Source organism: Maribacter sp. Asnod1-A12 (assembly GCF_045063735.1).
Taxonomy (GTDB): domain Bacteria; phylum Bacteroidota; class Bacteroidia; order Flavobacteriales; family Flavobacteriaceae; genus Maribacter.
The window spans coordinates 461,372-516,644 of record NZ_JBEFNZ010000006.1 but is presented as its reverse complement, the minus strand read 5'-3'; the positions used below and the strand labels follow the sequence as shown (position 1 = coordinate 516,644).

The 55,273-nt window shown below is 35.4% G+C and carries 69 protein-coding genes and 1 pseudogene (2 of these 70 cut by a window edge); 55 read left to right on the top strand and 15 right to left on the bottom strand.

The annotated features are described in order from the left end of the window. From fusA to ACJJVP_RS02110, 39 genes are all read left to right on the top strand, one after another. Positions 1-1,573: the 3' portion of an elongation factor G gene (fusA, locus tag ACJJVP_RS02300; RefSeq protein ID WP_036152129.1), read on the top strand. 560 nt of this gene lie to the left of the window's left edge; only the last 1,573 of its 2,133 coding nucleotides appear in the window; its start codon lies beyond the left edge, outside the window; it ends in the stop codon at positions 1,571-1,573. Positions 1,574-1,582: 9 nt separating this feature from the next. Beyond that, a complete protein-coding gene (gene rpsJ, locus ACJJVP_RS02295; protein ID WP_007094989.1) occupies positions 1,583-1,888 on the top strand; it encodes a 30S ribosomal protein S10 in 306 nt (101 codons plus the stop codon). Positions 1,889-2,031: 143 nt separating this feature from the next. After that, a complete protein-coding gene (rplC, locus tag ACJJVP_RS02290; protein ID WP_036152131.1) occupies positions 2,032-2,649 on the top strand; it encodes a 50S ribosomal protein L3 in 618 nt (205 codons plus the stop codon). Positions 2,650-2,653: 4 nt separating this feature from the next. After that, positions 2,654-3,286: a 50S ribosomal protein L4 gene (gene rplD / locus ACJJVP_RS02285; protein WP_036152134.1), complete on the top strand. Its 633-nt coding sequence runs from the start codon at positions 2,654-2,656 to the stop codon at positions 3,284-3,286. Between the two features lie 4 nt (positions 3,287-3,290). After that, positions 3,291-3,581, top strand: coding sequence for a 50S ribosomal protein L23 (gene rplW / locus ACJJVP_RS02280; RefSeq protein WP_036152136.1), 291 nt, complete (start codon positions 3,291-3,293; stop codon positions 3,579-3,581). 9 nt (positions 3,582-3,590) lie between these two features. Further along, positions 3,591-4,415 (top strand): 50S ribosomal protein L2, encoded by an 825-nt coding sequence (gene rplB, locus ACJJVP_RS02275; RefSeq protein WP_405410421.1) that lies wholly within the window; start codon positions 3,591-3,593, stop codon positions 4,413-4,415. Positions 4,416-4,429: 14 nt separating this feature from the next. Next, entirely contained in the window at positions 4,430-4,708 is a 279-nt protein-coding gene (gene rpsS, locus ACJJVP_RS02270) for a 30S ribosomal protein S19 (protein ID WP_036152139.1), read from the top strand. A gap of 3 nt (positions 4,709-4,711) precedes the next feature. Continuing rightward, positions 4,712-5,119 carry a 50S ribosomal protein L22 gene (gene rplV / locus ACJJVP_RS02265; RefSeq protein ID WP_036152141.1) on the top strand — a complete coding sequence of 136 codons (408 nt, stop codon included), beginning with the start codon at positions 4,712-4,714 and terminating at the stop codon, positions 5,117-5,119. Between the two features lies 1 nt (position 5,120). Further along, entirely contained in the window at positions 5,121-5,837 is a 717-nt protein-coding gene (gene rpsC, locus ACJJVP_RS02260; RefSeq protein ID WP_036152143.1) for a 30S ribosomal protein S3, read from the top strand. A gap of 20 nt (positions 5,838-5,857) precedes the next feature. Continuing rightward, a complete protein-coding gene (rplP, locus tag ACJJVP_RS02255) occupies positions 5,858-6,286 on the top strand; it encodes a 50S ribosomal protein L16 (RefSeq protein WP_036152144.1) in 429 nt (142 codons plus the stop codon). A 12-nt stretch (positions 6,287-6,298) separates the two neighbouring features. Further along, on the top strand, positions 6,299-6,490 hold the full coding sequence (rpmC, locus tag ACJJVP_RS02250) for a 50S ribosomal protein L29 (protein WP_036152146.1): 192 nt from the start codon (positions 6,299-6,301) through the stop codon (positions 6,488-6,490). A 12-nt stretch (positions 6,491-6,502) separates the two neighbouring features. After that, positions 6,503-6,760, top strand: coding sequence for a 30S ribosomal protein S17 (gene rpsQ, locus ACJJVP_RS02245; RefSeq protein WP_027064820.1), 258 nt, complete (start codon positions 6,503-6,505; stop codon positions 6,758-6,760). A 3-nt stretch (positions 6,761-6,763) separates the two neighbouring features. Further along, on the top strand, positions 6,764-7,132 hold the full coding sequence (gene rplN / locus ACJJVP_RS02240) for a 50S ribosomal protein L14 (RefSeq protein WP_027064819.1): 369 nt from the start codon (positions 6,764-6,766) through the stop codon (positions 7,130-7,132). 13 nt (positions 7,133-7,145) lie between these two features. Next, a complete protein-coding gene (gene rplX, locus ACJJVP_RS02235; protein WP_036152148.1) occupies positions 7,146-7,460 on the top strand; it encodes a 50S ribosomal protein L24 in 315 nt (104 codons plus the stop codon). A 2-nt stretch (positions 7,461-7,462) separates the two neighbouring features. After that, a complete protein-coding gene (gene rplE, locus ACJJVP_RS02230) occupies positions 7,463-8,014 on the top strand; it encodes a 50S ribosomal protein L5 (RefSeq protein WP_036152150.1) in 552 nt (183 codons plus the stop codon). Between the two features lies 1 nt (position 8,015). Continuing rightward, the gene (gene rpsN / locus ACJJVP_RS02225; RefSeq protein ID WP_027064816.1) at positions 8,016-8,285 is read left to right on the top strand and encodes a 30S ribosomal protein S14; all 270 of its coding nucleotides are present in this window, start codon (positions 8,016-8,018) and stop codon (positions 8,283-8,285) included. Between the two features lie 66 nt (positions 8,286-8,351). Then, on the top strand, positions 8,352-8,750 hold the full coding sequence (gene rpsH / locus ACJJVP_RS02220) for a 30S ribosomal protein S8 (protein ID WP_036152154.1): 399 nt from the start codon (positions 8,352-8,354) through the stop codon (positions 8,748-8,750). A gap of 19 nt (positions 8,751-8,769) precedes the next feature. Continuing rightward, positions 8,770-9,312 (top strand): 50S ribosomal protein L6, encoded by a 543-nt coding sequence (gene rplF, locus ACJJVP_RS02215; protein WP_036152156.1) that lies wholly within the window; start codon positions 8,770-8,772, stop codon positions 9,310-9,312. 11 nt (positions 9,313-9,323) lie between these two features. Then, a complete protein-coding gene (rplR, locus tag ACJJVP_RS02210) occupies positions 9,324-9,680 on the top strand; it encodes a 50S ribosomal protein L18 (RefSeq protein WP_405410417.1) in 357 nt (118 codons plus the stop codon). A gap of 9 nt (positions 9,681-9,689) precedes the next feature. Further along, the gene (rpsE, locus tag ACJJVP_RS02205; RefSeq protein WP_058103817.1) at positions 9,690-10,214 is read left to right on the top strand and encodes a 30S ribosomal protein S5; all 525 of its coding nucleotides are present in this window, start codon (positions 9,690-9,692) and stop codon (positions 10,212-10,214) included. Positions 10,215-10,224: 10 nt separating this feature from the next. Then, positions 10,225-10,404 carry a 50S ribosomal protein L30 gene (rpmD, locus tag ACJJVP_RS02200; protein WP_036152161.1) on the top strand — a complete coding sequence of 60 codons (180 nt, stop codon included), beginning with the start codon at positions 10,225-10,227 and terminating at the stop codon, positions 10,402-10,404. Between the two features lie 12 nt (positions 10,405-10,416). Beyond that, positions 10,417-10,869 carry a 50S ribosomal protein L15 gene (rplO, locus tag ACJJVP_RS02195; protein ID WP_036152163.1) on the top strand — a complete coding sequence of 151 codons (453 nt, stop codon included), beginning with the start codon at positions 10,417-10,419 and terminating at the stop codon, positions 10,867-10,869. Between the two features lie 14 nt (positions 10,870-10,883). Further along, on the top strand, positions 10,884-12,227 hold the full coding sequence (secY, locus tag ACJJVP_RS02190) for a preprotein translocase subunit SecY (protein WP_036152165.1): 1,344 nt from the start codon (positions 10,884-10,886) through the stop codon (positions 12,225-12,227). A gap of 3 nt (positions 12,228-12,230) precedes the next feature. Next, on the top strand, positions 12,231-12,446 hold the full coding sequence (gene infA / locus ACJJVP_RS02185; protein WP_013305172.1) for a translation initiation factor IF-1: 216 nt from the start codon (positions 12,231-12,233) through the stop codon (positions 12,444-12,446). A gap of 8 nt (positions 12,447-12,454) precedes the next feature. Further along, positions 12,455-12,571, top strand: a complete 117-nt coding sequence (gene ykgO / locus ACJJVP_RS02180; RefSeq protein WP_013305171.1) for a type B 50S ribosomal protein L36 — start codon at positions 12,455-12,457, stop codon at positions 12,569-12,571. 2 nt (positions 12,572-12,573) lie between these two features. After that, complete coding sequence (gene rpsM, locus ACJJVP_RS02175) at positions 12,574-12,948, top strand: 30S ribosomal protein S13 (protein WP_036152167.1); 375 nt, start codon at positions 12,574-12,576, stop codon at positions 12,946-12,948. Between the two features lie 9 nt (positions 12,949-12,957). Next, positions 12,958-13,350, top strand: a complete 393-nt coding sequence (rpsK, locus tag ACJJVP_RS02170) for a 30S ribosomal protein S11 (RefSeq protein ID WP_036152169.1) — start codon at positions 12,958-12,960, stop codon at positions 13,348-13,350. A gap of 89 nt (positions 13,351-13,439) precedes the next feature. Then, positions 13,440-14,045, top strand: a complete 606-nt coding sequence (gene rpsD, locus ACJJVP_RS02165; protein WP_396632095.1) for a 30S ribosomal protein S4 — start codon at positions 13,440-13,442, stop codon at positions 14,043-14,045. 17 nt (positions 14,046-14,062) lie between these two features. Then, a complete protein-coding gene (locus ACJJVP_RS02160; RefSeq protein WP_036152173.1) occupies positions 14,063-15,055 on the top strand; it encodes a DNA-directed RNA polymerase subunit alpha in 993 nt (330 codons plus the stop codon). Positions 15,056-15,114: 59 nt separating this feature from the next. Next, entirely contained in the window at positions 15,115-15,648 is a 534-nt protein-coding gene (gene rplQ / locus ACJJVP_RS02155; protein WP_405410414.1) for a 50S ribosomal protein L17, read from the top strand. Between the two features lie 94 nt (positions 15,649-15,742). After that, a complete protein-coding gene (gene carA / locus ACJJVP_RS02150) occupies positions 15,743-16,870 on the top strand; it encodes a glutamine-hydrolyzing carbamoyl-phosphate synthase small subunit (protein WP_405410413.1) in 1,128 nt (375 codons plus the stop codon). Between the two features lie 100 nt (positions 16,871-16,970). Then, positions 16,971-18,263: a phosphopyruvate hydratase gene (eno, locus tag ACJJVP_RS02145; protein WP_036157781.1), complete on the top strand. Its 1,293-nt coding sequence runs from the start codon at positions 16,971-16,973 to the stop codon at positions 18,261-18,263. Positions 18,264-18,382: 119 nt separating this feature from the next. Beyond that, positions 18,383-19,918 carry a glycogen synthase gene (locus tag ACJJVP_RS02140; RefSeq protein ID WP_405410412.1) on the top strand — a complete coding sequence of 512 codons (1,536 nt, stop codon included), beginning with the start codon at positions 18,383-18,385 and terminating at the stop codon, positions 19,916-19,918. 115 nt (positions 19,919-20,033) lie between these two features. Then, on the top strand, positions 20,034-21,320 hold the full coding sequence (locus ACJJVP_RS02135) for a citrate synthase (RefSeq protein WP_405410410.1): 1,287 nt from the start codon (positions 20,034-20,036) through the stop codon (positions 21,318-21,320). Between the two features lie 94 nt (positions 21,321-21,414). Further along, positions 21,415-22,329 (top strand): dimethylarginine dimethylaminohydrolase family protein, encoded by a 915-nt coding sequence (locus tag ACJJVP_RS02130; RefSeq protein ID WP_405410408.1) that lies wholly within the window; start codon positions 21,415-21,417, stop codon positions 22,327-22,329. Positions 22,330-22,367: 38 nt separating this feature from the next. Then, a complete protein-coding gene (gene ctlX, locus ACJJVP_RS02125; protein ID WP_405410406.1) occupies positions 22,368-23,297 on the top strand; it encodes a citrulline utilization hydrolase CtlX in 930 nt (309 codons plus the stop codon). A gap of 108 nt (positions 23,298-23,405) precedes the next feature. After that, entirely contained in the window at positions 23,406-24,008 is a 603-nt protein-coding gene (locus tag ACJJVP_RS02120) for a hypothetical protein (protein ID WP_405410404.1), read from the top strand. A gap of 9 nt (positions 24,009-24,017) precedes the next feature. Beyond that, the gene (locus tag ACJJVP_RS02115; RefSeq protein WP_405410402.1) at positions 24,018-24,509 is read left to right on the top strand and encodes a (2Fe-2S)-binding protein; all 492 of its coding nucleotides are present in this window, start codon (positions 24,018-24,020) and stop codon (positions 24,507-24,509) included. A 3-nt stretch (positions 24,510-24,512) separates the two neighbouring features. Then, positions 24,513-26,687, top strand: coding sequence for a molybdopterin cofactor-binding domain-containing protein (locus ACJJVP_RS02110; RefSeq protein WP_405410400.1), 2,175 nt, complete (start codon positions 24,513-24,515; stop codon positions 26,685-26,687). Between the two features lie 9 nt (positions 26,688-26,696). Here the strand turns inward: ACJJVP_RS02110 and ACJJVP_RS02105 are convergent, their stop codons facing one another. After that, positions 26,697-28,133 (bottom strand): SDR family oxidoreductase, encoded by a 1,437-nt coding sequence (locus tag ACJJVP_RS02105; RefSeq protein ID WP_405410399.1) that lies wholly within the window; start codon positions 28,131-28,133, stop codon positions 26,697-26,699. After that, positions 28,130-28,555 (bottom strand): hypothetical protein, encoded by a 426-nt coding sequence (locus ACJJVP_RS02100; RefSeq protein ID WP_405410398.1) that lies wholly within the window; start codon positions 28,553-28,555, stop codon positions 28,130-28,132. Before ACJJVP_RS02100 ends, ACJJVP_RS02105 begins: the two co-directional genes overlap by 4 nt. Positions 28,556-28,670: 115 nt before the next feature. Between ACJJVP_RS02100 and argS the strand changes: the two genes are divergently transcribed. The 3 genes from argS to ACJJVP_RS02085 all read left to right on the top strand — a co-directional run bounded on the left by argS (position 28,671) and on the right by ACJJVP_RS02085 (position 33,195). Then, the gene (gene argS / locus ACJJVP_RS02095) at positions 28,671-30,452 is read left to right on the top strand and encodes an arginine--tRNA ligase (protein ID WP_405416118.1); all 1,782 of its coding nucleotides are present in this window, start codon (positions 28,671-28,673) and stop codon (positions 30,450-30,452) included. Positions 30,453-30,926: 474 nt separating this feature from the next. Beyond that, the gene (gene ffh / locus ACJJVP_RS02090) at positions 30,927-32,264 is read left to right on the top strand and encodes a signal recognition particle protein (protein WP_405410396.1); all 1,338 of its coding nucleotides are present in this window, start codon (positions 30,927-30,929) and stop codon (positions 32,262-32,264) included. 46 nt (positions 32,265-32,310) lie between these two features. Continuing rightward, complete coding sequence (locus ACJJVP_RS02085; protein WP_036152216.1) at positions 32,311-33,195, top strand: bifunctional 5,10-methylenetetrahydrofolate dehydrogenase/5,10-methenyltetrahydrofolate cyclohydrolase; 885 nt, start codon at positions 32,311-32,313, stop codon at positions 33,193-33,195. A 51-nt stretch (positions 33,196-33,246) separates the two neighbouring features. On the opposite strand, the gene ACJJVP_RS02080 is transcribed toward ACJJVP_RS02085, so the two are convergent. Further along, entirely contained in the window at positions 33,247-33,393 is a 147-nt protein-coding gene (locus ACJJVP_RS02080) for a hypothetical protein (protein ID WP_405410394.1), read from the bottom strand. 232 nt (positions 33,394-33,625) lie between these two features. On the opposite strand from ACJJVP_RS02080, the gene ACJJVP_RS02075 reads away from it, so the two are divergent. Together ACJJVP_RS02075 and ACJJVP_RS02070 are read left to right on the top strand one after the other, a co-directional pair. After that, the gene (locus tag ACJJVP_RS02075; protein WP_405410392.1) at positions 33,626-34,678 is read left to right on the top strand and encodes a PAS domain S-box protein; all 1,053 of its coding nucleotides are present in this window, start codon (positions 33,626-33,628) and stop codon (positions 34,676-34,678) included. Positions 34,679-34,726: 48 nt separating this feature from the next. Beyond that, positions 34,727-36,454, top strand: coding sequence for an alpha/beta hydrolase-fold protein (locus ACJJVP_RS02070; RefSeq protein ID WP_405410391.1), 1,728 nt, complete (start codon positions 34,727-34,729; stop codon positions 36,452-36,454). Between the two features lie 2 nt (positions 36,455-36,456). On the opposite strand, the gene ACJJVP_RS02065 is transcribed toward ACJJVP_RS02070, so the two are convergent. Further along, a complete protein-coding gene (locus ACJJVP_RS02065; RefSeq protein WP_405410390.1) occupies positions 36,457-37,977 on the bottom strand; it encodes a hypothetical protein in 1,521 nt (506 codons plus the stop codon). Positions 37,978-38,046: 69 nt separating this feature from the next. Here ACJJVP_RS02065 and ACJJVP_RS02060 point away from each other — a divergent pair, with 69 nt between their 5' ends. After that, positions 38,047-39,018, top strand: coding sequence for an aldo/keto reductase (locus ACJJVP_RS02060; RefSeq protein ID WP_405410388.1), 972 nt, complete (start codon positions 38,047-38,049; stop codon positions 39,016-39,018). A 121-nt stretch (positions 39,019-39,139) separates the two neighbouring features. Next, the gene (locus tag ACJJVP_RS02055) at positions 39,140-39,736 is read left to right on the top strand and encodes an EndoU domain-containing protein (RefSeq protein WP_405410387.1); all 597 of its coding nucleotides are present in this window, start codon (positions 39,140-39,142) and stop codon (positions 39,734-39,736) included. Positions 39,737-39,799: 63 nt separating this feature from the next. Here the strand turns inward: ACJJVP_RS02055 and ACJJVP_RS02050 are convergent, their stop codons facing one another. The 5 genes and pseudogenes from ACJJVP_RS02050 to ACJJVP_RS02030 all read right to left on the bottom strand — a co-directional run bounded on the left by ACJJVP_RS02050 (position 39,800) and on the right by ACJJVP_RS02030 (position 43,508). Then, positions 39,800-40,225 carry a VOC family protein gene (locus tag ACJJVP_RS02050; protein WP_405410385.1) on the bottom strand — a complete coding sequence of 142 codons (426 nt, stop codon included), beginning with the start codon at positions 40,223-40,225 and terminating at the stop codon, positions 39,800-39,802. A gap of 2 nt (positions 40,226-40,227) precedes the next feature. Next, positions 40,228-40,478: pseudogene (locus tag ACJJVP_RS02045) on the bottom strand (Rho termination factor N-terminal domain-containing protein). A 57-nt stretch (positions 40,479-40,535) separates the two neighbouring features. Further along, on the bottom strand, positions 40,536-41,375 hold the full coding sequence (locus tag ACJJVP_RS02040) for an alpha/beta fold hydrolase (RefSeq protein ID WP_405410383.1): 840 nt from the start codon (positions 41,373-41,375) through the stop codon (positions 40,536-40,538). 66 nt (positions 41,376-41,441) lie between these two features. After that, a complete protein-coding gene (locus ACJJVP_RS02035; protein WP_036152225.1) occupies positions 41,442-41,999 on the bottom strand; it encodes a hypothetical protein in 558 nt (185 codons plus the stop codon). A 3-nt stretch (positions 42,000-42,002) separates the two neighbouring features. Beyond that, positions 42,003-43,508 (bottom strand): helicase HerA-like domain-containing protein, encoded by a 1,506-nt coding sequence (locus ACJJVP_RS02030; protein WP_405410381.1) that lies wholly within the window; start codon positions 43,506-43,508, stop codon positions 42,003-42,005. Between the two features lie 171 nt (positions 43,509-43,679). On the opposite strand from ACJJVP_RS02030, the gene ACJJVP_RS02025 reads away from it, so the two are divergent. Then, a complete protein-coding gene (locus ACJJVP_RS02025; protein ID WP_405410380.1) occupies positions 43,680-44,312 on the top strand; it encodes a 7-carboxy-7-deazaguanine synthase QueE in 633 nt (210 codons plus the stop codon). Between the two features lie 5 nt (positions 44,313-44,317). On the opposite strand, the gene ACJJVP_RS02020 is transcribed toward ACJJVP_RS02025, so the two are convergent. Then, positions 44,318-45,229, bottom strand: coding sequence for a hypothetical protein (locus ACJJVP_RS02020; protein WP_405410378.1), 912 nt, complete (start codon positions 45,227-45,229; stop codon positions 44,318-44,320). Between the two features lie 45 nt (positions 45,230-45,274). After that, the gene (locus ACJJVP_RS02015; RefSeq protein ID WP_405410376.1) at positions 45,275-45,988 is read right to left on the bottom strand and encodes a class I SAM-dependent methyltransferase; all 714 of its coding nucleotides are present in this window, start codon (positions 45,986-45,988) and stop codon (positions 45,275-45,277) included. A gap of 75 nt (positions 45,989-46,063) precedes the next feature. On the opposite strand from ACJJVP_RS02015, the gene ACJJVP_RS02010 reads away from it, so the two are divergent. From ACJJVP_RS02010 to ACJJVP_RS01995, 4 genes are all read left to right on the top strand, one after another. After that, positions 46,064-46,555, top strand: coding sequence for a YkgJ family cysteine cluster protein (locus ACJJVP_RS02010; protein WP_405410374.1), 492 nt, complete (start codon positions 46,064-46,066; stop codon positions 46,553-46,555). A 118-nt stretch (positions 46,556-46,673) separates the two neighbouring features. Further along, on the top strand, positions 46,674-46,919 hold the full coding sequence (locus tag ACJJVP_RS02005; protein ID WP_036152235.1) for a DUF6364 family protein: 246 nt from the start codon (positions 46,674-46,676) through the stop codon (positions 46,917-46,919). Further along, the gene (locus ACJJVP_RS02000; RefSeq protein WP_405410373.1) at positions 46,916-47,329 is read left to right on the top strand and encodes a type II toxin-antitoxin system VapC family toxin; all 414 of its coding nucleotides are present in this window, start codon (positions 46,916-46,918) and stop codon (positions 47,327-47,329) included. Before ACJJVP_RS02005 ends, ACJJVP_RS02000 begins: the two co-directional genes overlap by 4 nt. Before the next feature lie 85 nt (positions 47,330-47,414). Then, the gene (locus tag ACJJVP_RS01995; protein WP_405410371.1) at positions 47,415-48,131 is read left to right on the top strand and encodes a tRNA-uridine aminocarboxypropyltransferase; all 717 of its coding nucleotides are present in this window, start codon (positions 47,415-47,417) and stop codon (positions 48,129-48,131) included. A 2-nt stretch (positions 48,132-48,133) separates the two neighbouring features. Here the strand turns inward: ACJJVP_RS01995 and ACJJVP_RS01990 are convergent, their stop codons facing one another. Continuing rightward, on the bottom strand, positions 48,134-48,904 hold the full coding sequence (locus ACJJVP_RS01990; RefSeq protein WP_405410370.1) for an SHOCT domain-containing protein: 771 nt from the start codon (positions 48,902-48,904) through the stop codon (positions 48,134-48,136). A gap of 357 nt (positions 48,905-49,261) precedes the next feature. Here ACJJVP_RS01990 and ACJJVP_RS01985 point away from each other — a divergent pair, with 357 nt between their 5' ends. Next, a complete protein-coding gene (locus tag ACJJVP_RS01985; RefSeq protein WP_405410368.1) occupies positions 49,262-50,134 on the top strand; it encodes a sterol desaturase family protein in 873 nt (290 codons plus the stop codon). On the opposite strand, the gene ACJJVP_RS01980 is transcribed toward ACJJVP_RS01985, so the two are convergent. Then, a complete protein-coding gene (locus ACJJVP_RS01980; RefSeq protein ID WP_405416116.1) occupies positions 50,123-51,358 on the bottom strand; it encodes an exo-beta-N-acetylmuramidase NamZ domain-containing protein in 1,236 nt (411 codons plus the stop codon). The genes ACJJVP_RS01985 and ACJJVP_RS01980 overlap by 12 nt on opposite strands. A 3-nt stretch (positions 51,359-51,361) precedes the next feature. Between ACJJVP_RS01980 and ACJJVP_RS01975 the strand changes: the two genes are divergently transcribed. After that, complete coding sequence (locus ACJJVP_RS01975) at positions 51,362-52,603, top strand: ABC transporter permease (RefSeq protein WP_405410367.1); 1,242 nt, start codon at positions 51,362-51,364, stop codon at positions 52,601-52,603. Positions 52,604-52,620: 17 nt separating this feature from the next. Here ACJJVP_RS01975 and ACJJVP_RS01970 read toward each other — a convergent pair whose 3' ends face one another. Further along, positions 52,621-52,914: a type II toxin-antitoxin system RelE/ParE family toxin gene (locus tag ACJJVP_RS01970; protein ID WP_405410365.1), complete on the bottom strand. Its 294-nt coding sequence runs from the start codon at positions 52,912-52,914 to the stop codon at positions 52,621-52,623. Beyond that, positions 52,901-53,143 carry a type II toxin-antitoxin system ParD family antitoxin gene (locus tag ACJJVP_RS01965; protein WP_405410363.1) on the bottom strand — a complete coding sequence of 81 codons (243 nt, stop codon included), beginning with the start codon at positions 53,141-53,143 and terminating at the stop codon, positions 52,901-52,903. The genes ACJJVP_RS01970 and ACJJVP_RS01965 overlap by 14 nt, the downstream gene beginning before the upstream one ends. Positions 53,144-53,275: 132 nt before the next feature. On the opposite strand from ACJJVP_RS01965, the gene ACJJVP_RS01960 reads away from it, so the two are divergent. Further along, positions 53,276-54,571, top strand: coding sequence for a M20/M25/M40 family metallo-hydrolase (locus tag ACJJVP_RS01960; protein ID WP_405410362.1), 1,296 nt, complete (start codon positions 53,276-53,278; stop codon positions 54,569-54,571). Then, on the top strand, positions 54,564-55,273 hold the 5' portion of the coding sequence (locus ACJJVP_RS01955; RefSeq protein ID WP_405410361.1) for an aldose 1-epimerase. Its footprint extends 76 nt past the window's final position; the window shows 710 of its 786 coding nt (coding positions 1-710); it begins with the start codon at positions 54,564-54,566; its stop codon lies beyond the right edge, outside the window. Before ACJJVP_RS01960 ends, ACJJVP_RS01955 begins: the two co-directional genes overlap by 8 nt.

Genomic DNA, 55,273 nt, shown 5'->3' with positions numbered 1-55,273 from the left:
TGATTTGGCTAAGAACAGAGCAATTGTTTGGCATGATGAAGGATTCGGTTCTACATTTGATGTGATCGATATTCCTGAAGAAATGAAAGCTGAAGTTAAGGAGTATAGAGCTGCCTTAATTGAAGCTGTTGCAGAATATGATGAGGAGTTAATGGAGAAATTCTTCGAAGACGAAGATTCTATTACTGAAGAAGAAGTACACGCTGCTTTAAGAGCTGCGGTTATGGATCGTGCTATCATCCCTATGATATGTGGTTCTTCATTCAAAAATAAAGGTGTTCAGTTTTTATTGGATGCTGTTTGTAGATATTTACCTTCTCCGGTAGATAAGGATGATATCGAAGGAACAAATCCTGATACAGGTGCTGTAGAAAAACGTAAGCCTAATGTAAAAGAGCCATTCTCGGCTTTAGCATTTAAGATTGCTACCGATCCTTTCGTAGGTAGATTGGCATTCTTTAGAACATATTCTGGTCGTTTAGATGCTGGGTCTTATATATTGAACAATCGTTCAGGTAAAAAAGAACGTATTTCTCGTATTTATCAAATGCATTCCAATAAGCAAAATGCTATTGATTTTATCGAAGCAGGTGATATTGGTGCGGCTGTAGGTTTTAAAGATATTAAGACTGGTGATACCATGTCTGATGAAAAGCACCCAATTGTTTTGGAAAGTATGGACTTCCCGGAACCGGTAATTGGTATTGCTGTAGAGCCAAAGACGAAAGCAGATGTTGATAAGTTAGGTATGGCTTTAGCTAAATTAGCTGAAGAGGATCCTACTTTCCAAGTAAAAACTGATGAGGCTTCTGGACAGACAATTATATCTGGTATGGGTGAGCTTCACTTAGATATTATTGTTGATCGTTTAAGAAGAGAATTTAAGGTTGAAGTTAGTCAAGGTGAACCTCAAGTAGAATACAAAGAGGCTTTAACTAAAACGGCTGGACACAGAGAAACTTATAAGAAGCAATCTGGTGGTCGTGGTAAGTTTGGTGATATTGTATTTGAAATGGGTCCTGCTGATGAGGATTTCGAAGGAGAAGGACTTCAGTTTGTTGATGAAATTAAAGGTGGTCGTATTCCAAAAGAATTTATTCCATCTGTAGAGAAAGGTTTTAAAGTTGCAATGCAAAACGGACCTTTAGCTGGATATGAAATGGATTCTATGAAAGTTGTTCTTAAGGATGGATCTTTCCACCCTGTGGATTCTGATGCACTTTCTTTCGAATTAGCTGCAAAAATGGGTTACAAAGCTGCTGGTAAAGCTGCTGGTGCCGTTGTTATGGAGCCAATCATGAAGTTAGAAGTTATTACTCCTGAAGAAAACATGGGTGATATCGTTGGAGATTTAAATAGACGTAGAGGTACTATTGGTGATATGAGCGATAGAGCTGGAGCAAAAGTTGTTAAGGGTACAGTGCCATTATCTGAAATGTTTGGATATGTTACTTCTCTTAGAACATTATCTTCAGGTCGTGCAACTTCAACAATGGAATTTTCACACTATGCAGAAACTCCTTCTAATATTTCAGAAGAAGTTATCAAAGCAGCAAAAGGTATAACAGCATAAATTTAGGACATGAGTCAGAAAATTAGAATAAAACTTAAATCTTACGATCACAATTTGGTGGATAAGTCTGCTGAGAAGATTGTAAAAACGGTAAAGACTACCGGTGCTGTTGTAACAGGACCAATTCCTTTACCAACACATAAAAAGATATTTACAGTATTGCGTTCACCGCACGTAAATAAGAAATCTAGAGAGCAGTTCCAATTAAGTTCTTATAAGAGGTTATTGGATATTTATAGCTCTTCATCTAAAACTATTGATGCACTTATGAAGTTAGAGCTTCCAAGTGGTGTAGAAGTAGAGATTAAGGTGTAATTCACAATCTAATCCTTAATGGGTTGGATAACATGTCCTAAGCTGCGTGCGAGGGAAAAACGGAAAAAATAATTTAGGGTTAAATTATTTTGACCCTATTTTTTTGAATAGAATTTAATAAGTAATAATTAATATAAATAAGTATGTCTGGGTTAATAGGAAAGAAAGTAGGCATGACCAGTATTTTTGACGAGAATGGAAAAAACATTCCATGTACCGTTATACAGGCTGGACCATGTGTAGTTACCCAAGTCAGAACCGAAGAGGTCGACGGGTATAGTGCCCTTCAACTTGGTTTCGATGACAAGGCAGAAAGTCGTGCTATTAAGGCTGAATTAGGCCATTTTAAAAAAGCAGGTGCTTCTCCTAAGAAAAAAGTCGTTGAGTTCCGAGATTTTGAAGGTGAATTTAAATTAGGTGACACTGTTGGTGTTGATGTTTTTGCTGAAGGACAATTCGTAGATGTTATTGGTACATCTAAGGGTAAAGGTTTTCAGGGTGTTGTAAAACGTCACGGATTCGGTGGAGTTGGTCAAGCAACTCATGGTCAGCATAACAGACTTAGAGCTCCTGGTTCTATTGGTGCTGCATCATATCCTGCAAGAGTATTTAAAGGTATGAAAATGGCCGGTAGAATGGGTACTGATCGTGTAACGGTTCAGAACCTTAGAGTTTTAAAAGTAGTTCCAGAAAAGAATCTTTTAGTAGTAAAAGGTTGTGTTCCGGGCCATAAGAATGCTTATGTAACCATACAAAGGTAGAGTAATGAAGATAGCAGTTTTAGATATTAAAGGAAAAGACACAGGTAGAAAGGCAAACCTTTCTGATGATGTTTTCGCTATAGAGCCTAATGATCATGCAGTTTACCTAGATGTAAAGCAGTATTTGGCTCACCAGAGACAAGGTACGCACAAAGCAAAGGAAAGAGCTGAGATTGCTGGTAGTACTAGAAAAATTAAGAAACAAAAAGGTACTGGTACTGCGAGAGCAGGTAGTATTAAATCTCCAGTCTTTAGAGGTGGTGGTAGAATATTTGGCCCTAGACCTAGAGATTATAGTCAAAAGTTAAATAAAAACTTAAAGCGTTTGGCAAGAAAATCTGCATTGACTTTAAAGTCTAAAGAGAATGCAATTTTAGTAGTTGAAGACTTTGATTTTGACACTCCTAAAACTAAAGATTTTGTTCAGGTTTTAAAGACTTTAGGTCTTGAGAATAAAAAGTCTTTAATAGTGTTGGGTGATTCAAATAAAGGTGTATATTTGTCTTCGCGTAATTTTAAAGGCTCAGAAGTTATAACTAACTCAGAATTAAGTACTTACAAAATTCTTCATGCTAATAGTGTGGTGTTGTTAGAAAGCTCTTTAGAAGGAATTGAATCGAATTTAAATAAACAATAATATCATGAGTGTGTTGATAAAACCAATTATAACGGAAAAGATGACTGCTGATAGCGAGTTGAATAACCGTTATGGATTCGTAGTTGACCCTAAGGCTAACAAGTTGCAGATTAAAGATGCGGTTGAAGCTACTTATGGTGTTTCTGTGAAGAAGGTTCGTACAATGAATTACGGTCCTTCAAGAAAATCCAGATATACAAAAACTGGTGTACAGCATGGAAAAACAAATGCTATTAAAAAAGCAATTGTTGATGTTGTAGAAGGTGATATTATCGATTTTTACAGTAATCTATAAAGACAAGAAATGTCAGTTAGAAAATTAAAACCAATCACTCCAGGACAGCGTTTTAGAGTAGTAAATGGATTTGACGCCATTACTGCTGATAAGCCGGAGAAAAGCTTGCTTGCTCCGTTAAAAAAGTCGGGAGGTAGAAACAGTCAAGGAAAGATGACCATACGCCAAAAAGGTGGAGGTCATAAAAGAAGGTATCGTGTAATAGATTTTAAGAGAGACAAACAAGATGTGTCTGCTACTGTTAAGACTATTGAGTATGATCCAAATAGAACTGGATTTATTGCTCTTTTGGAATATGCAGATGGTGAGAAGCGTTATGTAATCGCTCAGAATGGTTTACAAGTTGATCAGCAGGTTTCTGCTGGTGCTACAGTAGCTCCTGAGATTGGTAATGCGTTGCCGTTAAGCGAAATTCCGTTAGGTACTATAATTTCATGTATTGAGTTAAGACCTGGTCAAGGAGCTGTTATGGCTCGTAGTGCTGGTACATTTGCTCAACTTATGGCGAAGGACGGTAAATTTGTTACTGTTAAGATGCCATCTGGTGAAACTAGATTAATTCTTTCTGGTTGTATGGCAACTATTGGTGCTATATCTAACTCGGATCATCAATTATTGGTATCAGGTAAAGCTGGTAGAAGTAGATGGTTGGGTAGAAGACCTAGAACTAGACCGGTAGCTATGAACCCTGTCGATCACCCAATGGGTGGTGGTGAAGGTAGAGCTTCAGGTGGTCATCCAAGATCGAGAAACGGAATACCTGCTAAAGGATTCAGAACTCGTTCTAAGACCAAGAGCACCAACAAGTATATAATAGAACGTAGAAAGAAATAAAAAAGTAGAAAGAAATGGCACGTTCACTAAAAAAAGGACCTTACGTTCACTATAGTTTGGAGAAAAAAATCCAACAAAGTGTATCATCCGGTAAAAAATCGGTAATCAAAACTTGGTCTAGAGCATCTATGATTACTCCTGATTTTGTTGGGATGACAATAGCGGTTCACAACGGAAAACAATTTGTACCTGTTTTTGTAACAGAAAACATGGTAGGACATAAACTTGGGGAATTTTCACCAACTAGATCTTTTAGAGGTCATGCGGGTGCGAAAAACAAAGGAAAAAAGTAAGCTATGGGAGTTCGTAAAAAACAGATGGCCGAAAGAATAAAGGCCGAGAAGAAGATGGTAGCTTTCGCTAAGTTGAATAACTGTCCTACTTCACCTAGAAAAATGCGTTTAGTTGCAGATTTAATTCGTGGTGTAAAGGTAGAACAAGCTTTAGCTATATTAAGGTTTAATCCTAAAGAAGCTTCTAGAAAGTTAGAGAAATTATTACTTTCAGCTTTGGCTAATTGGCAAGCAAAAAATGAAGAGGCAAATTTAGAAGATGCTGATTTAATTGTTGCTGAGATTAGAGTAGATAGTGGTGCAATGTTGAAAAGATTGCGTCCTGCTCCACAAGGTAGAGCACATAGAATTAGAAAACGTTCAAACCATGTTACATTGGTTTTGGGTTCAAAAAACATAACAGAAAACTAGGATGGGACAGAAAACAAATCCAATAGGAAATCGTCTAGGAATCATAAGAGGTTGGGAGTCTAACTGGTATGGTGGAAACGATTACGGAGATAAATTGGCTGAGGATGATAAAATACGTAAGTATATTCATGCCAGACTTTCTAAAGCTAGTGTTTCAAGAGTTATAATTGAACGTACTCTTAAATTAATCACGGTTACTGTTACAACTGCTAGACCTGGTATTATTATCGGTAAAGGTGGTCAGGAAGTTGATAAATTAAAAGAGGAGTTGAAAAAGATCACCAATAAGGAGGTTCAAATCAACATTTTTGAAATAAAAAGACCTGAGCTTGACGCTAATTTAGTAGCGGCAAGTGTTGCTCGTCAAATAGAAAGTAGAATTTCTTTTAGAAGAGCGATAAAAATGGCAATCGCCGCAGCAATGCGTATGAATGCCGAAGGAATAAAGATTCAAATCTCTGGTAGATTGAATGGTGCTGAAATGGCACGTTCTGAATCTTATAAAGATGGTAGAATTCCATTATCTACTTTTAGAGCAGATATTGATTATGCTTTGCAAGAAGCTCAAACTACATATGGTAAGCTTGGTATTAAAGTTTGGATTATGAAAGGTGAGGTTTATGGTAAAAGAGAATTATCTCCATTAGTAGGGATGAAAAAAGATTCTTCCAAAGGTGGTAAGCAAGAAGGTGGAAGAAAACAACGTCGTAGAAAGTAATTTTTTAAAGAACTAAAGTAATGTTACAACCGAAAAGAACAAAGTTCCGTAAGATGCAGAAAGGCCGTATGAAAGGTCTTGCTGGAAGAGGACACCAACTTTCAAATGGTATGTTCGGTATAAAGAATGTTGATGATGCTGCATTTTTGACTTCACGCCAAATAGAAGCTGCTCGTATTGCTGCTACTAGATTTATGAAGAGAGAAGGTCAATTGTGGATTAAAATATTTCCAGACAAGCCGATTACCAAAAAGCCATTAGAAGTACGTATGGGTAAAGGTAAAGGTGCACCAGAATATTTTGTAGCCGTGGTTAAGCCAGGTAGAATTATGTTCGAAGTGGCCGGAGTTCCTATGGAAGTAGCAAAAGAAGCTTTAAGATTAGCGGCTCAGAAACTTCCTGTAAAAACAAAATTCATTGTAGCTCGTGATTACGAGGCTGGAAATTAAACGTAAGTAATAATGAAAAAACAAGAGATTAAAGAAATGTCTGTGGAAGGACTTACGGAGAAATTGGCCGAGTACAAGAAGCAGCATGCAGATTTGAAAATGGCACATTTTGTAACTCCGTTAGAAAATCCGCTTCAGATTAGAAAAGTAAGGAGAACGGTAGCAAGATTAGCTACTGAATTAACTAATAGGGAGAACCAATAACTGGTGGGCTTTATGGAGAAAAGAAATTTAAGAAAAGAAAGAGTAGGAGTTGTTACTAGTAATAAAATGGAGAAATCTATTGTTATTGCTGAAGTAAAAAGAGTAAAACATCCTATGTACGGTAAATTCGTTTTGAAGACAAAGAAATATGTTGCACATGACGAAAAGAACGATTGTAACATTGGTGATACTGTAAAGATCATGGAAACAAGACCTATGAGTAAGACCAAATGTTGGAGATTAGTAGAAATCTTAGAAAGAGCTAAATAAGTTATGTTACAGCAAGAATCTAGACTAAAAGTAGCGGATAACACAGGGGCAAAGGAAGTTTTAACTATCCGTGTTCTTGGTGGTACCAAAAGAAGATATGCTTCAATAGGTGACAAAATTGTTGTTACTGTTAAAGAAGCAACTCCAAACGGAGGTATCAAGAAAGGTGCGGTTTCAACTGCTGTTGTAGTTCGTACAAAGAAAGAGGTTAGAAGACCTGATGGGTCTTATATCAGATTTGATGATAACGCTTGTGTGTTATTGAATCCTGCCGGAGAAATGAGAGGAACTCGTGTTTTTGGACCTGTAGCAAGAGAGCTTAGGGATAAGCAGTTCATGAAGATTGTATCATTGGCCCCAGAGGTATTATAATATAACGGACAAGATGAAAAAGTTAAAAATCAAAACAGGAGATACGGTAAGAATTACTGCTGGTGACCATAAAGGTACCGAAGGTAAAGTTATGCGTGTAAATCTTGAGAAAAATAAAGCCATCGTTGAAGGTGCCAATATGGTATCTAAACATGAGAAGCCTAGTGCTAAAAACCCTCAAGGTGGTATTGTAAAAAAAGAAGCTTTAATCCATATTTCTAATTTAGCGTTGATCGACAGTAAAACTGGCGATGTAACAAGAGTAGGTTACGAGATTAAGGATGGTAAAAAAGTTAGGGTTTCCAAAAAATCCAATGAAGTAATTTAGTTATGGCATACGTTGCAAGATTAAAGAAAGAGTATAAGGAGCGAATAGTAGCTGCCCTTACCGAAGAGTTTGGTTACAGTAATGTAATGCAGGTTCCTAAGTTAGAGAAGATAGTAATGAGTAGAGGTGTAGGAGCTGCTGTTGCTGATAAGAAACTTATTGACCATGCAATAGATGAGATGACTATGATAACGGGTCAAAAAGCCGTTGCTACTATGTCTAAGAAAGATGTTGCTGCCTTTAAATTAAGAAAAGGTATGCCAATTGGTGCTAAAGTTACCTTAAGAGGTGAGCGTATGTACGAATTTTTAGACCGTTTGGTTACTTCTGCGTTACCACGTGTAAGAGATTTTCAAGGTATCAAAGCTACTGGTTTTGATGGTCGTGGAAATTATAACCTGGGTGTAACGGAGCAAATTATATTTCCTGAAGTTAATATTGATAAAATCAATAGAATTAACGGTATGGATATTACATTTGTAACTTCTGCGGATACAGACAAAGAAGCGAAATCATTATTAACAGAATTAGGTTTACCTTTTAAAAAGAATTAGTATGGCTAAGGAATCAATGAAAGCCCGTGAGAGAAAAAGGGAAAGAACTGTAGCAGTTTATGCTGAGAAACGTAAAGCTTTAAAAGAAGCTGGTGATTACGAAGCGCTACAAAGATTACCTAAAAATGCATCTCCGGTACGTTTACATAATAGATGTAAGTTAACTGGAAGACCTAAAGGTTACATGAGAACTTTTGGTATTTCAAGGGTAAAATTCAGAGAGATGGCTAACGCTGGTTTAATACCAGGTGTTAAGAAAGCTAGCTGGTAAGTAAAGAATTATTAATGGGTTCAGGTTTGGCTTAAGTGCTGAAAACCGTTTCCGAATTATATACATATGGTAACAGATACTATTGCAGATTACCTAACGAGAGTTAGAAACGCGAGTAGAGCGGGACATAGGGTTGTTGAAATTCCTGCGTCGAATCTAAAGAAAGAAATTACTAAAATATTATTCGACCAAGGATATATTTTGAGTTACAAGTTCGAAGAGAGCAAAGTTCAAGGATCTATAAAAATAGCTTTGAAGTATGATAAGCTTACAAAAGAACCTGTTATCAAGAAAATACAGCGTATAAGTAAGCCTGGTCTTAGAAAATATGCGGGTAACGAAGATTTACCTCGTGTATTGAATGGTTTGGGTATTGCAATCGTTTCTACATCTCATGGTGTAATGACTAGCAAGCAGGCTAAGGCAGAGAAAGTTGGTGGTGAAGTTTTATGCTACGTTTATTAATTGATAAAAGATTTAGAAAATGTCTAGAATAGGTAATAATCCAGTCGCAATTCCTGAAGGGGTTACAGTTGAAATCAACGACAATATCATTTCTGTTAAAGGAAAGTTAGGTGAGTTGACTCAAGAGTTCTCAGGAGTATCGGTTAAAGTAGAAGACGGACAGGCTTTCGTTACAAGGCCATCTGATTCTAAGGACCATAAAGCAAAGCATGGTTTATATAGATCACTTATCACCAATATGGTAGAAGGTGTATCTAAAGGATGGACCAAAGAATTAGAATTAGTAGGTGTAGGATATAGAGCAAGTAATCAAGGTCAAAAACTTGATTTGGCTTTAGGTTTTTCTCATAATATTGTTTTTGATCTTGCCCCAGAGGTAAAGGTTGAAACTATATCTGAGAAAGGTAAAAACCCTATTGTAAAGCTTACTTCTCATGACAAGCAATTAGTTGGTCATATAGCAGCAAAGATTAGATCTTTCCGTAGTCCGGAGCCGTACAAAGGGAAAGGAATTAAGTTTGTAGGTGAAATATTAAGAAGAAAAGCTGGTAAATCAGCTTAATAAAGGATGTTATGGGATTATCAAAAACACAAAGAAAATTAAGAATCCGACGTAGAATACGTAAGGTTTCTTCTGGAACTGCAGCTAAACCAAGATTATCTGTATTTAGAAGTAACAGCGAAATTTACGCTCAAGTTATAGACGACGTTAAAGGAGTCACTTTAGTATCCGCTTCTTCAAGAGATAAGGATATTGCAAAAGTAAAAGGAAATAAAACCGAGATTGCTGCTTTGGTTGGTAAAACAATCGCTGAGAAATCTGTTAAAGCTGGCTTAAATAAAGTTGCTTTTGATAGAGGGGGTAATTTGTATCATGGAAGAGTAAAATCTTTGGCTGATGGTGCAAGAGAAGCAGGACTAAAATTCTAATATACTAGTATGTTCCAAAAATATAAAAACGTAGAGACTGTTAAACCAGGTGGTTTAGATTTAAAAGATAAATTAGTTGGTATTCAACGTGTAACTAAGGTAACAAAAGGTGGTAGAGCATTTGGTTTTTCTGCAATTGTTGTTGTAGGTGATGAGAATGGTGTTGTAGGTCACGGTTTAGGTAAATCAAAAGAAGTTGCTACTGCAATTGCAAAGGCAATTGAAGATGGCAAGAAGAATTTAGTTCGTATTCCTTTAAATAAAGGAACTTTACCTCACGAGCAAAAAGGTAAATTTGGTGGTGCAAGAGTTTATATTCAGCCTGCATCTCATGGTACCGGAGTTATTGCTGGTGGTGCTGTAAGATCAGTATTAGAATCTGTAGGTGTACATGATGTATTATCTAAATCTCAGGGTTCATCCAATCCACATAACGTTGTAAAGGCTACATTTGATGCCTTATTACAACTTAGAGATGCAAAAACTATTGCTACACAAAGAGGTGTTTCTTTAGAAAAAGTGTTTAAAGGTTAAGAGGAAAATTATGGCAAAGATTAAAGTTACACAGTTAAAAAGTGGAATTAAGAAACCTCAAAATCAAAAAAGGACTTTAGAGGCTCTTGGTTTAAAAAGAATTGGTCAGGTTGTAGAACATGATGATACACCTAACATTCTTGGTATGATAAATAAAGTTAAACATTTAGTTTCCACTGAGGAAGCTTAAATTTAGAATAAAATGGGTTTACATAATTTACAGCCTGCAGAAGGTTCAGTGAATAGAGACGGAAAACGCCTTGGAAGAGGTCAGGGTTCTGGAAAAGGAGGAACAGCTGCAAGAGGTCATAAAGGAGCAAAATCAAGATCTGGTTATTCTAAGAAAATTGGTTTTGAAGGTGGTCAAATGCCTTTGCAACGTCGTGTACCTAAGTTCGGTTTTACGAATATCAATCGTAAGAGCTACCAAGGTATCAATTTAGAAAAGTTGCAAGAGCTTGTTGATAACAAAGTTATAACCAATGAAGTTTCTTTAGATCTTTTGATTGAGAATGGTTTAGTTGGTAAGAACGATTTAGTGAAAATTTTAGGAAATGGTGAATTAAAAGCATCTCTTAAAATTTCAGTACATAAATTTACAGCATCTGCCAAAGCAGCTATTGAAGCGGCAGGTGGTGAAGCAATAAGTTTGTAAGCATAAACGAGAGCATGAAGAATTTTATTGATACAATATCCAATATTTGGAAGATAGAAGAGCTAAGAAATAGAATTCTTATAACATTAGGTCTTTTATTGGTTTACCGTTTTGGTTGTCAAATTGTACTTCCAGGTATAGATTCAACACAATTAGGTGGTCTAACGGATAGTACTGATCAAGGTATTTTTGGTCTTTTAAATGCATTTACAGGAGGAGCGTTTGCTAATGCTTCTGTTTTTGCATTAGGTATCATGCCTTATATATCTGCATCTATTGTAGTTCAATTAATGGGTATTGCAATTCCTTATCTTCAGAAATTACAAAAAGAAGGAGAAAGTGGTCGTAAGACTATTAATCAAATTACTAGATGGTTGACTATCGGTATTTGTATTGTTCAAGCTCCTGCATACTTGTATGGTCTTGAGGCTTTTGGTGTAAGGGATAGTGCTTTCTTATTAGGGAAAGGATTGGATTTTATGGTTCCAGCTGTTATTATATTGGTGACAGGTACTGTGTTTGCAATGTGGTTAGGTGAGAAAATTACTGATAAAGGTATTGGTAATGGTATTTCACTTTTGATTATGATAGGTATAATCGCTACAATGCCTCAGTCGTTCGTTCAAGAATTTATTTCAAGAACTACTAATAATAATGGTGGGCTAATGTTCATATTAATTGAAGTAATTGTTTGGTTCCTAGTTATCTTGGCTTGTATTCTGTTAGTAATGGCTACCAGACAAATTCCTGTGCAATATGCAAGAAGAACCGCTTCTGGTGGATATGAGAAAAACATCATGGGTTCTAGACAGTATATTCCATTAAAATTAAACGCTTCAGGAGTAATGCCAATAATCTTTGCTCAGGCAATAATGTTTGTACCGGGTATGATAGGTGGAGCTTTTGATGATACTTCATTTGGTCAATGGATGCAAGTACAGTTTAGCGATATTTTTGGTTGGGCTTATAATTTGCTTTTCGCAATATTGATTATAATCTTCACATATTTTTATACTGCAATTACGGTTCCTACCAATAAGATGGCAGATGACCTTAAAAGAAGTGGTGGTTTTATCCCTGGAATTCGTCCAGGAAAAGAAACTGGAGATTATTTAGATAAGATTATGTCATTAATAACGTTACCTGGATCTATTTTCTTAGCTTTGCTGGCTATTTTACCGGCGATAGTGGTAAAGTTGATGGATGTTCAAGCTGGATGGGCGTTATTTTACGGTGGTACCTCACTTTTAATTATGGTGGGTGTTGCTATAGATACGGTACAACAAGTTAATTCGTATTTGTTGAATAGACATTATGACGGCTTAATGAAAACTGGTAAAAATAGAAAAGTAGCATAATTTATGGCTAAGCAGGCAGCAATAGAACAAGATGGATCTATCATTGAAGCATTATCAAATGCAATGTTTCGTGTAGAATTGGAGAATGGACATGTGGTAACCGCGCATATATCAGGTAAGATGCGTATGCACTATATAAAACTATTACCTGGAGATAAGGTTAAATTGGAGATGAGTCCATATGACCTTACTAAAGCAAGAATTACATATAGATACTAAGATACAAGATGAAAGTAAGAGCATCAGTTAAGAAGAGAAGTGCCGACTGCAAGATTGTTCGCAGAAAAGGCAGGTTGTACGTAATCAACAAAAAGAATCCTAGATTTAAACAAAGACAAGGGTAATTATGGCAAGAATCGCAGGTATAGATATACCAAAACAAAAGAGAGGCGTTATCGCCTTAACCTATATTTTCGGAATTGGAAGAAGTAGGTCACAAGAAATATTGAGTAAAGCCCAAGTTAGCGAAGATACTAAGGTTTCTGATTGGAATGATGATGAAATAGGTCGTATCAGGGAAGCTGTTTCTGAATTTACCATTGAAGGTGAGTTACGTTCAGAGACTCAGTTGAACATTAAGCGTTTAATGGATATTGGCTGTTATAGAGGTATTCGTCACAGGTCAGGTTTGCCTTTAAGAGGTCAACGTACCAAAAACAACTCTAGAACTAGAAAAGGAAAGCGTAAAACAGTTGCTAACAAGAAGAAAGCAACTAAATAATAATTAGGTATGGCAAAGGCAAATACTAAAGTTACCAAGAAACGTAAAGTTATAGTTGATTCTGTAGGTGAGGCGCACATAAGTGCATCTTTCAACAACATCATTATCTCTTTGACAAATAAAAAGGGAGATGTTATTTCTTGGTCATCTGCCGGTAAATTAGGTTTTAGAGGGTCTAAGAAAAACACACCTTATGCTGCACAAGTTGCTGCAGAAGATTGTTCTAAAGTTGCTCATGAAGCAGGTTTAAGAAAAGTTAAGGTATATGTAAAAGGTCCAGGTAATGGTAGAGAATCTGCAATCAGATCTTTACATAATGCTGGTATCGAAGTAACTGAGATTATCGATGTTACTCCAATGCCTCACAACGGATGTAGACCTCCTAAGAGAAGAAGAGTTTAATTAATTACTATTATATTTCACCGAAAGTGTAGTTACGATTATCGAAGGATAAGCCTTAATTCATAATCTCACTTTCAAATCAAAAGAAAATGGCAAGATATACAGGACCAAAATCAAAAATCGCTCGTAAATTCGGCGAAGCAATTTTCGGAGATGATAAATCTTTCGAAAAAAAGAATTACCCTCCAGGACAACACGGAAACAACAGAAGAAGAGGCAAGAAGTCTGAGTACTCTGTTCAGTTGATGGAGAAGCAAAAAGCTAAATATACTTACGGTATTTTAGAAAAGCAATTTAGAAACTTATTCCAAACTGCAAAGAGAAAAGAAGGTGTTGCTGGTGAGATTTTACTTCAGTTATGTGAGTCTCGTTTAGATAACGTAGTTTTTAGAATGGGTATATCTCCAACTAGAAGTGGTGCAAGACAATTAGTTTCTCATAGACATATTACAGTTAATGGAGAGTTGGTTAATATACCATCTTACTCATTAAAAGCAGGTGATGTTGTTGGTGTTAGAGAAAAATCTAAATCATTACAAAGTATACAAGATTCATTAGCTGCTAGTAGTGCAGTATATGAGTGGATTTCTTGGAACAGTGAGAAGAAGGAAGGTACTTATGTTAGTATTCCTGAAAGATTACAGATTCCAGAAAATATCAAAGAACAATTAATCGTGGAGTTATACTCTAAATAAACAATACCGATCCAATTATGGCATTATTTAATTTTCAGAAACCCGATAAAGTAATAATGATCGATTCCTCTGATTTCGAAGGGAAGTTCGAATTTCGCCCTTTGGAACCTGGTTATGGATTAACTGTTGGGAATGCATTAAGACGAGTATTGCTATCTTCTTTAGAGGGTCATGCAATTACTTCGGTTAGGATTGATAAGGTAGAGCATGAGTTTTCTACCATACCTGGCGTTGTTGAAGATGTAACAGAGATTATATTAAACTTGAAACAAGTTCGTTTCAAGAAGCAAATAGAAGATTCTGAAGCTGAAGTTGTTTCAATTTCTGTAAGTGGTAAGAATCAATTAACTGCTGGTGATTTTCAAAAGTTTATTTCTGGATATCAAGTTTTAAATCCAGATTTAGTTCTTTGTAATATGGATGCTAAAGTTAGTATCAATATGGAGATAACTATTGAAAAAGGTAGAGGTTATGTTCCTGCAGAGGAAAATAAGAAATCTGGTGCACCATTAGGTACAATAGCTGTTGATTCTATTTTTACACCAATTAAGAATGTAAAATATAGTATTGAAAACTTTCGTGTAGAGCAAAAAACCGATTATGAAAAATTGGTTTTTGAAATATCTTCAGATGGATCAATTCATCCAAAAGATGCTTTAACTGAAGCAGCAAAAGTTCTTATACATCACTTCATGTTATTCTCTGATGAGCGTATAACATTAGAAGCTGATGAAATTGCTCAGACTGAAACTTATGATGAAGAGTCTTTACACATGAGACAATTGTTGAAAACTAAATTAGTGGATATGGACCTTTCTGTTCGTGCTCTTAACTGTTTAAAAGCTGCTGAAGTAGATACTTTAGGAGATTTAGTTTCCTTCAATAAGAATGATTTAATGAAGTTTAGAAACTTCGGTAAGAAATCTTTAACTGAACTTGAAGAACTTGTTATTAATAAGGGATTAAGTTTTGGTATGGATTTATCAAAATACAAATTAGATAAAGATTAAATAATCATATTTTGCTCCTCGTTCTGTCGAGTTTGGTAGCAAGATGATAAAATTAAAACATGAGACACGGTAAAAAAATTAACCACTTAGGTAGAAAGACTGCTCATAGAAAAGCAATGTTAGCAAACATGGCTTGTTCTTTGATCGAGCACAAAAGAATCAACACTACAGTTGCTAAAGCTAAAGCTTTAAAGCAGTTTATTGAGCCTTTGATTACAAAATCAAAAGCGGAAAATAATGTTAGTTCTGAGAAAGGTACTCATAACAGACGTATCGTTTTTAAGAACCTACGTGATAAGTATGCTGTAACGGAATTGTTCAGTGTAGTATCTGAAAAGGTTGCTGATAGACCAGGTGGTTATACTAGAATTATCAAATTAGGTAATCGTTTAGGTGATAATGCTGATATGGCAATGATAGAATTAGTTGATTTCAACGAATTGTATAATGCTGGTAAGCCTAAGAAGAAATCTACTAGAAGAAGTAGAAGATCAGGTGGTAGTGATGCTGCTGCGGTTTCTGCAGAGAAAGAAACTAAAGTTGAAGAAGCTCAAACAGAAACAGAAGCTAAGACAGATGATTCTAAGGAATAAAATTGTCGATAAATATTAATAATGAAAAAGGATAAGCTTTCTAGCTTATCCTTTTTTTATGTTTTTTTGTGAACGAATAAATTATAAGACTAAAATGAAATATCAGGCAAAGAGAAAAGCTATTATATTACTTGCAGATGGTACTATCTTTTATGGAAAATCTGTTGGCGATAAAGAAGGTACTGCCTTTGGAGAAGTGTGCTTTAATACGGGAATGACAGGTTATCAGGAGATTTTTACTGATCCTTCTTATTTTGGGCAAATTATGGTAACTACTAATGCACATATTGGTAATTATGGTGTAAATAAAGATGAAGTTGAATCTGAGTCTATTAAGATATCTGGATTAGTTTGTAGAAATTTTAGCTATGAATATTCTAGACCTTTGGCAGATGATAGTTTGCAAGGATTTTTAGATAAAAATGAATTATTTGCAATCTCTGATGTAGATACACGTGCCTTAGTTAGTTATATTAGAGATAATGGAGCAATGAATGCTGTAATCTCTACGGACATAGATAACATAGAGGACTTAAAAAAACAATTAAGTGAAGTGCCTAGTATGGAAGGACTAGAGTTGGCTTCTAAAGTTTCTACGAAAGAGCCCTATTTTGTAGGTGATGAAAATGCTACTTTCAAAATTGCAGCACTTGATATAGGTATTAAAAAGAATATTTTAAGAAATCTAGTTAAGCGTGGAGCTTATGTAAAAGTGTTTCCTTTTAACAGTAGTTTTGAAGAAATGTCCTCTTGGAATCCTGATGCATTTTTTATCTCTAATGGTCCTGGTGATCCAGAGCCTTTGGTTAATGCCATAACTGCAGTTAAAAAAATGATACAAACAGATAAGCCTCTTTTCGGTATTTGTTTGGGTCATCAAGTTTTAGCTTTGGCAAACGGAGTTTCAACTTATAAAATGCATAATGGACATAGGGGTATTAATCATCCAATACTAAATTTGATTACAGGTAAAGGAGAGATTACTTCTCAAAACCACGGCTTTGCAATTAATAGGGAAGAAACAGAGGCTAATGAGAATTTAGAAATTACGCATACACATCTTAATGATAAGACGGTTGCTGGTATTCATATGAAAAATAAGGATGTATTCTCTGTTCAATATCACCCAGAAGCAAGTCCAGGTCCCCATGATGCTGATTACCTTTTTGATGATTTTTTCAAATTAATTGAGAAAAGTTCAAAACATAACGAAATAGTTTAAATTAACATTAATTAATTGGGAAATGTTGGGTGTAAACAAACCCAGTGATTTCCCTGTTTTGTATCTTTACTTCTTACAAACAACATATAAAAAGATTAAAATGAGTATTATATTAAATGTTCACGCAAGGCAGATTTTAGATTCTAGAGGTAATCCAACTGTTGAAGTAGATGTAGTTACGGAAAATGGTGTAATGGGTAGGGCTGCGGTTCCTTCTGGAGCTTCTACTGGTGAGCATGAAGCTGTTGAATTACGTGATGGTGGTAAATCTTTCATGGGTAAAGGTGTAAGTAAAGCTGTTGATAACGTAAATAGTATTATAGCAGAAGAGATTTTAGGGATGAGTGTGTTTGATCAAAATCTTTTAGATCAAACTATGATAGATTTAGATGGTACACCAAATAAATCTAAATTAGGAGCTAACGCAATTTTAGGTGTTTCATTAGCTGCTGCGAAAGCTGCTGCAAATGAATTAGGTCTTTCTCTTTTTAGATATATTGGTGGTGTTAGCGCTAATACGTTACCTGTACCAATGATGAACATTATAAATGGTGGTTCTCACTCAGATGCGCCTATCGCGTTTCAAGAGTTCATGGTAATGCCGGTTAAAGCAAAAAGCTTTACACATGCAATGCAAATGGGAACAGAGATTTTTCACAACCTTAAAAAAGTATTACACGATCGTGGTCTTAGTACTGCAGTAGGTGATGAAGGTGGATTTGCTCCAAACCTTGCAGGTGGTACTGAAGATGCTTTGGATACTATAGCAAAAGCAGTGAAGAATGCAGGTTACAACTTAGGTGACGATGTAATGATCGCTTTAGATTGTGCTGCAGCAGAATTCTTTGTTGATGGAAAATATGACTACACTAAATTTGAAGGAGAATCTGGTGTAATTAGAACATCTGAAGAGCAAGCTCAATACTTGGCGGATTTAAGTGCTAAATATCCTATAATCTCTATTGAAGATGGTATGGATGAAAATGATTGGGATGGTTGGAAATCTTTGACCGATAAAATTGGTGATAAGGTTCAGTTAGTAGGTGATGATTTATTCGTTACTAACGTTGAACGTCTATCTACAGGTATTGAAAAAGGTATTGCTAATTCAATATTGATTAAAGTAAACCAAATTGGAACTTTAACGGAAACTATTGCTGCTGTAAATATGGCTAAAAACGCTGGTTATACTTCAGTAATGTCTCACCGTTCTGGAGAAACAGAAGATAATACTATTGCTGATTTAGCTGTTGCATTGAATACAGGTCAAATAAAAACTGGTTCAGCTTCAAGATCGGATCGTATGGCTAAGTACAACCAATTACTTCGTATAGAAGAAGAATTAGGAAGCACAGCTTACTACCCACAAGAAAAGGCTTTCAAATTAGATTAATTTCTAATTGAAATATATAATTAAGCCTTTCTTTCGAGAAAGGCTTTTTTTTTTGGCGTACTTCAAAACTTTAACTACCTTTTGAGAATAAATCAATAATAACCCCTCTTTGTTAGCGTATGAATAATTTTCTTTTTGTTTCCGCAGAGAATGATGCCATTCCTGATTGTAAAGCTGGTGGAATGGGTGACGTTGTAAGAGACGTTCCTAGAGAAATATCCAAGCGGGAAGATAAAGTTCATGTAGTTGTACCCTCATACTCTAGATTACATAAAAACGGAATTTTTAAGACAAAACTGGAGTTTAGTCTTAGGGGTATGCCATATACGGCAGAATTGTATGAGGTTATTCCAAAGAGAGTAGATAAGAATATTACACATTATGTTATACATCATCCTGAAATTGTAGAAGGCGGTATAGCTCATATTTATCACGACGATCCAACGGAACCATTTTTTAATGATTTTATAAAGTTTGTCATATTTTGCACAGCTACTGCAGAAGCAATTAAAATAGGAGCTTTTGGTGATTTAGATATTGTACACATGCATGATTGGCATTCTGCTGCACTTTTGTTTATAAAAACATATCATCCAAATTATCAAGATTTAAAAAAGATGAGATATGTGTATACCATACATAATTTGGCAATACAGGGTATTCGTCCTTTTTACAATAATTATGCATCGGTCAATCATTGGTTTCCTGAGATTCAATTAGATCATAAAGCTTTGATGGATTCTCGATATCAAGATTGCATTAATTTGATGGCTGTAGGTATTCGACTTGCAGATGCTGTACATACCGTATCGCCCTCTTATAAAGAAGATGTTCTTTTGCCCAGTAGAAGACCTGAATTTATAGGTGGTGAAAGTTTAGAGAATGATTTGTTAGTTGCAAATAATGAAGGTAGGCTTTTCGGGATTCTAAATGCTAGTAATTATGGTAATATTAGAGTAGCGGAAAAAGGTTTACTTTATAGAAATACTGTAAAAGCTTTATTTAGATGGCTTCAAGAAAACTCCAAAAAGTATAAAGCAGATTTTCTAGCGCATACTGGGGAGAAAATTATGCAGTACGTGGGTAATAGACCCAAGTTCATAGTTTCTAGTGTAGCGCGATTAACCGAACAAAAATTTTATTTTCTAAAACGTTCTCCAGAGGCTTTTGAAAAAATGCTGGCACGTTTAGATGAGATTGATGGAATTTTTATTTTGCTAGGTACAGGTGATCCCGATTATGAAGAGTTTTTTCGTCATATGAGCTATCATCATAAGAATTTCGTATTTACTAATGGGCAATCAGAAGATTTAATTGATTCTATGTACTTAGAAACAGATTTGTATTTTATGCCTAGTTTATTTGAACCTTGTGGTATAAGTCAAATGTTGGCTATGAGAAATGGAAATCCGTGTCTAGTGCACCATACGGGTGGACTAAAAGATACTGTTGATCATATGAAAACAGGATTTGCCTTTAGTGGGGATACTTATGACGATCAAATAAATAACATGATAAAGAGGTTTGACGAAGCGTTGACCATTTGGGAACATGATAAACCTACTTGGAAAAAAATTAAAGCGAATGCGAAAAAAGCACGTTTTACCTGGGAAAAGTCTTTAGATGAATACTACAAGTCACTATATCTGTTGTAATGAAAGCTATTCATAGTACTTATTGTTAATTTTACCCAAAACAGATTTATGAAATTGGTAAACCAATCCTGTTTTGTTAACTTTACGAGAAGAGTATAAAACGTAAAAATTAAAAATGTCAGACAAAGCTATTTTAGAATATAATGGTGAAAAATATGAGTTTCCTGTAATTAAGGGAACCGAAGATGAACTTGCAATCGATATCAAGACATTGCGTTCAGCTACCAAAGGAATTATAACTATTGATCCAGGTTTTAAAAACACAGGATCTTGTGAAAGTGCTATTACTTTTTTAGATGGCGAAAAAGGAATTTTACGTTACAGAGGGTACTCAATAGAAGAGCTAGCCGAAAAAGCAGATTTCTTAGAAGTGGCTTATGCATTGATATTTGGAGACTTGCCAAATGAAGAAGAATTGGCTAAGTTTCATAAGGATATTAAAGATGAGTCTCATGTAGATGAAGAGATGAAAAAGATATTGGACGGTTTTCCAAAATCTGCTCATCCAATGGGTGTTTTGTCATCATTGACAAGTGCATTGATTGCATTTAACCCTTCTACTGTAGATGTAAGTTCTGATGATGATATGTACCATGCCATTGTACGTATTCTTGCAAAATTCCCTGTTCTTGTAGCTTGGACTTTACGTAAAAAGAAAGGTCTTCCATTAGATTACGGTGATGATACTTTAGGGTATGTTGAGAATATTCATAAAATGATGTTTAAGCGTCCTAACCAAGATTACAAAAAGAATAAGGTTGTTATTGATGCTTTAGACAAATTATTGATATTACATGCTGATCATGAGCAAAACTGTTCTACTAGTACGGTACGTATCGTAGGGTCATCTCATGCTGGTTTGTTTGCGTCTTTATCTGCAGGTATTTCTGCTCTTTGGGGGCCACTTCACGGGGGTGCTAACCAAGCTGTATTAGAAATGCTTGAGGCTATAGAAGCTGATGGTGGCGATACTAAAAAGTACATGGCCAAAGCTAAAGATAAATCTGATCCATTCAGATTAATGGGCTTTGGACACAGAGTTTATAAAAACTTTGATCCACGTGCCAAGATTATAAAAGTTGCGGCTGATGAAGTTTTGGCAGATTTAGGTATAGATGATCCTATTTTGGAAATTGCTAAAGGTTTAGAGAAAGAAGCACTTGAGGATCCATACTTTGTTGATAGAAAATTATACCCTAATGTAGATTTTTACTCAGGTATTATTTATAGAGCTTTAGGTATTCCAACAGAAATGTTTACAGTAATGTTCGCCTTAGGTAGATTACCAGGGTGGATTGCACAGTGGAGAGAAATGAGATTGAATGGTGAACCAATTGGTAGACCTAGACAGGTTTATGTTGGTGAAAATTTAAGATCTTTTGTCGAACTGGACAAGAGGTAGATTGCTACCGTTAATAAAAAAACAAAAAGCTCTTTTAATTGTAAAGGAGCTTTTTTTTTGTGCCAAATTTTAATTCAGAATTAAATAAATACATATGCTACAGTTAAATGTTAATGATGAGATTTCCCCTTTAAAGGCAGTTGTTCTAGGTATAGCCAAAAGTTCTGGACCAACCCCTACTTTAGAAGAAGCTTACGATCCAAAATCAAAAGAGCATATCAAAGCTGGCACGTACCCAGCTGAATCTGATATGATTGCGGAAATGGAAGTATTTAGAGAAGTGTTTGAGAAATATGATGTTAAAGTATTTAGACCTGAAGTTCTTGAAGATTGTAATCAGATTTTTACTAGAGATATAGCATTTGTTATTGAAGATAAATTAATTAAAGCCAATATATTACCAGATCGAGAGCAAGAGGTTGAAGCAATTTTACATGTGCTGGATAAAATTGATGATGACAACATTTTAACTCCGCCTGAAGATGTTCATGTTGAAGGTGGTGATGTTATGCCTTGGAACGACTATATTTTTGTAGGTACCTATACGGCTCCTGATTATGCTACCTACATAACTGCTAGAACAAATAAAGCTGCCGTTGAATATTTGACCAAACAATTTCCGCATAAAACAATTAAGTCTTTTGAATTGCGCAAGTCTAACACCATTGCTCAAGAAAACGCATTGCATTTAGATTGCTGTTTTCAACCTTTAGGAAAAGGAAAAGCTATTATTCATAAAAATGGATTTTTAGTAGAAGAAGAATACCAATGGTTGGTAGATTTTTTTGGAAAGGAAAATGTCTTTGAAATTGATGCTAGAGAAATGTATTATATGTACAGTAACGTATTTTCCATTTCACCAGATGTGGTTGTTTCTGAAAAAAGTTTTACACGTTTAAATAATTGGTTACGGGAACAAGGTTTTACGGTAGAGGAAATTCCGTATGCTGAAATATCAAAGCAAGAAGGGTTATTGCGTTGTAGTACATTACCCTTGATCAGAGCATAATTTATATATCAACAAACAACAATTTAATAAGTACCCGTATGCAAATAACAAATACAATACTGATGATTCGCCCGGTGTCGTTCAGAATGAATGAGCAGACCGCTGTCAATAACTACTTTATGGAAGATATTGATATGAAGAATCAAGAAATAAATCAGAAAGCTCAAGAGGAGTTCGATGCATTTGTTTCCGTATTAAAAAATAAGGGAGTAAATGTTATCGTTGTGCAGGATACCAAAGAACCTGATACTCCGGATAGCGTTTTTCCAAATAATTGGATTTCTTTTCATGCCAACGGTACAGTAGGTGTTTATCCTATGTTTGCAGAGAATAGAAGAAATGAACGTAGAGATGATATTTTTGAGATTTTAGAACATAACGGTTTTAAAATCAATGATGTCATCGATTATTCTTCTGCCGAAGAAGAAGAATTGTTTCTAGAGGGTACCGGTAGTATATTAATAGATAGAGTAAACAATAAGGCATATTGTGCATTATCTGAACGCGCAGACGAAGAGTTGTTTATTGAGTTTTGTGAAGATTTCGATTTTTTTCCGGTCATATTTACGGCTAATCAATCTGTTGATGGTAAGCGATTACCAATTTATCATACGAATGTAATGATGGCTCTGGCTGAAAATTTCGTCGTTATCTGTACAGATTCCATTGATGATAAGAAAGAAAGAAAAAATGTATTGGACCACCTTAAAAAAGATGGAAAGGAAGTCATTGTTATTACCGAACAACAAATGCACCATTTTGCAGGTAATATGCTTCAGGTTTTAGGTAGTGATGATAAGCGATATATGGTCATGAGTTCTGCGGCTTACCATAGTTTAACACCAAAACAAGTTGCTCAAATTGAGAATCACTGTGCTATTTTACATAGCTCTCTTCATACTATTGAAACATGTGGTGGTGGTAGTGCTCGCTGTATGATGGCAGAAGTTTTTCTTCCAAAGAACTAAATAAAATATTTATCCTGTTAAAATTATATATTTTAATGGGGTAACTTTTTTGTAAAGCATTCGCTATCTTCAAAGAGGTTAGATGTTTTTAACATTTTAAAAATCACTATGAAGATAAAACCAATTTATATTTTTCTAGCATTAACTGTTGTGGGTTTGTTGTTTGCATTGGCAAATACTCCCAAAATTTCAGCTTATGAAATGGTAGAAGAGCAATCTCAAAGTTCTAATGACGATTATAATAAGATGATGGATGTACTTACCCATCAACGTTGTATGAATTGTCATCCTAGTGATAACATTCCTAAGCAAGGCGATGATAGTCATCCGCATTATTTTGGTATGGCAAGGGGAAAAGATGATCATGGCTTTGAGGCTACTAATTGTAATACGTGTCATCAATCTGAAAATAATTTAAATTCTGGAGTTCCCGGTGCACCACATTGGGCATTAGCGCCAGCTTCAATGGCGTGGGAAGGATTAACAAGAGAAGAAATCGCAGAACGTTTATTGGATAAAAACACCAATGGAAACAGAAGTCATGAGGAACTTGTGAAACATATGACCGAAGATGATTTAGTGCTTTGGGCATGGGAGCCAGGCGTTCATGCAAATGGAGAACAAAGAACTTTGCCTCCGGTTTCTAAAGAAGATTTTAAAAAAGCTGTTGAAAACTGGTTTGCTAACGGGGCGGTAATACCTTCTAAATAATAAAATTTTATGAAAATTTCCTTAACTGTTAACGGTGAATTAAAAACTGTTGATATAGCAGATGAAAATACGCCTTTACTTTGGGTAGTTAGAGATACGCTAGACTTAAAAGGCACGAAATTTGGCTGTGGAAAAGCGGCTTGTGGAGCATGTACCTTACATGTAGATGGTGAAGCGGTGCGTTCATGTTCCTATCCTGTAAAATTTGCTGAAGGTAAAGAAGTGACTACTATTGAAGGGTTGGGAGACAGAGAAAACCCTCATCCTGTTCAACAAGCTTGGATAGAAGAAATTGTTCCGCAATGTGGCTATTGCCAGCCAGGTTTTATGATGGCAACGGCTGCCCTTTTAAATAAGGTGCCTAAGCCTACAGATGAAGATATAGATAAGAATATTATAAATGTTTGTCGTTGCGGAACGTATTATCGCATGAGAAAGGCAATACATAAAGCAGCTGATTTGCAGTTTGAAGAAGAAAATAAGGAATCTAAAGAATTGTAATCCATGTCTGATAAAGTAAAAGGTTCAAAGAAAGTATCTAGACGTAGGTTTCTAGTAAAGGGTGGATTAGGTACTATCGGTGTGGTTGCAGTTGGTGCATATATTTTCAGAAATCCCATCCGTAGAGAGTTGTTAGGATTTGCGAACTCTCTCGAAGCGCCATATACCGATAATACGGATAAACCTATGGTGTGGTTTGAAGTGACCAATAACAATGAGATACTATTGCATTCTCCTAAAATGGAAATGGGGCAAGGAACATTTACGGGAATAGCCCAAATGGCCGCTGATGAACTTTCTGTTTCTATGAGCCAGATAAAAGTTGTTCATGCTGCTTCATCTACCGGTAATGTGGATAGTTTTGCTACAGGTGGTAGTACTTCAATTTCTGGACTATGGAAACCCTTAAGGGAACTTGCTGCAATGCTCAGGGTTATGCTTATTAAAGAAGCTACCCGTAAAATGAATGTTGGTTTTGATGAACTTAATGTTGAGGACGGTGTCATATCCGGTAACGGAAAAACACTTACTTATGCGCAGGCTGCTGAAGGAGTTGAAAATTGGGAAGTGCCAGATGTTCCTTCGTTAAAAAATGCTAAAGACTATAAATATATAGGTAAACCTATTGCTAGGGTAGATTTGGATGCGAAAGTATACGGAGATCCAATTTTTGGTATGGATGCAGATATGCCTGATATGCTTTATAGCGCTGTGGTTAGACCGTCTAAAATTGGGTCAACTTTTGTTAGTGCAGATACTTCTGCAGCAGAGAATATGCCTGGGGTGGTGAAGATAATTGTTGAAGATGATTTTGTAGGTGTAGTCGCAAATTCTATGATAGAGGCCGAGCACGCCAAAGATGCCATTAATGTAACTTGGGAAAGTTATAAGAATTTAGATACTACTGCTATCACTAAAATGATGACGGTAGGTAACGGTAACTCTACTACAATACAGAAAAACGGTAATGCTTTTGACGAAGATGATATATTTGAAACTCTAGAATTTAGAAGCCCTATTGGAGCACATGCCCAAATTGAACCTAATGGTGTTGTTGCTTCTGTTGAAAGTGACAGTGCTACCATTAAAATTTCAACGCAAGTTGTAAGCATTACTAGAAAAGAGGTTGCAAAACGGTTGGGCTTAGATACCGATAAGGTAAATATCGTACCTACTTATTTGGGTGGCGGATTTGGTAGAAGGTTACATACACCTCATGCTGTACAAGCTGCTATAATGTCTAAAGCTGTTGGTAAACCGGTAAAATACTTTTTTAGTAGAAAAGAAGAATTTCAGCATGACATGTTTCGCCCGCCAACGCATCATATTATCAAAGGTAAATTGAATAGTGAAGGATATTTAGATACGCTTGAACACGAATTTGTAAGCGGCGATGTGGCTACGGATTCTGCCTTGATACCTAATGCACTTACTAACTTTTTAGGTGCCGATGTTGGAGCTATTCGTGGTGGATTTATTCAGTATACAGCTATTCCTAATTTTAAAACGGTGTATTGGCATGTAGTGTTGCCATTTGCAACCAGTTGGTGGCGTAGTTTGGGCTTGTTAGCCAACACTTTTGCCATGGAAAGTTTTATAGATGAAATGGCGTTAAAGGGCAATAAGAATGCGGTAGACTTTAGACTGCATCAAATAGGTGAAGAGCCAATAGATATACGTTTAAAAAATGTGATTAAGGCTGCAGCCGAAAAAGCAAATTATAACGAAGAAGTTGTTAATGGTCGTGCAATGGGGTTTGCCGCTTCAATAGATGCGAATACACCTTGTGCTCAAGTAGCTGAGGTTTCTATTGTTGACAATGAAATTAAAGTGCATAAGGTAACCGTGGCTATGGATCCTGGTTTAGCAGTAAATCCTGATCAGATACGTGCGCAATGCGAAGGTTGTGTAATTATGGGGATGAGTGCTGTGCTTTACGAGCAAATGTTTGTGGAAGACGGAGAATTAACTCCGACTATCTATGGACCATACCAAATGGCGTTGATGAAGAATGCACCTAAAGAAATTGATGTGGTATTACTGCAAGGTAAAGATACTCCCGGTGCTGTAGGGGAGCCACCATTAGGACCTGTTGGTGCTGCCATTGCTAATGCGGTAAGGCGTTTAACGGGGCAGCGTTTAACAGAGCTGCCTTTAAAACTTGGGAAACCTATTTAAAAACTATTGTTATTTATTATTTTTCTGATTTGCAATATTCTTGAGCATTCCTCCAAAAATGAAATAGTGAAAGGGAACTATGCTGTACCAATATAATCTACCTCGTAAACCACGCGGTCTAAATGTTGCGGTTTGGTGTAGCACATTGTTCTCATCTATTTTAAACTCTAACCAAGCTTCGCCTGGCAGCTTCATTTCAGCAAATAATAATAATCTTTTCGCTTTTTTATCGGCTAATAACACCCGCCAAAAATCTAATGAATCACCTGCAAATATTTTATGGGCATGGGTTCTTCCTCGTCTTAAACCAACACCACCAGAAAGCTTATCTAAAAACCCCCTTATTTTCCAAAGCCAGTTTCCGTAATACCATCCGGTTTCACCGCCAATACTCCAAATACGTTCCAATACTACTTCTGGGTTGGAAATTTTTAGTTGTTTGTAATCTCTCAGCACGCCATATTTTGGTACCTGAATATGTTTTTCAAGATTATCAACAAACCTACCGCTAATCATACTATCCTTCCAGCTACTAATGACTAAATTCTGCTCTATTTTTTTAAAGGCTAAATCAATAGCTTCTTTGTAGGTGTGGGGCGTAATACCTAGAATATCCTGTAGTCGAGTGTCTTTTGCCACTACTTCGATTTTCATGCTGTCCACTAGGTTCAATGCTAGTTTATATGAGGTTGAGGTTACAAAGTATAACCAGTAAGAAGATAGTTTTGGAGTCATTACAGGTACGGTCCAAATCCAGTTTTTGAATCCTCTGACTTCGGCATATTTATGCAACATTTCTTTATATGTGAGTACATTGGGTCCGGCAATGTCAAAGGAGTCGTTATATGTTTTTTCATTTCCTAGAACTCCTGTTAGAAATGCAATGACATCACGTATGGCAATGGGTTGCGTTTTTGTCAATACCCATTTAGGGGTGATCATAACCGGAAGTTTTTCACATAAATCGCGAATGATTTCAAAAGAGGAACTTCCTGATCCTACAATAATTCCTGCTCTTAGTACCGTTAACTTGAAGTTACCTTGATATAATATATCTTCTACATTTTTTCTAGATTGTAGATGTTTTGAAAGATTATTGTCATTTACGATTCCACTTAAATAAATTACTTGTTCAATTTGAGTTTTGGAAACATACTTGTTAAAAATTTCAGCAGTTTTAGCCTCCATTTCATCAAAGTCTTGTGTAGAAGAACTCATAGAGTGAATTAAAAAGTACGCGACATCAATGTTTTGAGGAACTACATTCTCTTTGGGTTCTTCTAGAAAATCAATTTCAATAACTTCGATCTGACTTCTGGTTTCTTTGTCTACTGAAAGTCTAGTTTCATCGCGCACTGCACAAACAATCTCATGACCCATTTCTAAAAGTTGCGGTAAAAGTCGCATACCTATATAACCATTGGCACCTGTGAGCAGTATTTTCATAAATCTTCTATTGATGTTGGTGCATTATTAGCTTTGTAATCTATTATTTTTTTAAGGAATTTTTGAACCGCTTTAGTATCGGACTCCACTTTTATAAAGTAATGATCTCTGTAAATAGAGTATACTGAAGCCTTCCCTTTGTATATAGAAAGTTTGTAATAGGGTATAACCAAAGCATAAGATTCCAATAAAGATCTAAAGCCGACAATAATTCCTTTAGGGCGCATTTCTATATTACAGGTGTCTCTATTGTTATCTAGAATAAGCAGGTTTCTTATCTCAACACTTGTTTCTGTAATGATCAATTTTGGAGAACCAATACCGCCCAATGCCCATCTTTCTTTTAAAGTAAAGGGCTTACCTACCTCAGAGTCAATTTTCTTGGAAACCGATTTGTTGTTATAAGATACGTTTACGAGCATGTATGTTTTCTTACGCTGTTTTCATTAAAGTTAACGAAATGCCGAATGAATGCCGCATCTGTTCATCTTAAAGCATAAAAAATGATTAATTTTGCAGCCTTAATTAAACGTTTTGGTGAATATTCAAGAGGTACTATCAAATAAAGTAAAAGAAGCGGTAAAATCTATTTTTGACAGAGAATTGCCAAATGTAGAATTTCAACCTACACGTAAAGATTTTGAAGGAGATATCACTATTGTGGTTTTCCCTATGTTGCGTGTGGTTAAAGGAAACCCTGTTCAAATTGGGGAACAAATTGGTGCATACTTAGAGGAGCATGTAGAAGAGGTTTCTGGCTTTAATGTCATTAAAGGCTTTTTAAATATTGTTATCAATGATGGTTTCTATTTAGATTTTTTCAATTCAATTTCTTCAGTGGAGAATTATGGATTTGTAAAAGAGTCTGATGATGCCGTAATGGTAGAATATTCTTCTCCTAATACTAATAAACCTTTACACTTAGGTCATATTCGTAATAACTTATTAGGATATTCCGTTGCTGAAATTTTAAAGGCATCTGGTAAAAAAGTGTACAAGACCCAGATTATTAATGATCGAGGAATTCATATTTGCAAGAGTATGGTAGCTTGGCAGAAATTTGGAAACGGAGAGACACCAGAATCTACAGGGTTAAAAGGCGATAAACTAGTTGGTAATTATTACGTTGCTTTTGATAAAGCGTATAAAGAACAAATAGCAGCATTAGTAGCTGAAGGTATCGATCAGAAAATTGCAGAAAAAGAAGCGCCACTTTTATTGGAAGCTCAAGAAATGCTTTTAAAATGGGAGGCTGGTGATAAAGAAACCGCTGCACTTTGGAAAACCATGAACGGATGGGTGTACAAAGGTTTTGAGGTTACGTACAAGAATTTAGGAGTCGATTTTGATAACTTGTATTATGAAAGTGATACCTACCTTTTAGGTAAAGATGTTGTTGCTGAGGGACTCAAAAAAAGAGTTTTCTTTAAAAAGGAAGATGGTAGCGTTTGGATTGACTTGACCGAAGACGGACTAGATGAGAAAATTGTGCTTCGTTCAGATGGGACAGCGGTTTATATGACACAAGATATAGGTACTGCTATACAACGTGTAAAAGACCACCCAGATGTAAGCGGTATGGTGTATACTGTTGGTAACGAGCAAGATTATCACTTTAAAGTATTATTCTTAATACTACAAAAACTAGGGTTCTCTTGGTCGAATAAATTACACCACCTAAGTTACGGGATGGTAGATTTGCCTAGTGGAAAAATGAAAAGTAGGGAAGGTACCGTGGTAGACGCCGATGATCTTATGGCTGATATGACACAAACTGCTGCAAATATTTCAGAGGAGTTAGGTAAGCTTGACGATTATAATGAAGAAGAAAAGCAATCGCTTTATAAAATGATTGGTTTAGGAGCTTTAAAATATTACATATTAAAAGTAGATCCTAAAAAACGAATTTTATTTGACCCAGAAGAATCGGTAGATTTTCAAGGGAACACTGGTCCGTTTATTCAATATACCTACGCACGTATTCAGTCTATATTAAGAAAGGCAGAAAGCATGGGTATCGATATTTCTAAAGATGCCAAGGTTACAGAACTTCATAGCAAAGAAAAGGAGTTGATCAAACAACTTCAACTATTTCCAGATACCATACAATTAGCTGCAGATAATTACAGTCCGGCTTTGATTGCAAATTATACGTATGACTTGGTTAAAGAGTTTAATTCGTTTTATCAGCAGGTATCTATTTTAGGTGAAGTAGATGATACTAAAAAGACACTACGTGTTCAATTATCTAAAAAGGTGGCCAACGTTATACAAGACGCCTTTAGCTTATTAGGTGTTTCGGTACCGGAGCGCATGTAGTCTGTCTTAATTATTTACTATTCATATGCCATGTGTATTCATGGCTATGTGTCACTGTATACTTTAAATAAATTCCTATTACTGCGTATTTATGTTACGTTTTTCGTATACTTTTATTCATAAAGTCTAAGAACACTTTTTACTCGTATATATGATCAGAATTTCTTGAAAGTAATTTGTTGCTAATGCCAAAAATGGTATTCATCAGAAGCAGTTATGGAAAAGAATTTTGCAAGATATTTTAAAAAAACATCTAAAAGTATTTCATCAACAGTAATGAGTTGGGCCTCGTTGATGGTATTGCTAGATGTTTTTGTGAGGAGGTTTATGAAAATAGAATTCCTTTTTTGCCCCACAAGCAACTTTAGAGCATCCATTTATAGTGGATGCTCTTTTGTTTTGTTTATTTTCTGGCACTTGCTACGAATTTTACATTGATATTATTAAATTTGTAACCCCTTAAAAAAGAAAAGAATGTTCGATAATTTAAGCGATAAGCTAGACAAGGCATTACATGTACTAAAAGGACATGGTCAGATTACAGAAATTAATGTTGCAGAGACTACCAAAGAAGTACGCCGAGCCTTATTGGATGCGGATGTTAACTTTAAAATAGCCAAAGAATTTACCAATAGGGTAAAAGAAAAGGCGTTGGGGCAAGATGTATTGACCACCTTACAACCTGGTCAGTTAATGGTCAAGATTGTAAAAGATGAACTTACCCAATTAATGGGTGGTGAGTCAGAAGGTATTAATCTGTCCGGGAATCCATCGGTTATTTTAATGTCTGGTTTACAGGGTTCGGGTAAGACCACTTTTTCTGGTAAACTTGCTAATTTCCTAAAAACAAAAAAATCTAAAAAGCCGTTATTGGTTGCTTGTGATGTATACCGTCCTGCTGCAATTGATCAATTGCACGTAGTTGGGGAACAGATAGGTGTTGAGGTGTTTTCAGATAGGGAAAATACGGATCCAGTAGCGATTTCTAAAGCTGGTATAGCACATGCTAAGGCAAACGGACATAATGTGGTTATCATTGATACCGCTGGTCGTTTAGCTGTTGATGAGGCTATGATGAATGAAATATCAGACATTCATAAAGCTATACAACCTCAAGAAACTTTGTTCGTAGTAGATTCTATGACCGGTCAAGATGCTGTGAATACGGCAAAAGCTTTCAACGATATCTTGAATTTTGATGGTGTTATCTTAACCAAGTTAGATGGTGATACCCGTGGTGGTGCCGCTATTTCTATTAAATCTGTGGTAGATAAACCAATTAAGTTTATTGGTACTGGGGAGAAGATGGAAGCTATTGATGTTTTCTACCCATCACGTATGGCAGATCGTATTTTGGGTATGGGTGATGTGATATCACTTGTAGAAAGGGCTCAAGAACAGTTTGATGAGGAGGAGGCTAGAAAGATCCAAAAGAAGATTGCCAAGAATAAATTCGGATTCGATGATTTTCTGAGCCAAATTCAGCAAATTAAGAAGATGGGTAATATGAAAGACCTTATGGGGATGATTCCTGGAGCGGGAAAAGCCTTAAAAGGTTTGGATATTGATGATGATGCTTTCAAGCATATAGAAGCTATTATATATTCTATGACTCCAGAAGAACGTTCTACACCATCTAAATTAAATGCAAGTAGAAAAAAACGCATTGCAAAAGGTTCTGGAAGAGAAGTTCAAGAAATCAATCAGCTTTTAAAGCAATTTGATCAAATGAGCAAGATGATGAAAATGATGCAAGGCGGTGGCGGTAAGAAGATGATGCAAATGATGGGCGCCATGAAAGGAATGAAATAAATACCGAAATACACAACCTAACAACACAACTTAAAGAGAAGCGGATATGGAATTATTGGATGGTAAAAAAGTATCCAACGAAATTAAAGAGGAAATCAAGGCTGAGGTAGCCAAGATGAAAGAACGAGGTGAAAAAGTACCGCATTTAGCAGCAATTATTGTTGGTAGCGATGGGGCTAGTTTAACCTACGTAGGTAGTAAAGTTCGTTCTTGCGAGCGTATTGGTTTTGAATCTACCTTAATACAAATGCCAAGTACTACTTCTGAGCAAGAATTATTGAACAAGATCAAGGAATTGAACGTTGATGATGATATTGATGGTTTTATTGTTCAATTACCCTTACCTGAGCAGATAGATACCCAAAAGGTAATTATGGCGGTAGATCCAGATAAGGATGTAGACGGATTCCACCCTACAAACTTTGGTAAAATGGCTTTGGATATGAGTACGTTCATTCCTGCTACTCCGTTCGGTATTCTTGAATTATTGGAACGCTATAAGGTAGATACAAAAGGTAAACATACCGTAGTTATTGGTCGTAGCCATATTGTAGGTAGACCAATGAGTATTCTAATGGGCAGAAAAGGATGGCCAGGTAATTCGACCGTAACCCTTACCCATAGTCATACAAAAAACATTACACAGATTATCTCACAGGCAGATATTGTTATCTCCGCATTGGGTGTGCCTAAATTCTTAAAGGCGGAAATGGTAAAAGACGATGCCGTTGTAATTGATGTGGGTATTACTAGAGTACCAGATGAAACTAAAGAAAAAGGATATTATATTACGGGTGATGTTGACTTTGAAAATGTCAGTAAAAAAGCATCGTACATTACTCCCGTTCCTGGTGGGGTTGGTCCTATGACCATTGCAATGCTATTGAAAAATACATTGTTGGCTCGTGAGAGACATAGAAGTAGAAACTAATTTCTATAGAAATTGATAAATGAGCCTTGCAATAGTATTGTGAGGCTTTTTTTATGCCGATAATTTCTTTATAGTTATTCCGGTTTCTGTAGTATCGTTTGGTACTAGAATGTCTATGTCATTACTGTCATCATAATCGCAACTTGCTAGCACAGTTATTGAAATTCCTATTAGTAAGGTGTATAGTAGTTTTTTCATAATACCTATTATTTATATGGCGATTGAATGTTGTGGTATTTTTAAACGTTTTATAAATGAAATTGGTATTTAGCTTACTTAATAAAAAATTAAAATAGGTAGGTCAACATATTAAATTACTGTGGTTATAATTGTTATAAAAGATTATTGATTAAGTTTATTGTGACAATAGATTTAATTGTAGATAATCGTCTATAAAAGAAACTATTGTACTGAAGTAGCTATATGTAATATGAAATTGAACCATTTTTTTGATTCATCGGTAGATATGCTTTGCATAGCTAATTATGAAGGGTATTTTGAAGATGTAAATCCGTCTTTCGTTAAATTACTTGGATTTACAAAAGAAGAACTTCTGTCAAAAAAAATTAATGATTTTGTTTTTGAAGAGGATAAGGATGTTACGCAATCGACAAGGGCTAGTTTGCATGAGAATAAAAAACTGTTAAGTTTTCAAAATAGATATGTTAAGAAAAATGGTAAAATAATTTGGTTGTCATGGAGTGCTGTTCCTGTAAATGAAGAGAGATTGGTTTATGCGATAGCCAAAGACATTACCGCCGAAATGGTACTAAAGAATGAACGTGTTATTGAGTTTGCTAAATTAAAAACTGTAAATGAGGATCTTGTTAGGTTGAATTATACGACCTCTCATGATTTACGAGCTCCTATGAATAATTTGATTTCACTTTTTGATGTCCTTGATTATTCATTAATTAATGATGAAGATACTTTACAGATACTTAGGTATATGGAAGTTTCTGCCAAGGGAGTAAAAGATTCTTTAGAGAACTATTTAAATTTAGTGGAGAGTGCAAGTAAAGGACAGAACTCTCTTACTGAAGTTTGTTTTGAGAATGTTTTAGCTAAAACCCAAAATACGTTAGGGTCTATTATTAAAACTTCTAGCACTAAAATAGAATCAGATTTTTCCGATTGTAAAAGTGCTTACTTTAATATCGCATACATGGAAAGCATTTTTTTAAACCTAATTACTAACTCCATTAAATATACCATACCTGGTAATTCTCCGAGTATAGAAATAAAAACAGAATTTAAAGATGGTAAAAATATGCTCTTCTTTAAAGATTACGGGCAAGGTATTGATATGGATAAAAATGGTGATAAGATTTTTGGTTTAAATCAACGTTTTAATAATGAGCAAGAAGGTAAAGGAGTTGGGTTGTTTTTAATAAGAAATCAAATTAATAGTTTAGGAGGTACTATATCTGTTTTCAGTAGTCCAAATAAAGGTGCTGAATTTCGAATTGTTTTTCCTACGTAGTAAATTATTAATTCATTAATTATCTTTAAGATTTAAAAAAATATTGCCATGATAAAACAAGTAATTGTAGTTGCACTAGTGTTGGGTTTTTGCTTAAGCTGTGAAGAAGTAGTTACTCCAGTTCATGAAATTAAAGTAATTTATACTACTACTGATTCTGTAAAATTGGATGGTCGTTTACTGCTCATGCTTTCTACTGATGATAATAATGAACCTAGGTTTCAAATCAATGATGGGCTTAATACGCAACTGATATTCGGTGTAAATGTGGAGAACTGGGCGAAGGATTCAGTCATAACTTTCGATGAGACTGTTTTTGGGTATCCGTACGAAAGCTTAAAAGATGTTCCACCGGGTGAGTATAATGTACAGGCACTTTTGAACGTTTACGAAACTTTTAATTTGTCTACCGGTCATACGGTAAAGTTGCCTATGGATAATGGCGAGGGACAACAATGGAATAAATCACCAGGCAATTTATATAGTAAACCATTTAAAATTAGAGTTGCCGGCAACGGATTTGAAAATGTGTCGGTGGATTTAAATCAGGTGATTGCCCCAATTGAAGAACCAGAAGATACTAAGTGGATTAAGCATGTAAAAGTGAAGTCAGAAAAGCTTTCTGAGTTTTGGGGACGTGATATTTTCTTAGGAGCGCATGTATTGCTGCCAAAAGGATTTGAAGAACATCCGGAAGCTAAGTATCCGCTGATGGTTTTTCACGGTCATTTTCCTTCAGATTTTGGCGGATTCAGAACTACGCCTCCAGATCCTAATATGAAACCAGAATATTCTGAACGATTTAGTTTAGAAGGCTATAATGTTATTCAACAACAAGAAGCCTACGATTTTTATAAACGTTGGAACGAGCCAGATTTTCCAAGATTTATAGTGTTGCAAATTCAACATCCTACACCATATTATGATGATTCTTATGCGGTGAATTCTGCAAGTCAAGGTCCCTATGGTGATGCCATTACCTATGAATTGATTCCTGAAATAGAAAAACAATTCAGAGGAATGGGAGAGGGGTGGTCTCGTTTTCTTTATGGCGGTTCTACCGGTGGTTGGGAAGCTTTGGCTGTTCAGGTAAAATACCCAGATGAGTACAATGGTTGCTTTGCGGCATGCCCAGACCCCGTAGATTTTAGAGCATATACCTTAACGAATATCTATGAAGATGAAAATGCCTACTTCTATAAGAGCGCACATAAAACATTAGAAGTGCCATCGCATCGTAATTATCTAGGTCAAATTCAATCTACCTTAAAACAAGGAAATCACTTAGAATTAGTATTGGGTGATAAGTCTAGATCAGGACAACAATGGGATATTTGGGAAGCTACTTATTCGCCACAAGCCGAAGATGGGTACCCAGAGAGAATTTGGGATAAAAAGACAGGTGATATTGACCACGAGGTGGCTGAATACTGGAAAGAGAATTTCGATTTAAGACATATTCTAGAACGAGACTGGGATAAGTTAGGTGATAATTTAAAAGGTAAAATTCATATCTATTGTGGAGATATGGATAACTACTACCTTAATAATGCAGTTTACCTAATGGAAGATTTCTTGGAGAGTACTACAGATCCTTATTATGAAGGTGAGGTGAAATATGGAGATAGAGACGAACATTGTTGGAACGGAGATCCAGACCAACCAAATGCAATTACTCGCTTAAGATATAATACCATGTATGTGCCAAAGATTATGGAACGTATAGAAAAAAGTGCACCCAAAGGGGCAGATTTAACAAGCTGGAGGTATAAGTAGACCTAGTTGAAACTTAGTGTCTTTTTAAAGCTAAATCCATCTCGATTTGAGGAATAATTTGGCTGAGTAATTAATTGATTTTGATTAAAAGTATAGTCGTAATTCTTGTAAAGGGTGCAGGTTAAGAATTTGCCTTGATCAGATGTTTCATTAACATTCATATTTATCCCTACATTTAATAATGTTTCATTTATTATTTCGGGTATTTCAATTGTTTTATGAAGTATGTCAATATTATCTTTTTCAGAAGTTAGAATACTCCAGCTTACGGTATTTGATAAATCAGATGTTGTAAGTATAAGATTTAGGCCTAAATAATCATACTCTCCAGAAATATTTAAGGTATTACCATCCTGTAATATGTTAGTATTGGGAGACTCAATTATTTTATTGGATATGTCTTGGTTTATGAAAATTTCAGAACTATTTTCTGAATATGCTAATCTAGCTTGATTAATTTCAAATTCATCAATAAGTGGTATTTCAATAATGTTATTGTTTGCATTTCGCGATACAAATGCTTCGTAGAATTTATTATTTTGGAAATCATTATTATCAATAAAACCATATAAATTTAATCTGAAATTTGACGAAACTGGTATTTCAAGTTCTTCAATGTTAGTGAGTGATTTGGAATCACCTAAGACATATTCGGTTTTGTTTATGTCATCTATAAAGAAATATTTAAAATTGTCTAAAGTATCTAGGTTATCAGTAGAGGTAGTTATTAGGAAGTTTTTAGTCTGAGCTAAAGAATATAATAAAACGTAATCTGAGTTATCATGACTTACGATGGTGCTATTGAAATTATTTGCAATTAGTGCCGGTGTTATTTCTGAGGTGAAATTTAGAGACTCGGTTTTTGGAAAAAAATATGGACTATTAAAGTTGTGATCTGCATTAACAACAGTACCTGGTTTTACATCAACAAAGGATAACAATTGATAAAACCCATTAAATAATGTAGGAAGTTCATATCTAGTAACTATAAAATCTTCTTTAATAAAATTATTGTCGGCGTAGAATTTACCATCATTTATACCTTCTATTTGTTTTATATCAATTAGAATTCCAGATTGATCATGAACAGAAATATATCTCAAACCCTGAAGTGGATTTTCTTTTTGGTAGAATGTCTGGTCTTCAAAAAGAAGTTTTTTTATTTCTATGTTAACATTGAATGATGTTTCTTGGTTTTGAGAATCTGTGGATTTGATTTTTAAAATATGATTTCCAATATTAAATAGAAAAGGGTCAATTGTAAATTCAAAAGATTTTTCAGTACTGGAAATTAATTCTTGATTATCGATATACAATTCAGTTTGTACATTATAATCAGATTCAATTGTAATCAAGAAATTGGTTTCTATTTCAACATAACTAAGATCTTCCGAAATAGAAATAACTGGTTTACTAATCATTTCTTGTTCAATCATTTCTTCGGTTGACTCATCATCGCAACTAATACAAATACAAAATAATAGTGAAAATATAATTCTGTAGAAAACTCTTAATTTCAACATACAAGAAAAGTTAGATTTTAATAATAACGAAACCTTTAAATTATTATTTTCATTGATTAAGTTTATCATATGAAATACAGAAGATTCGGAAGAACAGATTGGCAAGTAAGTGAAGTAGGATACGGAATGTGGGGAATGGCCGGTTGGACGGCAAGTGATGATGCCCAATCTGCAAAATCATTGGACTTGGCAGTTGAAAACGGAGTTAATTTTTTTGATACCGCTTGGGGTTACGGAGAAGGTCATAGCGAGGAGCTGCTTGGAGAGTTGGTAAAGAGACATCCTTCTAAGAAAATATATACAGCAAGTAAAATTCCACCAAAAAACTTCCAATGGCCAGCAAAACCTGAATATGCTTTTGAGGATTCTTATCCTACAGAACATATTATGGAATACACCCATAAGACTTTAAGGAATCTAGGGCTGGAGCAAATAGATCTTATGCAGTTTCATACTTGGGATGATGTTTGGAGTGGCAGAGAAGAATGGCAACGCGCTATTGAAGATTTAAAGACTTCAGGTAAAGTAGCTGCAATGGGTATTAGTATGAACCGTTGGGAGCCAGAAAATGGAATAAAAGCTCTAAAAACAGGAATGCTAGATGCTGTACAAGTCATTTACAACATATTCGATCAAGCACCAATAGATACCTTATTTCCGCTTTGTAAAGAGCTGGATATTGCAACCATAGCACGTGTACCTTTTGATGAAGGTACATTGACCGGTACAATGACGAAAGAAACAACGTTCCCTGAAGGCGATTGGAGGGGTACTTATTTTGTGCCGGAGAATCTAATTTCTTCGGTAGAACATGCCGATGCTTTAAGGCCGTTAATTCCTGAAGGTATGACCATGGCAGAAATGGCATTGCGTTTTATTCTAATGAATGATAATGTTGGTACAACTATACCAGGTATGCGTAAGCAACGTAATGTATTGGCGAATACGGCTACTAGTGATGGTCAATTGCTATCTAACGAATTGTATGAAGAATTAAAAAAGCACCGATGGGATAGAGTGCCTACTTCTTGGTCACAGTAGTATTTTAACTTTAGTTTGATAAGTATTTTACTTGTATTAAATAAACATTTAAAGAATAAGATTGGAATATCAATACTATATTCATGAAGATACATTTACAACCAACAAACAGGGTTTGAAAATGGGTACTTCAATATCAAAAATTTCTACCGTTTCTACAATCAAATATGAAGAAGGAAAAGATGAGGGACCTTTTGAAAGTCTTTCAAGCCTTCGAAAAGAATCAAAAATTTTTCAACAACTTCTAAAATCAAATCCTAAAAGAGCTCAACAAATTTGTTTAGAAAAGAATATTAATGTAATTCAAGGTGCTGTAAAAACAGATAATGATACTAGATTGTCATCTGAGTTTGTTGAAGTGATTGAACATTGTATTAAGGGTAAAATAAAGAAAGGGAAAATTACTGGTGTTCATTTTTATGATGAAAAATCAGTAAAAGTCAAGAAAGTATTAAAGAGGAATAAAATGGGTGTATATGAAGCTATTATAGAGTATTACGACTCAGAAATGAATAGATGGGTAAAAAAAAAATCTAGTACTTTTTTTCCTTTGACATGGACCTACAACAAATTATTTCATGAATGTTTATTTGCTTTAAATAATAAAAATAAAAAGTTTGGTACTCTAAACCTATACAGGTCAAAAATGAAATCTGGAATTAAGGTAGAAATTGTAATTAAGGAAGGTGTATTAAAATCAATTTATCCTTTGATATAGATTACACTTACTAATTACTGAGTATATATGACATGTCTTTATATTTTTAAATACTATTTTAACTTACTTCGCAAACAACTGGCCCATATCTTTAAAAGCTTTAAACTCTAAAGCATTGCCGGCTGGGTCATAGAAAAACATAGTAGCTTGTTCACCAACTTTACCTTCAAAACGTACATAAGGCTCAATGACAAATTTCACGCCTTTGGATTTTAATTCTTCTGAAAAACTTTGAAAAGTATCCCAAGATAAAACTACTCCGTAATGTGGTACGGGAACGTCATGACCATCAACGGGGTTGTGGTGTACACTTTCTGATTCAGATTTAGGTTTGTAATGAATCACTAATTGATGACCGAATAAGTTGAAATCAACCCAATGGTCGCTACTACGACCTTCTTCGCAATTCAAGATATCTCTATAAAAAGTTCTGCATTCCGCTAAGTTATGAACGGGAATGGCAATATGGAAAGGTGTTACGTCTTGCATAATCAGTTATTTCTTAAGGCTGAAATTAACTCTTTTTTACTCATTTTTGAACGTCCATCGACACCATTTTTTTTGCTTGGTCATAAAGTTCTTTTTTAGTTCTTTCTTCATAAGTGGAAGCTTTACCACCTTTCTTTCCTGCATTCTTAGTATTTGCAATACGTGCGGCTTTTTCTTTACTGTAACCTTTGTCTACTAATGCTTCGTACTGTTCCTCATTTTTTATTTGAGGTATGTTGTTTGACTTTGCCATTTTTATTTTAAAATTAAATAAAAAGTGACTTTTGGGTGTGCTATATACGATTAGAAATTATCCTTCTAAGAAAGAAACAATCTTTTCGTTTACCCCATCTTGGTGCATAGAATGCCCTAAGCCTTCCGTACTTACCAATTCACTTCCTTTCCAATGCTTATGAACATCTACGGAGGCGTGATACGGAGCGATCATATCTAACTTGTCATGAAAAAGTAATCCTTTTTTCTGGTTAGTTTTAACAAATTTGGAACTTGAAAACTCTTCTACCGTAAATTGGAATTTGTTGTACACTAAGTCTTTTAATGCTTTTAAAACCTTATCGTTGAAGCCTAACAGGTTTTTGTAATGCGCTAGTATCTCATGAAATTCTGAGGGAGAACCAATGGTAACTATTTTTTCAATGGTTTTGTTAGGGTGTAAAGACTCATTGTATAAAATGGTCATGCCACCCATGGAATGCCCAATAACCGTTGTTGGTCTGTATTTGGTTAATACTTGTTGCACGGTATCGGCATATAACGGTACATGAAGGTTGCCACCTGAGGAATACCCGTGTGCAGGGGCATCAAATGCTATAATATTATAATCTGCTTCCTGTAATTTTTCTATGAGTTTATGCCAACGCCAGGTATTGCTTTCCCAGCCGTGCACCAGTAATACGGTATCTTTGCTTCCGGGCCAGTTGTATATTTGAATATCATTTTTATCCATTGATAACACCTCAAATTTGGCATTATCCAAAAACGTTTTTTGGTTAGGTAGTACACGACCTTTTCTAACCTTTATAAATACTAGAAAAGCTTTTTTTGCAGCTTTCTTTGGCGAAAACCATACAAGAAAATTAAGATAGTACCCAATTAACTTAGGGATGAGTTTTTGAAGAAATACAGGCACTTGCTAAAATTTAAAATGTAAAAGAAAATATTCTTCAGATGATTCACCTGAAATGTTAATGAGAAATCAATCCCAACCTACCATCATGTATTTCACTTTTGCTGCATCTGGTATTTGAACTTCTTCAATATTGCTATTGGCATTATACCTTAGGCTTTCTGGCAATTCTTTTTTGTCTATGGTAAAATAGAGGTCGCTGTCCTTTAGTAACACCACTACGTTGTTAATGGATGTAATGATTTTTTTAATTGGATAGTTTTCTCTTATCTCCTTAAATGTGCTCAGTTTTGAAATACCCTTGTCCGTCTTAAATCTTTCATCATTGATCAATACATTCTGTATGGTGGCAATGCTATCGTTATTAGGTGTAAGGGTTAATAGTAAAGCGCCGGCACCTCTTTCAAAGATTCTAATTTTACTGGCTCCACTGCCAATTTTAAGTTTCACGGTATCTTGAACCACAGAATCTTTTTCAAAAATCAATTCTACATCTCTGGCTAAACTTTCTTTGGATAATTTGCCCACCTTATCACCAGAAATTACAAAATCCGTATTTGTTTCACCCGCACAATTAATAAGAAGTGCGCAACATAAAATCAATAAAAGGGTATATTTTAATCTCATATCTTATCTCATCACTTTTTTCAACACTCCAAGTACGCCTCTAATAAAAGTAGCACTCGTTAATACTTTTATTACCGGATTTTGCCTTGTGCTAGTTCTACTTGATGTTTTTCTAGCAGCCGGTTTATCCTTTTCTTTTTCCGCTAACTTTTCTGCCTTTTCAATCTTTTCGTTCAAGATTTCATAAGCACTTTCTCTATCGATGATCTCACCATATTTTTTAACCAATGAAGAACTATCTATAGCTTCTGCCAATTCTTTTTTAGTCAATACATCCATACGGCTCATAGGTGCTCGCAATAAGGTAGCGGCAAGTGGTGTTGGTCTACCTTTTTCATCTAGGGCAGAAATTAAAGCTTCACCAATACCTAAAGATGTAAGTACCTCTTTGGTGTCATAATACGCTGACTCCGGATAGTTTTCTGCGGTCAATTTGATCGCTTTTCTATCTCTAGCGGTAAAAGCCCTTAACGCATGTTGTACTTTTAAACCTAACTGGGATAATACATCGTTTGGTACATCTGTTGGGTTTTGGGTTACAAAATACAAACCAATACCTTTTGAACGTATCAGTTTAACAATACTTTCTATTTGATCCAACAGTGCTTTTGAAGCTTCTTTGAAAATAAGATGCGCCTCATCTATAAAAAGAATCAATTCTGGTTTGTCACTATCTCCCTGCTCTGGGAAGGTATCGTATATTTCTGCCAGAAGACTTAACATAAATGTCGAGAACAACTTTGGTCTGTCTTGAATATCTGTCAATCTTAAAATATTGATATATCCTTTGCCTTCTTCGTTAATACGGGTTAGGTCATTTACATCAAAAGATTTTTCTCCAAAGAACAGCTCGGCACCTTGCTGTTCCAACTCAATAATTTTTCTAAGTATGGCACCGGTAGAGCTTGTGGAGATCCTACCATATTCTTTGGTAAAATCCGCTTTCCCAGCTCCGGTAGCGTATTGCAGTACTTTTTTGAAATCTTTTAAATCTAGCAATGGCATTTTTTGGTCATCGCAGTATTTGAATACTACAGAGACAATACCGGATTGCGTGTCAGAAAGATCAAGAATACGTGATAATAAAACAGGGCCGAATTCAGAAACCGTAGCTCTCAATTTTACTCCGTCTTGTTCAGATAACGAAAGTATTTCTACGGGGAAACTACTTGCTTCAAAAGGGAAACCTATTTTAGCATGGCGTTCATCAATTTTTGCGTGACCGGGACTAGGTTGTGCCAATCCACTTAAATCCCCTTTTAAATCCATTAGCATTACAGGAATACCCTTATCAGATAAATTTTCTGCCAAAACCTGTAGCGTCTTTGTTTTACCGGTTCCTGTAGCACCTGCAATAAGCCCGTGTCTATTTAATGTTTTCAACGGAATTTTTACAAAAGCATCTTTAACAGCTTCGCCGTTAAGCATTGCTGCACCCATATTTATGTAGTCTCCTTTTGTGGAATATCCTTTTTCTATATGGTCAAAAAAATCTTCGGTGCCGGCCATTTTATATATTTTCGATAAAAATAGTGGATTTTTAACCAAACCTAAAGACATGTGCAGCCTTAAATATCACGACTTTTTAACATTTAATGTGCGAACAGTAGGTGCCTGAGTACAGAATTTACAGATGTGCGCTTCTAATAGAATTTGTCAACTAAAACGTATCTTTGCCGAATGAAAAATGAGGAGGTACTTGAAAAAGTGAATAAAGGGGTGTATTTACCATTAATGGAAGAATTTTACACTATACAGGGTGAAGGCTTTCATAAAGGAACTGCAGCTTACTTTATTCGTGTTGGTGGGTGTGATGTTGGTTGCCATTGGTGCGATGTAAAAGAGAGCTGGAATGCAGAAACGCATCCGCCTACTGCGATTGAACAAATTGTTGATAATGCAGCAAAGTATTCTGATACTATTGTTATTACCGGTGGAGAACCTTTGATGTGGGATATGAATCCGATCACAAAAGCATTAAAGGATAAAGGTCTAAAAACCCATATAGAAACTTCTGGTGCCTACACGCTTTCTGGCGAATGGGATTGGATCTGTCTATCGCCAAAGAAAAACAAATTACCTGAAGGTCGTATTTACGACGAAGCTCATGAACTTAAAGTTATTGTGTATAACAAGCATGATTTGATTTTTGCCGAAGAGCAAGCAGCGAAAACCAATGCGAATTGCATTTTATACCTGCAGCCAGAATGGAGTGTTAGGGATAAGGTAGTGCCAATGATCGTAGATTACGTGATGAATAATCCAAAATGGAAAGTGTCATTGCAGACGCATAAATACTTGAATATTCCTTAAGGTATTTAATTTCTTCCGCCGTTTGCGCGAATATCCAATAAGCATTCTGCATCTAAAGGAACTGTATTTGTAGTTTTGGCAGTATGCTGTTGTAGTAAACTTAAAACTGTTGTTCCAGATAATCTACAGCCAGATTTTATACCGTCCTCATATTGGGCAAGGGAATTTGATAGTAAAGATTTACCAGATGAACCGCCAAATTGTAATTCAGCACGCATAAGACAACCAGCTTGGTTGCAATGGTTATCAGGAACTAATTGTCCGTCTTCATTTTCAGATTCAGACTGGTGATCGTTGACCATTTCGGTCCCTAGGTCAACTAAACCGAATAGGTGTCCAAATTCATGGTTCAAAGTAGTCGTCTCTACATCTGCCTCACTAATAGATGAGCTTAAACTAGCTAAATCTCTTACCGTAACTTCATGTATTACCATAGAGGTATTCCGGTAAACAGCACCTAAAGTCACCAAACCACCATCAAGATCGTCACCTTCAGCAGGTGCATCGGCAAAGTAAATATAGATAGCCAATGTGCTTCCTGTATTAAAGGCTGTTCTGTTAGAGGTTTCTAAATTTGCTATTTCTTGTAAGGTAAGGTCATCTTCTGATGGACTGGATAATTCGTTATACACCAGTTCAATATCTTCTTTAAATGTATGTTCTTTTAGGTACTCGGTGAAATCTGCTATAGCAGCTTCAGTTGGTTTAAAACCGGTAACGTATGCTATTTCTATTAAGAGCTTATCAAAATTATCATTAGAGAGAATATCGTTCGCAGAATCTCCGGTAGCCAAAAGATTGGCGCTTTTATCTACCTGAGCAGTAGTGCTGTCATCGTCAGAATTGGAAGAGTTTTTAGAGCAAGAAACGGCAAGTGCCAAAATGCCAACTAACAGTAAACTTTTGAACTTATTCATAAAATTGTTTTGTACAAATAGGATAACGAAAAAAAAGGGTCGCTATTACTTCATATGTGTCAATCTTGTTAAATAGTCGAAATGTTCGCCTTCCATTACAAGTTCACATGTTAAATTACTATAATTTGCCGCTCTTTGTAAAGTGTTATAGTCTACATATAACCAAGGGAAAGATTCACTTTTTTCCTTTTTGTATTCCATTTCAAAGCTTACTTCGCCGTAATAATTAACGTTATCGGGAATCCAGTAGCCACCATCTTCGTCATCTTCGAACATGTAAATAATGTCGCTGGAATCTAGTAGAATTTGTCCGTCTTCTTTTAAAAGCGATTTCAATTTAGAGAAGAAAGGTTCCAATCCGTCTAGCGTGCCTGCCAAACCGACGCCGTTCATTAAGATTAGAATCGTATCGAATTGCTCTCCTTCATATTTTAAGAGTTCGGAGTGTGTAGTGTTTTTTAATCCGCGAAGTGTACTGACTTCAATTGCGCCTTTAGATGCATCTAGCCCAATGACCTTAAAACTTTTTTCTTGTAAATACAGCCCATGGCTACCGGCACCACAACCAACATCCAGCACTTTGCCTTTGCATAATTGTAAAGCCTTTTGCTCTAGCTCTGGCATTTCTTTAAAACCCCTGAACATATAGGGTAACGGTAAAACATCATCTTCAAGCAGAGATGAATATGTGGTAATATCTTCGGTATAATTACCGTTCTGATAATCTAAAAGTGCCGTACCTAAAATGTCCTTGTTCAAAATTCTTGTATTTCTAGTTGCAAAAGTCTCAATTTTTGGTGCTACTTCGCTAGTTTTGAAGAATTAATTTCGAACATGGAAGAGGTTTTACGTGAACTGCCGCAAAAGGCAAAAGAAAAACATAACGAGAATAAAAAGTTCTTTGTCAAGCTAAGGAAGAAGCCGCCAAAGAATCTGGACTATATCATGCAAGAACTTCATGAGGCGGAATTTGAACGAACCGATTGTCTTACCTGTGCTAATTGTTGTAAGACCACAGGACCATTATTTACCAATGCAGATGTGGAGCGTATATCTAAGTCGTTTAGAATGAAACCACAGAAATTCATTGAAACTTATTTACGCATTGATGAAGAGAACGATTATGTTTTGCAACAAACGCCCTGTACTTTTTTAGGAGCCGATAATTACTGTTCTATTTATGACGTTCGCCCAAAAGCGTGTCGCGAGTTTCCTCATACCGATAGAAAGAAGTTTCAGCAAATAAGTAATCTTACCCTAAAGAATGTAGCTATTTGCCCTGCTGCTTTTAATATTGTGGAGGAAATGAAGAAGTTGATTAAATAAATTGTTGATGGTTTGGGGTTATATAGCAAATAAATATTGATAATAATTAATAGTTAGGCAGAAGAAAAAAACTATCTTTACGTAAAAAATTATTAAATTTGTACGTAATATAAAATTTATGGACAAGAAATTGACATTAAGTTTAGATAAAACAATTATCGAAAGTGCTAAGTATTATGCTAAATCGAATAATATTAGTTTGTCTAAACTTATAGAATCATATTTAATGACACTTACCAAGCAAAAGGATAAATCTATAGAGATAACACCTCTTGTAGAAAGTTTAAGTGGTGTAATTTCTCTAGATAAAGATTTCGATGTTAAAGATGCGTATTCTGACTATTTGATTGATAAATACAAATGAACAGATTGCTAATTGATACCAATATCGTTATTGACCTGCTTTCAAGAAGAGAAAAATTCTATGATGAAGCAGCCGAATTATTTTCTCGTGCTGATAAAAAAGAACTAGAACTTGCTATATCATCGTTAACTTTTGCAAACACCAATTACATTCTGTCTAAACTCAAATCTCCAAAAGATGCGAGGCAAGTTTTGAGGAAATTTAAGGTGCTTGTTGAGGTTTTAAGTTTAGATGATAAAATAACTGAACTGGCTTTGAGTGATGAAAAATTTCCTGATTTTGAAGACGGACTACAATACTACTCTGCCATTGAAAATCAAATAGATATTATTATCACACGTAATAAAAAAGACTTTAAAAATTCGAATATTCCCGTTCTAACTGCAAAAGAATTTTTGGCTCGAAAATAATACCTTCAGCTATTAACTACTACAATAATTAGGGGTGTAACTTATTTTCATCATAGCAGTTAAAAATATTATAAGAAACTTGCCAGTGCTACTAAAAAATCCAAGAGTACAATGTTACAAATGCATGCGGCCATCCAGCACCTGTATTTGTAAACACATTAGTACTATTAAGACTAAAACACGTTTTATTATACTCATGCATCCAAAAGAGTATAAGAAAGAAAAGAATGGAACTGGGTGTATGACGAATCTTCAGCTTGAAAATTCAGAGATTATAGTTGGTGTCGATTTTAGTAATAATGCGCGTGTAAATGAAATATTGACGGCTGAGAAAAGTTCTTTCTTGCTCTACCCAGGTAAAAGAAGTTTTAACCTTTCTCAAAGAAATGGTTCTGAAATGAAATCTTTTATGGGTAATGGTGCTAACTTCTTCATTCTTGATGGTACCTGGCCTTGCGCCCGTAAAATGCTCAAACTAAGTACGAATTTGCAAAAGTTGAATAGAGTAAGTTTTGATAATAGTATAGCATCCAAATTCACTATCAAGCAGCAACCCGAAGCACTTTGCCTAAGTACTATCGAGTCAGTATATACAGTCTTAAATTTATTGAATATGGGTGGGGTAGAGCAATGCGATACTACAGATTTTCTACTTCCTTTTGAAAAGATGATCGAACATCAACTCGACTATATGCTGAACCCGAACAATAAAAATTATAGTTCAACAGCAATCATAGAAATTGGTCCTAAGACTATGTATAAGACGAATACAGAGAGAAATGTTGTTTTTGAGTTGGAATAGATTTATAATCTATTTAATAAATCTGTTTTTTTATTGTTAAACTCTTCTTCGGATAGAATTCCTTTATCTTTTAAATCAGCTAGTTTTTCTATTTTTTCGAAAATGTCTTCTTCAAAATCATTGCTAATTTTTGAGGATTCTTGAGTAAAAGGTTCTGGTTCGTTTTGTACAATAGGTTGTTTGTTTTCTTGTTGTGGTTTAGGTGTTTTGTCCTCTCCAGATACAACAGGTAAAGAATTTAAATCTACCGCACCATATTGACTAGTAAAAGAAACCGAATAATTTCCACTTTGTTGTTGTCCTACTCCACCTATTTGATGGTCAAGCGTATTAAAAACAGTAACTTTTCCATTTTCTTGAATCGCTAAACGTCCAATATTAGAAAAAATAGCATAACTAGTATTGTTCTGACTACCTGTAGAATTAGGAAACCCTAAATCTCCCCACCAGTTACCACTAAATCCATTTTGGTTTTGAACTTTAGGTAATGGTTTATACTGTATACCCCCTTGTTGTATAAGATTTGATAACTCTCCACAAAGTCCGTCGACCGTATTTTTCAATTGATTGTTAAACATATCCCCAACCATAGTCATTCCACCTTGCATCCATTGTCCGCCGCCGCCTAATTCATAAATATTAAATTGAGCCATGGTGCCATTACTCCTCATTAGCGTTTGTGTTAAATCTATCACAGCATTCAAACTAATTCCATATCTATTGGCTATGTTGGTGATGTTTTGTAAACTCGGCTCTGTAAATAATGCACTCATATTCTCCTTGTTATTAGGTGATAAAATTATCTTTAAGATAATTTTCCGCAAAGGTACTTTATAATATTGTCTATAAACTTCTTTTTATCAGAAGTTTATAGACAATATTATTTTGATTTTAATTAAAAGAGGTGGTGTCATTTTTTAAATTCAATAATTTGTGAATTTTAAATTTTATCAACGCCACTTCTATTTAAAACCTAACTCTTAATAATATCATCGCAAAATCAATAAAAGTTTATTATATTGGGTGATTAGTTGCGAATTTATTAGAATTGAGATTTTTTATTGATGATAACATAATTAAGTATTGTAATATTTTTTCGCCGCTCATAACTTAAACGACTCACTCATTTAATGGAACAACTTATAGCATATTTCGAATCGATTCCTGCAGCCCACAGATCACTTATTTTAGTTGGAGGAATTACTTTTTTTTGGATACTAGAAGGTATTGTGCCTTTGTTTAACGGTAGCTATAATAAATGGAAACACTCGGTTCCTAATTTCTTTTTTACACTTACTACAATAGTTATAAATTTTCCACTAGCATTTTTATTATTAAAAACTTCTGATTGGGCAGTTGCCAATGATTTCGGAATTATTAATTGGTTACCAGAAATGCCTTTGTGGGCGTATGTATTTTTAGGTGTTGCCTTATTAGATTTAATAGGAGCCTATTTGGCCCATCTGGTAGAGCACCGTGTAAAACCTTTGTGGATGGTTCATTTGGTGCATCATACGGATCATAATGTAGATACTACTACTGCGAATAGACATCATCCTTTAGAAAGCATCATTCGTTATATATTTACCTTAGTAGGTGTTTTTGTAGTTGGTGCTCCTGTAGGTATAATTATGTTGTACCAAAGTCTTTCGGTAGTATTGTCTCAATTTAATCATGCCAACATTAAATTGCCAAAGAGTGTAGACAAAGCTTTAAGTTGGGTGCTGATTTCACCAGATATGCATAAAGTACACCATCATTATGTATTGCCATATACAGATAGTAATTACGGAAACATATTTTCTTGGTGGGATCGTTTATTCGGCACCTACATGCATTTAGATAGAGAGAAAATTGTTTATGGTGTAGACACTTTCCCAGATGAGGTTGCAAACGGACAAATTAGTTCATTATTGAAATATCCTTTTGTTGGGTATAGAAAACCAACAACCGATGGTAGTGACCTTACAGAAATTGTAAGTGAACAGCCTTTAGTAAAGTAGATACTTTGCTCTTATCTTTTTAAACTTTATAATGTCATCTTGCCAAGTCGCTTTTATTTCGGAATTGGTTGCACCGGCTTCAATTTGTTTTTGAAGTCTATCGTTACCAGCGTGTTTGGTGAATCCGCTAGTCAGAAAGAATTTACTTTTATCTACGCAATTGGTATAGGCATCAATAATATAATCCATCGTTACCTCGCCCATACGCTCAGCTTTAGATAAGTCTTTACCGTAGCATATTTTTCCTTCTTCCTTTGGGTATTTTGAGCCGAAATTTGGCTCTGGAGTATAGGTGAAATCATACACTTTTGAATCTAAAAATGAAGCGCCGTAGCGTTGAAACTGAAACTCCGTTCCACGTCCGGCATTAATATTAGTGCCTTCAAACATTCCTAAACTAGGGTATAGCGTAATAGAAATGTCATTTGGTAAGTTTGGAGAAGGCCTAATAGGTAAGCTATAGAAACTTTCATGTGTCCAGTTTTCTAAAGGTATCACAGTTAAGTCCGCTTTCTTATCACCTTTTAACCAATTTTCTTCATTGATCATGTTTGCATATTCACCAATGGTCATTCCATACACTAACGGAATTTTAGTCATCCCAAGAAAAGAGGTATTTGCAGCTTCCATGGTTGGTCCGTCTACATAATGTCCATTTGGGTTAGGGCGGTCCAAAACTAGAACAGGAATTCCTTTTTCGGCACAAGCTTCCATCACCAATTGCATTGTAGATATATAGGTATAAAAGCGAACGCCCACATCTTGTATATCGAATACAACTAAATCTAAACCTTCTAATTGCTCTTGACTTGGTTTTCTGTTTTTACCATGTAATGATATTAAATCTAGTCCTGTTTTAATGTCCTTACTATTGTTCACATGCTCACCTGCATCAAAATTCCCTCTAAATCCGTGTTCTGGGGCAAATACGTGTTTAATATCTACATCCAAAGAAAGCAGGCTATCTACTAAATGGGTATGTCCGCCAGACTTAAATATAACACTGGTTTGGTTGGCGACTACTGCAATTTTCTTTCCTTTTAAAAGTGGTAGGTATGCTTCCGTTCGGTTGGCGGCGACTATAATTTCTTTTGCTTCTTGTTCTATTAAAGGTTCATCGGTTGCTGATGTCGTAATGGCTTGCTCTTTGGTTTCGTTTCCGCAGGTAGCCAATACCAAAAACCATAATAAAACTGTACTTTTGAAATTGGATAAAAATAACATCATTTGAATCTAGAATATTTTATCGCCAAACGGCTTATAAAGGGTAAGGAGCATAAAATTAGCATATCTGCACCAATAATAAAAATAGCCATTGCAGCAATTGCAATAGGGGTTATCATGATGTTGGTCGCTATTGCTACAGGAGGCGGTTTAAAAGAGAAAATACGTGAAAAAGTAACTGCTTTCAACGGTCATGTTCAAATCTATAATTACGACAATAATAATTCTGAAGTTTCTGTCGTGCCCGTGAGTACGGAGCAAGAGTTTTATCCGGACTTCAATATGGTAGATGGTATTGTGCATATACAAGCTGTGGCGACCAAGGCTGGTATTATCCGTACTGAAGAAACCTTTGAAGGTATTATTGCCAAAGGTGTGGGTAAAGAATATAATTGGGAGCCGTTTGATGAATTTTTAATTGAAGGTGTTTTACCTGATTATTCAGGAGAGTTAAATTCTGATGTGCTTATTTCGAGAATAATGGCAAATCGGTTGAACTTAAAAGTGGGGGATTCTTTCTTTACCTTTTTTCTACGGGATGATGCAGCCGATAAAATACCCAACCAGAGAAAGTTTGCCATTACCGGAATCTATGATAGCGGATTTGAGGAAATTGACGGACTCTATATTTTCACAGACATACGCCATATACAGCGCATGAATAAATGGAAAGATACCGAAGTGGGTAATTTTGAAATCTTCCTAAATAGTTTTGATGATATTGATCAAAAAGCGAATGAAATCTATGGCGAAACAGTAGCCAGTTTAGATACCAAAACCATAAAAGACAAGTACTATAAAATATTTGAATGGATAGGCTTGTTCGATTTTAATATCGCATTGATTATTGGTATCATGATTATTGTTGGTGGTATAAATATGATTACCGCATTATTGGTTTTAATATTAGAGCGTACGCCAATGATTGGTATACTAAAGGCGTTGGGCAGTAACAATTGGAGCATTAGAAAGGTGTTTTTGTACAATGCAACCTACCTTATTGCAGTTGGGTTGTTCTGGGGTAATCTTATTGGTCTGGGTGTTATTTTTATACAAGATAAGTTTCGTGTATTCAAATTTCCTAACCCGAAAGAATACTACATTGAGTACATTCCTGTAAGTATAGATTTGTGGACTATTCTTCTTTTAAATGCGGGAGTGTTGCTTCTTTGTTTATTGATGCTTTTGATCCCATCATACATTATTACTAGAATTACACCAGTGAAAGCTATTCGGTTTGAGTAGTGTTGGGAAGGTTTGAACTATAGATGTCCAATAAAGTTCATTCGTTTTCCAAGAACTCTAACTATATAGATTTCGTTCTCATTTTCGAATTGATAGAAAATGACGTGGGCTTTATGATTATAGAATTTCAATCCGTTGGCTATGGTTGAAGCATCTTTTGCCAATGTAGGTCTGTCGGATAATTCAATTAAAAAGTTTTCTAACTCCTGCAAGTAAGTGGTTGCGGGCGATTGTCCAAAAGATTTAATTCCATATTTATAAATAGCAATTAAATCTCGTTGCGCTTTTGCAGATAAATTATAGTTTGCCATTGTCTACTTGCTCAATAATATCACTGATTTTTAATGAGCTTCTTCCGCTTTGTAAACCTTCATCAATGGCATTTTTAAGTTCTGCCAATTTCATATTTTCTTGCTGGTCTTTTCTGACTAAATCACGAATATATTCGCTGTCATTGGTGTAATCACCATTTTGGACTTTGAGTTTTATCCAATCGTCTTGCTGATCTGTAAAGGTGATAGACTTTCTTACTGTTGCCATAAAATGTAATATTGGTGCAATATAGCAATTATTTGCACCACTTTTGTTTTTAGAAAAATCCTTTCCATTCTATGTTACTTATTCACTTCATAAATTAAGTGTTTTTGGTAAATTTGATGTAAAACAGACCATATGCATCATAAACTACTATGTACTCTAATTGCTGTGTTTTTATTGACAGGTGTCAATGCACAGAAACTTTCAAAGAACGAGAAGAAGGTTGTTAAATCTATCGAGCAAAATAATGCTGAGGCTTTTTCATTTTTAGAAAAAGTCGTAAACATTAATAGCGGAACCTTAAATCTAAAAGGTGTTGAGATGGTAGGAAAGGAGTTTGCTACCGCGTTCACTGATATAGGTTTTGAAAGTACTTGGATACCTATGCCCGAAGAAATGAATAGGGCGGGACATTTGTTTGCTGAAATAAAAGGCACCAAAGGAAAGAAGTTATTACTAATTGGTCATCTTGATACGGTTTTTGAAGAAGATAGTCCGTTTCAAACTTTTGAAATGGTGAACGATTCTATCGCACATGCACCAGGTGGTAATGATATGAAAGGTGGCGATGTCATAGTGCTGTATGCACTAAAAGCTCTACAACAAAACGGATTGCTAAATGATGCTCAAATTATTGTTGCCTTTACGGGTGATGAAGAAAGTACAGGTAGTCCGTTAGAAAAAAGTAGACACGATTTAATTGAAGCTGCCAAAAGAAGTGACATAGGTTTAGGTTTTGAAAACTCTACCGGTTTCAACTATGCAACTGTTGCCCGTAGAGGTTCTTCAGGGTGGAAAGTTGAGGTAGAGGGCAAGAGAGCGCACTCATCTGGTATCTTTAGTGAAGACACAGGTGCAGGGGCGATTTTTGAAATGTCTAGAATATTAAACGGATTTTATACCGATGTAAAAGGCGAAGATTTATTGACTTTTAATCCGGGTACTTTAGTTGGTGGTACTTTTGTGGAATTCGATGAAATGACCAGTAAGGGAACTGTTTTTGGCAAGACTAATGTAGTGGCGCAAAAAGCAGAAGTCCGTGGCGGATTACGTTTTATATCCGAAGAACAAAAAGAACGCGCTCGAGAAAACATGCGGGCCATAGTGGCAAATAACTTACCACATACATCTGCAACAGTAACTTTCAAAGATAGTTACCCTGCCATGCAACCAACAGAGGGTAATAAGGCGTTACTGACAAAACTGAACAAGGTGAGTTTAGATTTAAAACAAGGTGAGGTTTTGGCATACGATCCAGGTAAAAGAGGTGCGGCAGATACTTCTTTTGTGGCGGAGTATGTAGATTGCTTAGACGGATTGGGAACTATGGGGAATGCTGCTCATACTCCCGAAGAAACAGTGAATTTGAATACTATTGAAGCATTAACGAAAAGAACAGCATTATTAATTTATAGATTGATAAATGAGTAATATAACAACATTAAAAGTAGGTGAACAACAAGTGACAATTGAAGAGGGAGAATTGGTAGGCTACCAAGTTTCTGGTTATGAATTTATGCACCAAAAGGGAAACCCTGGGTGGCGCAGCGTAGATACTGAAATGTTTCCGTTGATCGGACCAACAAATGAGGCAGATTTTAAAGTAAAAACACCTAAAGGTTTTGCTACTCAAGATCAGCATGGTCTGCTACGTGAAATGAAATATAAGTTAATGGAAAGCTCAGCAAGTAAAGCTGTATTTTCTAAAAAATATACAGCAAATACGGCCGTTTTAAATTCAAAGTATCCTAAAAAATCTACCGCAGAGAAGCTGAGCTGGCCTTACGATTTTGAGTTTGTAAAGTCGTTTGAATTAATAGACAACTCGTTGGTGGTTACATTTTCAATTTCAGGTGAAGAGGGCATGCCTTTTATGTTAGGGTATCACCCTGCATTTATGTTGCATAGCAATAATGCTATTATTTCTGCCGGCGAACAAAATATCACCATACCAGAGGTGATGGAAGTTGGTAGTAGAGCATTACAAGTCCCAAATACCGATGTTATTACTTTGCAAGATGAGAAATCGCTACAAATAACATCCGAAGGTTTTAGTCATTTTATGCTTTGGACAGAGGTACCGAATATGGTCTGTATAGAGCCCATAACATTCTATCCGTATGCCGTAGCACA

What these genes read in the sequence shown, in the direction of transcription:
- ACJJVP_RS02020 (WP_405410378.1), bottom strand. Translation starts at nt 45,229, where the DNA reads ATGAATAAGTTCAAAAGTTTACTGTTAGTTGGCATTTTGGCACTTGCC.
- ACJJVP_RS02025 (WP_405410380.1), top strand. Translation starts at nt 43,680, where the DNA reads ATGAAAAATGAGGAGGTACTTGAAAAAGTGAATAAAGGGGTGTATTTA.
- rpsQ (WP_027064820.1), top strand. Translation starts at nt 6,503, where the DNA reads ATGGAGAAAAGAAATTTAAGAAAAGAAAGAGTAGGAGTTGTTACTAGT.
- ACJJVP_RS02065 (WP_405410390.1), bottom strand. Translation starts at nt 37,977, where the DNA reads ATGTTGAAATTAAGAGTTTTCTACAGAATTATATTTTCACTATTATTT.
- ACJJVP_RS02105 (WP_405410399.1), bottom strand. Translation starts at nt 28,133, where the DNA reads ATGAAAATACTGCTCACAGGTGCCAATGGTTATATAGGTATGCGACTT.
- ACJJVP_RS02110 (WP_405410400.1), top strand. Translation starts at nt 24,513, where the DNA reads ATGTCTGATAAAGTAAAAGGTTCAAAGAAAGTATCTAGACGTAGGTTT.
- secY (WP_036152165.1), top strand. Translation starts at nt 10,884, where the DNA reads ATGAAGAATTTTATTGATACAATATCCAATATTTGGAAGATAGAAGAG.
- ctlX (WP_405410406.1), top strand. Translation starts at nt 22,368, where the DNA reads ATGCAAATAACAAATACAATACTGATGATTCGCCCGGTGTCGTTCAGA.
- ykgO (WP_013305171.1), top strand. Translation starts at nt 12,455, where the DNA reads ATGAAAGTAAGAGCATCAGTTAAGAAGAGAAGTGCCGACTGCAAGATT.
- ACJJVP_RS02000 (WP_405410373.1), top strand. Translation starts at nt 46,916, where the DNA reads ATGAACAGATTGCTAATTGATACCAATATCGTTATTGACCTGCTTTCA.
- ffh (WP_405410396.1), top strand. Translation starts at nt 30,927, where the DNA reads ATGTTCGATAATTTAAGCGATAAGCTAGACAAGGCATTACATGTACTA.
- ACJJVP_RS02030 (WP_405410381.1), bottom strand. Translation starts at nt 43,508, where the DNA reads ATGGCCGGCACCGAAGATTTTTTTGACCATATAGAAAAAGGATATTCC.
- ACJJVP_RS02120 (WP_405410404.1), top strand. Translation starts at nt 23,406, where the DNA reads ATGAAGATAAAACCAATTTATATTTTTCTAGCATTAACTGTTGTGGGT.
- ACJJVP_RS02140 (WP_405410412.1), top strand. Translation starts at nt 18,383, where the DNA reads ATGAATAATTTTCTTTTTGTTTCCGCAGAGAATGATGCCATTCCTGAT.
- ACJJVP_RS02050 (WP_405410385.1), bottom strand. Translation starts at nt 40,225, where the DNA reads ATGCAAGACGTAACACCTTTCCATATTGCCATTCCCGTTCATAACTTA.
- rpsC (WP_036152143.1), top strand. Translation starts at nt 5,121, where the DNA reads ATGGGACAGAAAACAAATCCAATAGGAAATCGTCTAGGAATCATAAGA.
- rplW (WP_036152136.1), top strand. Translation starts at nt 3,291, where the DNA reads ATGAGTGTGTTGATAAAACCAATTATAACGGAAAAGATGACTGCTGAT.
- rpmC (WP_036152146.1), top strand. Translation starts at nt 6,299, where the DNA reads ATGAAAAAACAAGAGATTAAAGAAATGTCTGTGGAAGGACTTACGGAG.
- rpmD (WP_036152161.1), top strand. Translation starts at nt 10,225, where the DNA reads ATGGCAAAGATTAAAGTTACACAGTTAAAAAGTGGAATTAAGAAACCT.
- ACJJVP_RS02130 (WP_405410408.1), top strand. Translation starts at nt 21,415, where the DNA reads ATGCTACAGTTAAATGTTAATGATGAGATTTCCCCTTTAAAGGCAGTT.
- rplP (WP_036152144.1), top strand. Translation starts at nt 5,858, where the DNA reads ATGTTACAACCGAAAAGAACAAAGTTCCGTAAGATGCAGAAAGGCCGT.
- rplD (WP_036152134.1), top strand. Translation starts at nt 2,654, where the DNA reads ATGAAGATAGCAGTTTTAGATATTAAAGGAAAAGACACAGGTAGAAAG.
- rpsD (WP_396632095.1), top strand. Translation starts at nt 13,440, where the DNA reads ATGGCAAGATATACAGGACCAAAATCAAAAATCGCTCGTAAATTCGGC.
- ACJJVP_RS01960 (WP_405410362.1), top strand. Translation starts at nt 53,276, where the DNA reads ATGCATCATAAACTACTATGTACTCTAATTGCTGTGTTTTTATTGACA.
- ACJJVP_RS01980 (WP_405416116.1), bottom strand. Translation starts at nt 51,358, where the DNA reads ATGTTATTTTTATCCAATTTCAAAAGTACAGTTTTATTATGGTTTTTG.
- ACJJVP_RS02135 (WP_405410410.1), top strand. Translation starts at nt 20,034, where the DNA reads ATGTCAGACAAAGCTATTTTAGAATATAATGGTGAAAAATATGAGTTT.
- ACJJVP_RS02035 (WP_036152225.1), bottom strand. Translation starts at nt 41,999, where the DNA reads ATGAGATTAAAATATACCCTTTTATTGATTTTATGTTGCGCACTTCTT.
- rpsH (WP_036152154.1), top strand. Translation starts at nt 8,352, where the DNA reads ATGGTAACAGATACTATTGCAGATTACCTAACGAGAGTTAGAAACGCG.
- ACJJVP_RS02070 (WP_405410391.1), top strand. Translation starts at nt 34,727, where the DNA reads ATGATAAAACAAGTAATTGTAGTTGCACTAGTGTTGGGTTTTTGCTTA.
- ACJJVP_RS02010 (WP_405410374.1), top strand. Translation starts at nt 46,064, where the DNA reads ATGGAAGAGGTTTTACGTGAACTGCCGCAAAAGGCAAAAGAAAAACAT.
- rpsM (WP_036152167.1), top strand. Translation starts at nt 12,574, where the DNA reads ATGGCAAGAATCGCAGGTATAGATATACCAAAACAAAAGAGAGGCGTT.
- rplX (WP_036152148.1), top strand. Translation starts at nt 7,146, where the DNA reads ATGAAAAAGTTAAAAATCAAAACAGGAGATACGGTAAGAATTACTGCT.
- ACJJVP_RS02085 (WP_036152216.1), top strand. Translation starts at nt 32,311, where the DNA reads ATGGAATTATTGGATGGTAAAAAAGTATCCAACGAAATTAAAGAGGAA.
- rplQ (WP_405410414.1), top strand. Translation starts at nt 15,115, where the DNA reads ATGAGACACGGTAAAAAAATTAACCACTTAGGTAGAAAGACTGCTCAT.
- rplE (WP_036152150.1), top strand. Translation starts at nt 7,463, where the DNA reads ATGGCATACGTTGCAAGATTAAAGAAAGAGTATAAGGAGCGAATAGTA.
- rplO (WP_036152163.1), top strand. Translation starts at nt 10,417, where the DNA reads ATGGGTTTACATAATTTACAGCCTGCAGAAGGTTCAGTGAATAGAGAC.
- rplN (WP_027064819.1), top strand. Translation starts at nt 6,764, where the DNA reads ATGTTACAGCAAGAATCTAGACTAAAAGTAGCGGATAACACAGGGGCA.
- infA (WP_013305172.1), top strand. Translation starts at nt 12,231, where the DNA reads ATGGCTAAGCAGGCAGCAATAGAACAAGATGGATCTATCATTGAAGCA.
- rpsK (WP_036152169.1), top strand. Translation starts at nt 12,958, where the DNA reads ATGGCAAAGGCAAATACTAAAGTTACCAAGAAACGTAAAGTTATAGTT.
- ACJJVP_RS01970 (WP_405410365.1), bottom strand. Translation starts at nt 52,914, where the DNA reads ATGGCAAACTATAATTTATCTGCAAAAGCGCAACGAGATTTAATTGCT.
- ACJJVP_RS02075 (WP_405410392.1), top strand. Translation starts at nt 33,626, where the DNA reads ATGAAATTGAACCATTTTTTTGATTCATCGGTAGATATGCTTTGCATA.
- ACJJVP_RS02060 (WP_405410388.1), top strand. Translation starts at nt 38,047, where the DNA reads ATGAAATACAGAAGATTCGGAAGAACAGATTGGCAAGTAAGTGAAGTA.
- ACJJVP_RS02115 (WP_405410402.1), top strand. Translation starts at nt 24,018, where the DNA reads ATGAAAATTTCCTTAACTGTTAACGGTGAATTAAAAACTGTTGATATA.
- ACJJVP_RS01965 (WP_405410363.1), bottom strand. Translation starts at nt 53,143, where the DNA reads ATGGCAACAGTAAGAAAGTCTATCACCTTTACAGATCAGCAAGACGAT.
- eno (WP_036157781.1), top strand. Translation starts at nt 16,971, where the DNA reads ATGAGTATTATATTAAATGTTCACGCAAGGCAGATTTTAGATTCTAGA.
- ACJJVP_RS02005 (WP_036152235.1), top strand. Translation starts at nt 46,674, where the DNA reads ATGGACAAGAAATTGACATTAAGTTTAGATAAAACAATTATCGAAAGT.
- ACJJVP_RS02100 (WP_405410398.1), bottom strand. Translation starts at nt 28,555, where the DNA reads ATGCTCGTAAACGTATCTTATAACAACAAATCGGTTTCCAAGAAAATT.
- ACJJVP_RS01990 (WP_405410370.1), bottom strand. Translation starts at nt 48,904, where the DNA reads ATGAGTGCATTATTTACAGAGCCGAGTTTACAAAACATCACCAACATA.
- rplB (WP_405410421.1), top strand. Translation starts at nt 3,591, where the DNA reads ATGTCAGTTAGAAAATTAAAACCAATCACTCCAGGACAGCGTTTTAGA.
- ACJJVP_RS02160 (WP_036152173.1), top strand. Translation starts at nt 14,063, where the DNA reads ATGGCATTATTTAATTTTCAGAAACCCGATAAAGTAATAATGATCGAT.
- rpsS (WP_036152139.1), top strand. Translation starts at nt 4,430, where the DNA reads ATGGCACGTTCACTAAAAAAAGGACCTTACGTTCACTATAGTTTGGAG.
- ACJJVP_RS02055 (WP_405410387.1), top strand. Translation starts at nt 39,140, where the DNA reads ATGGGTACTTCAATATCAAAAATTTCTACCGTTTCTACAATCAAATAT.
- rplC (WP_036152131.1), top strand. Translation starts at nt 2,032, where the DNA reads ATGTCTGGGTTAATAGGAAAGAAAGTAGGCATGACCAGTATTTTTGAC.
- rplV (WP_036152141.1), top strand. Translation starts at nt 4,712, where the DNA reads ATGGGAGTTCGTAAAAAACAGATGGCCGAAAGAATAAAGGCCGAGAAG.
- rpsJ (WP_007094989.1), top strand. Translation starts at nt 1,583, where the DNA reads ATGAGTCAGAAAATTAGAATAAAACTTAAATCTTACGATCACAATTTG.
- ACJJVP_RS01985 (WP_405410368.1), top strand. Translation starts at nt 49,262, where the DNA reads ATGGAACAACTTATAGCATATTTCGAATCGATTCCTGCAGCCCACAGA.
- rplF (WP_036152156.1), top strand. Translation starts at nt 8,770, where the DNA reads ATGTCTAGAATAGGTAATAATCCAGTCGCAATTCCTGAAGGGGTTACA.
- rpsE (WP_058103817.1), top strand. Translation starts at nt 9,690, where the DNA reads ATGTTCCAAAAATATAAAAACGTAGAGACTGTTAAACCAGGTGGTTTA.
- ACJJVP_RS02080 (WP_405410394.1), bottom strand. Translation starts at nt 33,393, where the DNA reads ATGAAAAAACTACTATACACCTTACTAATAGGAATTTCAATAACTGTG.
- carA (WP_405410413.1), top strand. Translation starts at nt 15,743, where the DNA reads ATGAAATATCAGGCAAAGAGAAAAGCTATTATATTACTTGCAGATGGT.
- rpsN (WP_027064816.1), top strand. Translation starts at nt 8,016, where the DNA reads ATGGCTAAGGAATCAATGAAAGCCCGTGAGAGAAAAAGGGAAAGAACT.
- rplR (WP_405410417.1), top strand. Translation starts at nt 9,324, where the DNA reads ATGGGATTATCAAAAACACAAAGAAAATTAAGAATCCGACGTAGAATA.